This window comes from Methylobacterium fujisawaense, from assembly GCF_039619325.1.
Taxonomy (GTDB): Bacteria; Pseudomonadota; Alphaproteobacteria; order Rhizobiales; family Beijerinckiaceae; genus Methylobacterium; species Methylobacterium fujisawaense.
This window is the reverse complement of sequence record NZ_CP155000.1, coordinates 3,510,173-3,562,500: the sequence shown is the minus strand read 5'-3', so window position 1 is coordinate 3,562,500 and position 52,328 is coordinate 3,510,173. Positions and strand designations below refer to the sequence as shown.

The following is a 52,328-nucleotide window of genomic DNA, read 5'->3' as shown; positions in this document are numbered from 1 at the left end:
AGGTGATCGTGTTCCTCGCTCATCAGAAGCCTCCCCCGGCGACAGCCTCGTACTCGGCGAGCGGACGCAGCAGTTCCGGCGTCGCCACGAGAGGAGGCGGGTCGCGCCGATGAGCCGGTCGCTCACGGCTACCCACGAGCCCGGCCAGATGAGCGTCGTCGACCGCACGGCCGTGACGTCCCTTCAGTTCGGCATGCGCGGCGACCTCCCGTCCGCCGTGGTGGACGCGCACCACCGCTCCGCTCACGGTGACCCGCACCCGCTCACCGATCAGCCGCCAGGGTACCGAGTAAGCGTTGCCGTCGACCGCAACCGCGCAGTCCGCTCCGACCCGGCGCACGAGATCGCGCGCGGCGGAAAACGGCGGCACGCCCGCGAGCGGCCGTAGCGCCCGAGCCTCGTCGCGGGCGAACCGCTCGCCCGGCGCCTCGCCGGTCGTGCCGTGCACGCGCCGGTCGGCGACGTCCCGCGTCCAGGCATCGAGATGCGCCTCCAGGGCTGCGAAGCTCGCGAAGCGGCGGCCGGCCACGGCATTGTTCTTGACGTAGCCGACGCCGCGCTCGTCCTTGCCCTTCGTGCGCGCCCGGTACGGGGCGCAGGCCCGCACCCGGAAGCCCCAGTGGCGGGAGAAGGCGTGCAGGCGCGGGTGCAGGACGACCTCGCGGCTCACAGGGTCGTGGTGCAAGACCAGGGCGCGAGCGTTGTCGAGCAACACCTCGTGTGGCACGCCGCCGAAAGCCCGGAAAGCGCTCTCCAGCCCGGCGAACCAGTCCTCCTGCCGTTCGTGGCCGAAGGCACGCACGTGCAGGCGGCGCGAGTAGCCGAGCGTCGCTACGAACAGGGAGACCCGAGTCGGCACGCCGCCGATCTCGACGCGCCGTTCGCCAAAGTCGATTTGCATCTGCTCGCCCGGCCGCGTCTCGAACCGCACGCTCGCCCGCGCGGCGATCACCAGATCCCGCCGCAACGGCGCGACCGCCCGCTCCACCGTGCGCAGGCTGACGTGGATGCCCTTCTCGGTCGCCAGATCCTGGCGCACGACGTCGGCGTTGCCCGCATGCTGCCGGAAGCGTTCGACCAGCCAGTCCGCCAAGCCGTCGAGCTGCTTCGAGCGCGAGGGCGTCGCGCAGGGGCGCCAATCCCCCCGTCGCAGCCACTGCTTCACCGTGTTCTTCGAACAGCCAAGCTCGGCTGCGATCCGCTTCGCGCCCCAGCCGAGCGCCTGCAGCCGCATCATCGCCGACACGTCGTCCGGCGTCTTCATCTCGGCCCTCCACGGATCGTCCATCCGCGTCAGAGCCTGAGCCTCGTTCCTGATCATCTCGACCTCCTCGCTCATCGAGGGGGTCAGATCCTCATGGCGTCAGGGGGTCAGTTTGCCGTGTCGCCTGACAAATGCGAGCGCGACATAATCCTGTTCAGCGACAAGGCTGACTTGAGTGACCCCGCGCTCGCCGAGGCCATAAAACGTTACGTGTATAATAAATCGACCCGGTAACGACGCTTCAAATATTATAATATCACTATTTTTTTTGCTTCGCTTCGGATTTCTATATTTTGAACGGTGCCAAAGCGATCGCTGATTAGCTGGCTGATGCCGCCCGACAGGCGCTGGAGACGTGGCGCAAGAAGATTGGGAGCGCCTTCCGCTTCCATCCGCGGTGACCCGACCAGCGGCTGCGCAAGGCGATTGCGGACCTCACGCTCGACAAGCTGATCCAGAAGGAGGCATGCCGGGGAAACGTCTGAGCAACGCGCGCCGACATGTCTGTGTCGCACATCATCGATGTCTTGCACGTTTCTGAACGCCGCGCTCGTCGGGCTTGAAGTTTTGACCCTTGACCCTGACCCAGCCAACCGGTCCGCGTCGAGCGCAAGTTTTCGGGCATTTGAGGGTCCCCCGGATTTTGGTCCGGCCGGGATGTAAGCTTCCGGATCTCATTCGGCGGCCTGCAGGGCCGCCGCCAGGGCGAATTCCTGGGGCGTTCGCCACCCCAGGGTGGTGTGAGGAGGGCTCTCTTTGCAGTGCCGCCGCCACGTCTCGATCTTGCTCTTCGCGTCGGCCAACGACAAGAACCAGTTCGCGTTCAGGCACTCGTCGCGCAGCTGGCCGTTGAACGACTCGACCAGCGCGTTGTCGGTCGGCTTGCCGGGCCGTGCGAAGTCCAACGTGACACCGTTCTCGTAGGCCCGGCGGTCGAGGGCTTTCGAGACGAACTCAGGCCCGTTATCGACCAGAATCGCGCACGGTGCTCCGCGCAGCAGCGCCAAGCGGCCGACGACAGCCACGACCTGCTCGCCCTTGATGACTTGCCCAGCCTCGGTGAACCTGTGCCCGACAAGGTGCTCGCCCATTTCCCCCCGCTCGGCGGGCGGCACATCAGCCTAACCTGTGAGGACATCTGGCAGAACGCCGCTGCCGAGCTGCCCCGCGACGGATCCCGTCCGCTCAACCTCCGTGAAGAGCCCGGGGCCAGGGTGGTGTGGGCTGCGTTCGCACAATGTTCAGCTTGCCGCCGTCCATGCCGCAATCCTTTTGGTGCCCCTCAAAATGCTAGCGCTCGCACTGCACGGGCCGAGCCAGCCTATCGGCTAAGGTTGCACAGGTAATACCCTCACTTGGTGCGGTATGAGAGGCGGAACCTGACTGGTCGCGAGCATCCTGATACCACCAACGCTTGGTTGGACTGGAATTATCTTCAGTGCTTGCACCCTGCAAAGGTGAAGTTTCCGGTGTGCCTGAAGGCGGGATAGCCTTCGGCCGCCGGTGCGGGGCGAGCGACCGTGGAACGGCCGCAGCTTCCCGCTTCTCGCTCGGCTGTACGGGCGCTGTGCCAACATAGTCGGTGCCGGCAAAATAGGCGATACAGCCCTTGGCGAGATCGGTTCCGTTCAAAAGCTCAAAGCGTGCGGAAGTCATCGCAGCCGCTGCCGCTGCATCGAAATCGGGGTCACCGCTTGAATCGATCGCTGCGACACCACTTGCGACCCCCTTCGCCTCTACATCGTATCGGATGAAAGACCACGGCCGCTGTTCCTTCCGGCGGAACGCTTCGGCCACCGTCTCGGGAAGCGTAAGCCGCGGGCGCTCCATCATACGCATGGTCTTCGCTTCACAAGTCTCGGCAGCGGAGGGCCAATCCTCCTGCCGACCGAGTTCGCTCGTGAGCCGATGCGTGCCGAGCCACTGCACTTTGGCCTGCGTCTTGGCCTCGCGTTCCACCTCGGGCGAAGGTCCGGCCAGGAGCGTGAATGGCCAGATCTTCCGCAGGTCGAAGCTTGGCTGTTCCGGCCCTTCCTCAGCCGAAGCCGTGCCGATTCCGCTAAGCCCGGCGACGCACAGGCACAGCACGGCGAATGTCTGGGACTCTCGTCTCATCCCTTGAGTCTCTCGATACGCTTGAGCAATTCCGGCTCCCATTCGGCGAGGCCGATCTTCGCGATGGAGGCGAGGAGACGGTCCGCCTGCCGCGCCGCGTGGCTGCGCAAACCGAGGTTGCGCAAGTTCTCGAGGATGAAGAGGTCCCAGATCGTCTGATTGCGCAGGCCCCGCGTACCGACGCGCGTCTCATCGAGCAGGGCGAGGGCTTCGTCGATGTGACCGGCTTCGATACTGCTTTGCACTTGGCTCGCCGCCGCCTGGAATGCGCGATCGACGACGAGGAAGCCCTCGTTGCCCTCCTGCCGAGACATGGTCTCCCCGAGCGTCACGGAACGGCGGGTGGCTTCGAGCCATGCTTGGACGGCCTCCGGGATCATAGGCGTGCCATCTGAGAACTGGAGCGCCTCGACGCCCGAGACCGTGCGGAGGAAGCGCGACGCTTCCTCGCGGATCGCCTGAGCGACTTCCTCACGACCGAGATTCAGGGCAATTTGGTACTGGAGATACTGCCCCTCGAACCAGAACGGCTGCTGGCCGCAGGTACGCTCAAGCCGCATCACGAGGGCAGTGTCGGCGCCTCCGCGTTCGGTCGCCTGACGATAGTTGTCAGCAATATCCTCGCTTACAGGGTGCAGAACGCTGCGTTGCGCCGAGCGGCTCAAGGGCGGTGGGGAGGAAATTCCGTACCATGTGGAGAACCGCCTCAATCGGTAGGCAAGGGGATGGGCTGGATTAAGCTCGAGAAGAAACTCTGCCACCGTCGCCAGACTTTGCTTTAACGCCCGCTCATTCGAAGGGTCGAGGCGGAGCTGATCGGACCGTGGGGCGGCCGCATCCAGAACATCCGGCTTCGCCTTAGTTGCGGAAACGGCGGGCGCGAGGGCCGGGAGCGGATGCGCCTCCCCGTTGGCCCGGACCATCTCGGCGGCCCGGCTGCCGATAAGGCCAAGGTCAAGCCCGAGATCGGGCGAGATTTCGGCGAGCTTCGCCGCGAGCGCATCGCACGCCTTAACCACGACGATGGCGTCGACCGGATCGAGATGGCCTCGGCCCGGCGACGGCATCAGATCTGTAAGGCCCTTCACGAGGAGCTCTGCGAGTTTCTCGCGCGGCCGGTTGCGGGGATGGGGGGCGCCCCCATAGCTGATGTGGAATTGTGCGGCGGCGACCATACAAACGGGCAACGCCTCAGGGCCGAGGAGATGCGGCGCGGCATGGACCAGAACTTGGAGCAGCCGCAGATCCTTGGAGCTGGTGCGCAGCAAGGCCGCCGCGATCTCCGCGATTGCGGACCAGCGGATACTTGCCTGCACGAGGGTGCCGCGCTTCATCAGATCGGTTTCGATCTCGTCCCAGCTCTCATGCTCGTCCGCCGGCATGCCATAGGCGTCGGGGCCCGGAAGGGGAGCAAGGACGGCCTCCACCCAGCGGTGGCGATCGATCCGCTCCTCGCCCGAGACGAACCCCGACTCGGCGACCGCCTGACGCGTGCTCATAAGGTCTCCGGCACCCGCAGATGCATGAGCGGTTGCTCGCGGAAGGGGTTGACGGGAGCGAGCGCCCGGATCGCGTAGAGGGCGTTCACGCCGTTGACGCTGAACACCACCTCCACCGGGTCGGCCGGGCCACGAACGTCTGTAACGCGACCGGCATCGATCAGCCGGAAGCTTGACCAGACACCGCTATGGGAGATCGCACCATTCGATCGACCGGTGACCGTGAGTGACGAGGCGTTGTTGCGCGTCGTCGAGGCATTGGGCCACAGGATCGTGTAGGTTTGGGCTGGCCCGTGCCGGTAGGGCACAAGCTGTCCCTCGATATTCAGAATCGCCGCCCCGGCGGTGTTCGACAGGCTGAGCGGCTCGATCTGATAGCGCAGGGAAGGCGCCCCCTTCGCGTCGAAATAAATGGCGCGAATCTGGTGCAATTTGTCCAATTCCGATAGAAATTCTGGCCGGATTTCGATGGATTGACGGTCGATGATCTTGGATTTGTGTGTGCTCAAATCGACAAAAGTCGCGAGATAATTGGTAAAAAATCGATCAAAGGTGCCTTGCGGCCCAAAGAATGTCTGAAATTCGTCGAGCGTGACCTCCTCCTGAGTGTTCTTGCGGAAGGGATATTTGTTGGCCAGCGACACGCTGAAGCTGCGGTAGACCTCTCCCTGCCAGACCGCCTGAAGATCGAGCCGTGCCGCCTCCAACACGACCTTCCACGACTGAGCGGCGAGCTTCTCCATGATCCTGTTAAGCGGCGGCGGCTGGTTGACGCCCACCTTCTCGAGGTCGCTGATCGGATCAGTGGTTCCCTGGAGGGTGGCCCGCTCCCGCGCCCGCTCCAGAGCGAGCGGTTTGGAGGAAGCTTCGCCCGCGCGGATTTCTCGCAGGTAGGTCTCGACCGCGCCGACTTTGGCAACGATTTCCTCCATGTAAGGCCTGCCGGTGGCCGTGACGATCCGAGCAAGGGGATCGAACCGCCGGACGATACGTAGACCCTCCGCCTCATTCGGGTCGAACGGCGTGATCGTGTTATCGAGGGCCTTTATGGGCTGGTCCTTGCGCAGTTCCGTCGTCTTCGGCTCGTAGACGACGCTGTTGGCTTTGATCAGCATCAGCAGCCGGCCGATCCCGTTGGCCGGACCGGTGACGTTTTCGAGCACTGCGATGGCGTGGTCGAGGTTGCGCATCGCCGTGATGTCGAGGACGTTCACCGCTTGGTCCCAGACGCCGATATAGGTCGAGACGTACCGTTTCAGAACGCTATCCCGGAAGGCGGCGAGGTCTTCGGGCGAGTAGGCGATTGTGTCGCGCTCGCCGATGACCCAGGCATCTTCCACGACGATCGCCGAGATCTGCTCGTTTTGCGGCACGAAGAACTCGTGAAACCCTTTTTTGGTATAAAGAAATGGGATTTGTATATCCTTGCCCTGGAGCGGGGTGCTGGCTCCTTGATCGAAGATCAGGTCGAAGGCCGGTCCGATCTCCTTGCGAAAGGAGACCGGGACGGGGTGCTGCATCTCCGCGATGCGCTCCAGGCGGCGCAGGATGCGTTGGGTGCGATCGACCTTGGCAAAATCTGCGCGGGCGGCATCAATCACGGGTTGATGCAGGGCCACCGTGACGTCTGACACTTCGAGGGCGTGGGCGAGGTGCCCGTTCAAGGAATCCTGCACTTGTCGCTGCCCCTGATAGGCGCCCTGCCATCGCTCGGAAAACCAGGTTTCGATGGCTCGTGTTCCGAGTTTTGACGGCGCGCCCTTGGCATCCAGGCGCGCGTCGAGGGCATCGCGTTTGCCCTTGTCTCCCATCAGTAAGTAGACCCGAAGCAGGTTCAGGCGTTCGTCCTCGTCCCGGGTGACATCGTCTCGGCCGAGGGCGACAATTCGGTCCTTCACTTGCGCCGCAAGGGCCGGCAGGAACCGCTCCGCCAGCAGCGTCGCGTAGACTTTCTCGACCGCTGGTCCGATCCGGTGCCCTTGGTAGAGCGCGACGTAGTCCAGCAAATGATATTTGGTGCGCCAGTCGGGAAAGACCGTTGTGGCGTCGCGGATGGCATCCATCGCCGGCCGCAGCAGTGCCACCTCGCCAGAGGCATCGACGCCCTGCGGCAGGGTGACGAAGTCGCGTGTCCTGGCTACGACCGACGCCGCCCGGGCGGCGTTGTCGCGGTAGGCTTCGAACAGGTAGAAGCCGAACGTTATCAGCGCCACGGCGGCGGCCATGCCGGTCGAGTTGACGGCGATCATTTTGCGCCGCTCGACGATCTTGTTATCGCCGGCGAGCCCGGCCTCCGTGAAGATGGCATCGGCAAACAGCCGGGCAAGAAAATACGGCTGCGACAAGCCCGAATAGGCCGGCATGACCGGAGCCGGCAGGGCGTAGTCTTGCGAGATGCGGGCGAGCAGCGCGTTGAACGGCACGCCTTCCTGCTTTGTCGTGGTGAAGTAGAGACCCCGCACCAAAGGCGGAGTCGAAAAACGGTCGGATTGGAGACAATCGACCAGGAAGTGTTGCAGAACTACTCCTGCCGCCGATAATTGCCGGGTGAACATGTAAATGTTCTTACGCGCCGTGAGATCGCGTTGGGCGTAGAGCCGGTCGATCAGGTCGTCGTTCACCCGGTCCATGAAGGCTGCGAAATCCGTGGCGAAGGTGTCCCGCCAAGCGTCGGCGTGCAGTTCGTCATAGACGTCGAACGAAAAGCCGAACGGCGCGAGCCGCTCGAGCTTGCTGAACTGCTGGAAGTAATCGCGAAAGCCCAGCAGGTGATCGATCTTGTTGACCACCATGTGGATCGTGAAACGAGTCCCCAGCGCTTCCGACATCTCGACGAGACGGCCATGGATCGAGGCGGCAAGGTTACCCCGCTCCTCCTCCGTGGTCCGCATGAGCTCACAGATGTCGAGCACCAGGATGACGCCGTTGATGGGGCGGCGCGGCCGGTGCTCCGTCAACAAGGCCGAGAAGGCGTTCCAGAGGCGAGACTCGCGGGTCTCGCCCGTCTCGGCTCCCGCCTTCTGAGAGGCTGGCCGCAGCCATGCTCCAGGCAGGTCGAACAGGACGCTGTCGTTCGTGACCCAGTATTGCGGCTCTACCGTGAGTTTGATGCTCTTGAAGCTTTCGAGCCCGAGCAGATGGGCAAGCGGGAACTTCATGTCCGATGCGGCGAGTAGCGACGTCTTGCCGACCGCGGGGGGACCCATCACCACGTACCAGGGCAATGTATAAAGTGTTTGCCGGCCGCGTTCTTCGCCAGTCCACTTGGTGCGGATCGTCTTCACGGCGTTGCGGAAGCTCTGCCGCATCGCTTCGATTTCAAGCTCCACGGGATCTTGCACCACTGGCTTCTCAGGGCTCGGCGGCTTCAGTCCGCGGGTTCGCCAGCGCACGAACACGACGCCGATCAGCCAGCAGATGAAGACGATGAGCAACGCGATGACCCGGTGTGAGGTCGTCGCGAAGGGCTTGTAGCCGTTGATGTCGAGACTCTGGCCGCCGAACCAGATGGCGGCCATGACGGCGAGGGCCATCAGGGCAGAGGCGCCGATAGCCGACGCGACCCACTTCCACAGGAACGCGGCAGTGTTGGCCACGATCTGGGCAGATGAATATCCAGAAGACAGCATGGCGGGGCTCTGGTTGAAGTCGAGACTACCAGTGGCAGGCGCGGCGAAGTGGACGCAGCGCTTCGGTAAGCTGTCCCGCCTCGAATAGGTAGGTCTGCGGACCGTCGGGATAGTCGATCTGAATCGCGAGGCGTCGCGAATTGATCAAAGACTTGATGAGATCGATGCTCTCGAGGCCTCTGCCGGCGAGGATGACGTCGCCGTTCTCGTAATCCCGCCAGTGGAGATTGAGGGTTACACCCCGGTCGGTCGTAAGTGCGAACTTGGTGCGGGCGTGGCCGACCGGCTTGGGGAGAAGGATATAGAAGGCGGTGATGTCGTCCTCGCAGGCGAGCATGATCACCGAACGCTGGTCCAGCGTGCCCCGCCCGAGCGGAGACACCCCGTCTCCCTCACGGAGCGTCAGGAAGACATCCGCTGTGTCGGCCGTCCAGGCACGCTGGTCAGCGGGGAGGTCTGCCGCCTGGCCCGCCCTGCCGGTCAGGATGCCCTCGAAGGTCGTCGGCTCTACGAAGGCGGCGCTGCGCCAGGGCCGGATACGAACCAGGGCACCGGCCACGCCGTCGGGGCGGCCACGCTCCTGGTCGAGGCCGAGTTCTCGAAGCGGACTCGGCTTACGGATGACCTTGGCCGTCTCGGGCGGCGGCGTTTCCGCAGCGCTATCTTCGACGGGAGTCTTGAACAACGCATCGAAGCAGAGGAGACGTCCCACCCGGTCGCGGGTAGCCCGACAGGCGTCGATTTCCGGCAGCGCGGGCGTCCCGGCCCAAGCGGGCGCGATGGCGAAGACCACCAGGGCGATCATGCGTCCAGCGGTTTTCATGCGTTCTCTCCCGCTTCTGGCCCATCGAGGCCGAGCTTCCGCATCTTGTTGGATAGGGTGCGCAGCGGGATGCCGAGATCCTCGGCGGCGAGACGGCGCGATCCCCGGCGCTGTTCGAGCGCCCGCGTGATCAATGAGGCTTCGAATCGGTCGCACGCTTTCGGCAGCGCAAAGCCGGAAACCCCGAACTCCGGCGACTTCGCTGGGGCCACCAGAGCGAGATCCTCGGCTTCGATCATCGCGCGCTCGCCGGACAGGAGCACCGCGCGCTCCACGATGGCCTGAAGCTCCCGCACGTTGCCTGGATAAGCGTAGCCAGCGAGCAGGGCCTCGGCGGTCGGCGCGAAGACTTTCCCGCCCCCGAACTGGGCGCTGTTGGTTGCCAGGAAATGATGGGCGAGCAGCATGATGTCGCCGTTCCGCTCTCGCAGCGGCGGGCTGACGATGCGGATTTGCGCGATCCGAAAGAACAGATCACTGCGAAATCGCCCGTCGGCGGCCATGTGAGGCAGGTCTGCATGGGTCGCGGCCACGAGGCGGATGTCGGCGCTCTCCTCCCGGTCGGCCCCAACCGGCCGATACCGCCGCTCCTGAAGCACCCGCAGAAGCTTGGCCTGGAGTGCCGGCGCCATGTCGCCGATCTCGTCGAGGAACAGCGTGCCTCCCCGCGCAGCAGCGATCAGTCCAGTGCGGGCCGCCTGGGCTCCCGTGAAGGCGCCCTTGACGTGGCCGAACAACTCGTCCTCGACGAGATTCTCCGGCAGGGAGGCCATGTTCAGCGCGACGAAAGGATGGTCCTTACGGTTTGAGAGCTCGTGCAATTCCCGCGCGATGAGTTCCTTTCCGGTGCCGGTTTCACCGAGTATCAGCACAGAAATATCTCGACTCGCGACGCGGGCGATCTGCTCGCGCAATCGTTGCATCGAAGGAGAGACGCCGATCAGCCGCCTCTCCATATTGCCCCGCGCATGCCCTGCGGTGTCCCGGCCGGGCTCCGCCTCGAGGCGGCGCGACGCGGCATCCAGGCAGTCGACGCGGAGGGTGCGCTCCATCCCCGCTCCGGCAAAGGCCATGAAGCGGTCGAGCAGCACCAAGCTCGCCGGTGGCACGACCCGCTCCTCCTGCAGCAGAAGCAAGGCGATGACGGACCAGGCTCCGGTTCCCGTCCGCCCGGGGATGGCGAGCACCTGCCCCGCCGCGACGCCGAACAGCGTCTCCCGCAACGCGTCAGCGCCTTCCCCCGGACCCAGTATCGTCGCCTGAGTGACCCGCAGAAGCCCGGAGATCGCGCATGCCCCGCCAGGCAGCGGTCCGAGCGGAAACGCCTGTCCTTCGAGCAGGGCCGGTACGCTCGCCAGGCACACAAAGGCATTGCCGATCTGGTTCGGGCCGTAGAGGTACCCGCTCTCCACGTCGGCGAGGATAGCAAGGCCGCGCAGAACGGCTCTACGCATCGCATCGAGATTTTCCGCAGCGGCGACCTCGCGGCAGAGGTCGAGGAGGCGGCCGGTCAGTTCCATCGGCCGGTCCTCATGGCGCAACGACCGTCTCGAAGGCGAACCGGAATCCGTCGCCCTCACCGATGTCGACCGTGGTGGAGACGAGAACAACGTGATCCAGTCCGGCCTGGAGGATGGCTCGGGAGATTTCCGGCAGCAGCCGGCGTTGGATCACCTCATCGACGAGGCGGGCACCGCTCGTCGCCACCAGACATTGCCGACGCATGTGGGCCTCGGCTTCCGCACTGACATGCAGCACGACCCCCTGGCGCGCCCGCAGGATCTCGCCGAGCTCGGCAAGCTTGGCCGAAACGATCTCGCCCATCGCCTCGTCGGACAGCGGCAGGTAGACCAGGGGCTGCATGCGCGCGAGAAGCGCCGGCTTGAAATGCTCGGCCAATCGTGGGCGGATCCGTTCAAGGATTTCAGGGACGCGCACGCCCTGTCCCGTCTGCGCAGCGAGCTGGCTGATCTCATCCGCCGCGAGGTTCGATGTAAGGAAGAAGACGACGTTACGGCAATCGATCGCTCGACCTTCGCCGTCGTTCAGCTCCCCTTTATCAAAAGCTTGATAGAATAGATTGAGGACGTTGATATCTGCCTTTTCGACCTCATCGAGAAGCACGACGGAGTACGGCGTCTTGCGGATCGCCTCGGTCAGCACGCCGCCCTCACCGTACCCGACATAACCGGGCGGCGAGCCGATCAGGCGCGAGAGCGTGTGACGCTCCTGATACTCGGTCATGTTGATCGTGGTCAGGAATCGCTCGGAACCGAACAGCAGCCGGGCCACCTGCACAGCCGTCTCGGTCTTGCCCACGCCGGAGGGACCGACCAGCAGGAACACCCCAATCGGGCGCCCGGCCTTGTGGAGGTCGAGCCGTGCGGTCTGCAGCTGTTCCACGATCAGGTCGATCGCGTGATCCTGCCCGCGGATCGCGTCCTTGATGCGCCGTCCGAGCGTCGTCAGTCGGAAGGCCTCGTCCTGGGTCATGGCCGCGACGGGGATGCCGGTCCAATCGGAGACGACCGAAGCGACTTCATCGACTCCCACTTCCAGCGCAACCAGGGGCTCGGTCTCGCGCACGCGCCCGAATTCTGCCCGCAGCCGCTCCATCGCGGTTCGTGTCTCCGCCGTCGCCCGCGCGGAACGAAGCGCGACGAGTTCTCCGGCCAGCCGCCTCTGGATGTCATGTTCCCCGGAGAGGCGGTCGATCTGTGCCGCGATCGCGATGCGGCGCTCCCCGATCTGGCTCAGCCGCTCACCGAACATGCCGGATGGATGGCCGGCATTGATGTCACGGTTCAGCGCCTCAGCCTCGTGAGCGAGCATCAGCTCCTCGCGGCGCAGCACGTCGATGCGATGGGGAATGCCGGATGCACTCGCCTTGACTCGCGCGCAGGCGGTATCGAGCAGATCGATCGCTTTGTCCGGGAGCTGGCGCCCGCTGACATAGCGCGCTGAGAGCGCTGCCGCTGCGGCCACGCCGGCACTGGATATGAAGACGCCATGCGCCTTCTCGTAGGCGGGAACGAGGCCGCCGAGGATGATGCGCGCCTGCTCGATTCCGGGCTCGGCGAGCTGCACGAGCTGGAACCGGCGGACGAGGGCGGAATCCTTCTCGAAATATTTCTTGTATTCGGACCACGTGGTCGCCGCGATGGCGCGAATCTCACCCCGCGCCAAGGCGGGCTTCAGAAGGTTGGCTCCGTCCGAGCCGCCCTGCGGGCCACCCGCGCCGATGAGCGTGTGAGCCTCGTCGATGAACACGATCATCGGCCGGTCGGCGGCCTTCACTTCGTCGAGCACCGCCTTCAACCGTCGCTCGAACTCCCCCTTGACCGAGGCGCCTGCTTGAAGCGCACCGAGATCGAGGCCGTAGAGGGACGCTCCGACGAGGAAGTCAGGCACGTCGCCCTGAACGATCCGCAGAGCCAACCCCTCCACGACAGCCGTCTTACCGACACCGGCCTCTCCGACGCAGAGCGGATTGTTCTTGCGCCTCCGGGCCAGGATCTCGACGATCTGGCGGATCTCATCGTCTCGGCAGAAGACCGGGTCGATCCGCCCTTGGCGAGCCGCCTCGGTGAAGTCGTGGCCGTAGCGTCCGAGTGCGGTGCCAGCATCTTGCGCGTGCCCAAGTACTTGGGGCGCGGCGGCCGCCGTGGCGATCACCGGCGTTTCCACCGAACACTTCACGATCTCGTCGAACTGCCCGCGGATATGGGAGAGAGGTAATTGCTCCAGACGCAGGCCGTAATCGAAACGGGCGTAGCGCCCGAGATCGGACAGGATAGCCAGCAAGATTGCGCCGGAGCGGATCTGCCCTTCTCCGAGGAGCACGGAGGCCACCATCCACGCGTCCTGCAACAGCTCGCATACGAGCGTCGAGTAACGTGGGGATGCGCCGTCTCCCGTGCGAAACCGTGCGAACGCACCCTCGACCGCGTTCTTGATCCGGTCGGGATCGGCGTCGCAATGTTGGACGATCAGCCGGCAATCCGCTCCGGGCTGCGTCAGGAGCGGCACGAGGAGGTGTTCGACCGCGACTTCCCGGTGGCCGTGAGACACGCAGGCGACGGCTGCCCCCTGCAACGCCTCGTGGCAGACGGGGTTGAGGCGCTCGATGAGCCCTGGCATCAACTCGATGTCGCGCATGACGTCTCTCATCGGCCGATGATCTGGTTGAGCTGTTCGAGGGAGCGTGTGGCTTCAGAGCGCGTCAGCAGGAAGAACGTCAGGTACAAGAGCACTGCCGTCGCGAAGGCCGCGATCACCACCAGGCTGATGGGTGTCTGCCACGCGACTCGGTGTGCCTTCTGAACGATGCCTTCGGACCTGAAGAGCGACAGCGGCTCGGTGGGTCCGCGCTCCGTGCGGATGACGTCGTGCAGTTCCTTGATGACCGCCTCAAGCTGAACGCGGCCATTGTGCATGGCTCGGTAGCGGCCCTCGTAACCGAGATTGAGGCAGAGATAGAGGAACTCCAGGAGGTCGATGTACCGGTTCGGCTCGGTCATCAGCCGCGCGAGGATGACGAAGAACTTCTCGCCACCCCAAGTCTCATTGTGAAACGTCGCGAGCAGGCTGCGCTCCGACCAGTTGGTCTCGAGCCCCCAGGGACTGTTCATCACCGCCTCGTCGAAAGCCGAGCAGAGGCAGTAGCGGAGGGCGAGCACGCTCACGCGGTCGTAGCCGAGCCGGTGCAACTCAAGCTCGATCGACTCGATCTCGATGGTGGAGCGGCGATGCAGCGTGTCGATGTCGTCCAGATGGCCGAGCGTGGCAATGCGCAGCATCAGCGCGATCAGGCCGGCACTGGCGTCGGTCACGCGGTTGAGGCTGCTGCCGCGGATCTCGAACGAGAACGGCCGCTGCGGCTCAACCTGTGGCACCGCGGTGAGATCCTGAGACCGCACCGCGAGGGCATTCGGATCGGTATCGAAGAGCTCCCGCGCGTCGAATCCCGACGCGCGGGCGAGGGCGCGATCGGTCATGACAGCCTCCCGTCCGTTCGACCACGGATCGCCCAGAACTGCATCTCGAGGTCGGGGAAGTCGCCGGCGATATGAAACGCGAAGCCGCTGGATTTGAGCAGGTCTTTCCAGCCGACCGAATTATTATCAAGAATAAAATAAGTATATCCTGCGTGATAAGGAAGCTGTCTCGGCGCGGTCGGCATCGGTTGCAGGACGACACCTGGAAGATGTGACTGAACCAGTTCCCGGATCTTTTCGATCGACGAGACCTTGACCTGCGAGGGAAACGTCTTGGCGAGCCGGTCAAGGGGAATGGCGGCGCGCACAGCCAACACGAAAGCGCAGGTGCGGATCATGTCCGGATCCGTCAGAGGCGCAGTCAAGACCCCGAATTTGTGCCGGTGTAGGTCAAGGACGATCGCATTGGGCTCCAACATCGTGGTGAGCGAGCGCCGTAACGACCGGATCAAGGGGTCGAAGCAATGTTCCGGCATCTCGTGGTTGTACGGCGGCCAAGCCTCAGGCAGTCGCTGCTCATGGGTGAAGGTGGCCAACTCGCCGGCAGAAGAAGCGAAGATTTCGTACAGTCGTTCAGGATGAACGCGCTTGATGGTTGATAGATGCCTGAATACCGGCTGCCACCGGTTAATTGTCTGGAGAAGCAAGAACTCGGCGATCTCCGCAACGCCATTCTGGCTCAACGAGCCGAGTCGGCCCGCGATCTGCAAAGCGCGCTGGTGAAGCAGGCCGGTGAAATCGTCGAGGACCCGGGTCAGCTGCGGGATCGCCTCGAGGCCATAGCTCGTCGGCATGAAGGATGGGTCGAGGCGGATCGACCCGTCCGATTGCTTCTCCTGCACCCGGCAAACCGGGAGATAGGCGAAGGACGAGCGGTCTTCCCGCCCAAGCATCAGGCGCAAGTTGAGCTGCGTGACTTCGATCGAATAGGGCTCGGCGTCGTCGCTCGATACGTCGTTGGCATCCTGACCGGCGATCCGGTACCGGGCCCCCTTCGTGGTGGTCTCACCCGTCGGGATCTCGGGCAAACCGCTCACCACAAGGGGCGCGGCCAAGTAGACGATCTCGTTGACGACCGTCACCGCGGAAAGATCGAGGGCGCCAGGCGCCGGCGTCTCGCCCGGAATCTCGAACACCGTCCGATCCGGAAGAATTCCGCTCGCGCGCACGATGTCGATCTTGCCGTGAAGCAGAGTCTCCGTATTCAGTTCGATCTGCTCGAAGCCCACTTGGTAGGCGCTGAGTGCGTCGCCGCGCCGCCGGGCCACGTAATCGTGGTAGCGCTGCTGCTGCTGCAGATGCTGCGGCTTGATGAACAGGCCGTCCGACCACATCACGGCATTACGAAGAGACATCATTTCCTCGACAGAAGCTGGCGCATAGCCTGCCGCTCAGCGATGCGTTTGAATCGCGACGTTTCGGCCTCGAATCGCGACGACGATCTTGTAAGTCTCACCTTTGGGCTTGATCGCATCCAGATTACGCCAGTTGATGTGATCGATATCCTTGTAGCCGACAGCGACGCCGATACTCGACGTCTCTTCTTCGATTTTCCAATCATCTATCACTTTAGAGTTGCCCGGCTCGACTTGCTTTTCCCTATGGCTGACATAAGAAGTCCCGAGCGCATCCTTGGGTGATGCCGAAAGGGTGGCGAAATCCAGAGTCCTGAGGCGCGTGTCGTCGGAGAGCTGGAACAGCCAGACATCGACCGGCGCCGCCTGCCCGAACGCGTTCTTGTTGGCATCCTCCTCGACATAGATGGCGATCGTCGCCTTCGAGGGCTGATCTTTCGGCGGCCCGATGGGCATGTCGGGGTTCATCATGATCTGCCCCATTTTGGTCGCGCCCTGGATCGTCTGCAGCGGCGTGCAGGCGCCTAGGCAGCCGACGACGACGACGGAAAGCAGGAGGGCGCGAGGCGGCGTCACCCGTCTCATGGTTCATTCTCCTGCCGAGAGCGTGCGCATCTCGCGGTCGTGCACCTGCCGGAAGACTTCCCAGAACAAGCGTGCGAGGCCGCCCTGCCGGTCGGACGCGATTTCTCGATAGTAATGTTGGTACATCCCCCAATGCCACGCATCGAGATCGCCGGTTCGCGGAACGTGACCTTTGTATTTGAGAAAGCGTCGGGCCAGAGTGACCGGAGACAGCGCTGCAAAAATAGCTTTCAATGCAGCCTCGGTTGCGACCGCGGCAGCAGCTTGATGGTGTTCGATGCTGGCGATGCTCTCGCCGATCGCCGTCTTCGCTGAGAGGTGTACCGGGCTGTGAACCAGAAACAGGTCACGCACGGCCTCGTCCGCATCCCCGGCCAAGCGGAGCGGGTTGTCCTCGATGGCGTGGAGATGGGTGTCACTGGCCAGCACACCCGCCGCACTCCGATCCTGGCTCAACCTCCGCAGCCCGTCGATCGCCGCCCGTAAGGCCTCGCCTATATCGGCGGCCAAGCGGTCAGCTTCGGGACCTGTGAGAGATGTGACCGGAAGGCCGAGGGCCGCACAGAGGGGGCGCAGGACCACGTGATCGACCAGATCTTCCCGTGCGACCTCACGCTCCTCCGCGAGCGGGACTTCGCCGAGCCAAGCGTCGCGGGCAGCCACCTCGTCTGGACCGCGCGCAGCGTGGGCCTTGCGATCCCGCATGTTATTCTCGAGCTCGCCGAGATAGCTGTCTAATTCATCGCGGATCCCGGCCAGTGGGAAATCCGCCCGACCGTGCTCGGCAGCGTTCATGGAAGTCTCCTTCACCCGTTGCGGTGTGAAATAGGCCGAGGTCGGCAACAGATCGTCAGGGCTTTCCGGCCGTGGTCCCTCGATGGGGCGGCCGAGGACGTACATCTCGAGTCCGGCTGCGTCGGTGCCCACTTCCGGAGGACTTTCCCGGTTCAGAGCCGCAACTGGGTCGGAGGTCACAGGATCGCCCTGACGGACCGTTCTATCCGAGAGGAAAGAGAGAGGATCCTTGTCTTCCTCGTTCTGCTTCAATCGCGCGCTGAACGGATCGAGCCCATGCTGCGCCACGAGGGTCTCATCCAGAAGTTTGCGGTGCTCCTCTTCCTCCCGGCGAGGATCCACGATCGACTCGACGGAAATGAACTTCCGTGCCCAATCCTCGGACTTGGCAGACCTGCCCGCCTCGTCGACCCGCTGAATGAGGAATGCGGTCATGTCGAACCGGCCGATCGACAGCCTGTCCGCATCGGAGATCCGAAAGGGCTCGCCTGGGCCGAGCGCTCGGACCGAATGGTTCACCCGGACACCGCGCGTGCTCAGCGCCTCGACGCAGAATTGACCATCCGCCTGGAAGACCCGGGCGTGGTGTCCGTCGACGGTCTGCTGCCGGTCGATCAGCGTCCAGGTACAATCCGCCGCAGAGCCGATCAGCCCCCCTTCCGCCGGGAAGACCATCGATGACCGGGTGCCGCCTTCGAGCAGCGCCGTGTTGTCCACGACAAGAGTGAGGAAGGTCGTCATCCTCATGTCCTCGCCGTGATCACGACGACCCGTTCCTCGTCACGCCGCCCGTCGCCCAGAAAGCTGGACCAGCCGAGCCGGCCGGGATCGTCCCGCGTCAACGTGATGGGCTGGGTGGCACGGGGACGCAGGCACAGCTTGACATCGTAAGCGAACTGATCGCGGAGCATGAATTCCACGAGGTTACGGAGCCGCCGATGTTCCTGTCCGCGAGGCAGGAAATCCCGGAAGCGCCGGTCGTCGAGATCGTGAATGACCACCCGGATCTTGCCCTGATAGTCGGGGGCGCGATCGCCGGAGATGGTTCCCTCGCCCAGGCGGGAATTGGCGCCGCCGAGGCCCCATTTCTGGTGCTCTGGGATCGGCACCCGGCGTCGCACCCATTCCTCGATCGAGACTCTTTCGAGCCGGAACGTGTGCCGAATGATGGTGGAAAGCACGGCAGGCGAGCGGTTTCGACTCGCCAAGACCCCAGCAAAGCACAGCAGCCGCGGCCAATAAATTCCTGAGTCGGACCTCAATCGTGCATCGTAGAGGCCGAAAAGAGAGTAGATTCCCCGGGAAAAGTCATCCTCCCCGCCGGGGCGGTAGCGCATGTAATACCGATATTTCCGCCAGCCGCGATGGAGAAGGCCAATCAGACGATTGTGAAAGAAGTTGAAGAAATCTGTCAGCACCGATCCTTTCGGATCGTAACCGGCGATCTGCTCGACATAATAGGAAGGCAACGGCGATCCCGAACCGTGCAGCCCGAGGAAGGTGACAGTGATCACAAAGCACGGCGGTGAGTCCGCCAGCGCACCGTTGCAGGCCGGGTTGAGAAGCCGCATGCTGGCCACGTCCGAGAGTGGAAAACCCAGGCCATTATCGACTTCAAAGATGATCCTTTCCTCGGCTGGCAAGAGATGCGTGCCGACCTCGCGCCCGTCGTCGAGGGCGTCCTGGATCATCTGCACAAGGCGATAGAAGGCGTAGGTTGGAGCCTGCGCCTCGGCCTCCGCGCGGATCAGATCAACGGCTGACGGCCGATTGTCGCTGGCCATCTATAAATCTCGCCGTTGTTCTCGCCGCGCAATTCCAATTCGTGGAACGAATTGGTGGTCGTGCTGATGGCGATGAATTCCTTGAGGATGCTACCGAAGAGGTACATCTCGCCCTCTGACTGGAAGCATGTCTCGTCGAGGGTGAGGATTGAGCGTATTCCGCGAATCGGGCGCCCTTTGAACAACATGTCCACCGGCCGGGTGCTCAGGTTACGGATGCCGCCGAGACGGAGACGCGCCGCCCGCTCTGCCTGCCGATCGGTCAGCGATCGGTAGTCGTAGATCTGCAGGATCACACCGAGAGCGTCTTTATCCAGTAGCGACATATAATTGAGCGACAAATTCGAGATAAGGTTCCAATTCAGCGCACCATCGATCGGCGGATAAATTGGTGATGACGGTCGAGTAATATTTGAGAACTCAATGAAGGATGGACTCGAATCGGTCGCGAGGTCGATGTCGCCGATGGCCAGTTCGGCCGCCCTCGTTCGGTTGAAGCAGGTTAGCCGGATGCTCATCGCCTCTTCAGCAGGCACCGCCTGCTCGCCGTCATGCAGCACGAAGGTGATCGCGTGTTCGAACCCGGCCTCGGTTGCCGCCGCCGTTAGGCGTTGACGGTAGTAGACCTGCTCTCGCCGCGACGCCATTTCGACTTCGTGATGGAACGATTCGAAGGCAGGGTAGGCGCGCTCGATCTGGAAACGTCTATCCTTCTCCGAAGCACGAAAGCCGATGACATTGTCGATGGAAAATATTTCACAAGCCGCGCAGTCATTTCCGGACGGCTTGACCCGATATTGCACTTTGCGATGATCGACAGCGATTGGCTCAGCGTCGGTCTCGAACAGGTTGACGGCTGGCGAGCAGAACAACCTTACATTGTCGGCGCGTAATTTCACAGGTGCCGGCAGTGGTCGCTCGAACTCCAAGTCCAGCCCGAACTCCTTAGCCTCGCTGCCCGCCGCCGCTGCCGCGAGCCCGTCGAAATCGACACAGTGGAATTTGTCGGGGAAGACGAAGAACTCCTGGAGCAGCCGATAGGCATCGAATGCCGTCGATGCGCTAGGTAACAATGTCTCGTCGGAGGCAAAGCCACCGGCCCGTACGCTGGTATTCGGCAACCTCACCCGCCGCCCGTCCGGTGTAGTGAAGTGCAAGGCCAGGAGATAGCGTAGGCACCAGAGATACAGGGTCTGCGCGACGATCGCATCACCCGTGAACCAAAGGCGCAAATCTGAAAAATTGACGCTGCCGACCGTGCGTTCGCTTAGCATCGCAAAGCTCAAGGCAAGCTGAGATCGATCTTGCGTACGGGTATGCGCCACGTCGGTCAGTTCGACCGGGTAGACAAGGCAGTCCGCTGTCGTGCGAAAGTCGCACGATCCCCCCTCAATCGGCCGGGCGCGCATCGCCATCCCCCGTGGAATTACATAGGCTTCGGTGATCGTGCCGCGGACCGGCCGGAATTGCATGAGGCAGGTCGGAGGGAAGGGCCGGAGGAAATTGGGCCACAGCAACTGCACGAGCGAATGGGTGAGTTCGGGCAGATCGTCTTCGATCTTTTCCCTCACGCGCGAGGTCAGGAACGCAAAACCCTCCAGCAGCCGCTCGACGTCCGGATCTGTGCTGCTCTCAGAAAGATACTTCGAAAGCTTCGGGTTCAGACGCGAAAATTCCTTGCCGGACTCTCGCAAGTAATTGAGGTCGTCATGAAATAGACTTGCCATTGACCTGACACTCAGCTCAAGATAAAGCGGCGATCTTTGTTCAAGCACAGATCGAATTCAGCGGAGGATCCAGCTTCAGCTTTGCCGATGCGCGCCGTGATGCGGAAGCGCAGGCTTAAGGGCTCATCGGTTGCAGCGATGTAGCCGACCCGTACATCGGTGATCCGCGGCTCGCCCATCACGATGCAACGGCGGATCGACTCGGCGATCTGCCGGATCATGTCGTTGGAGCGCACCGCCCCGTCGTTCATATCGATGATGCCCAACTCGGGGTTGGCGGCCGCGCCGCCCGCACGAAGGTTGAGCACGCGGCCGAGATTGCCTTTGATCGAAGCGATCTGCGCCCCATCGACGTCCATCCCTGAGAGGTGCCCGATATCCTCTTCGTCCGCCACGAGGCGATCGAAGAGGCTTCCGTTCAAGATACGCAGACGCGATACCGATGGCGTCACAGGTTTGCGCAAGATCATAGTCAATCGGTGGCCCAAGGCACGAGGGAAGACGGGCTTAAACCAGGATACGCCGCGGCTGCTTATCAAGCACTCGTCGCAGCATCAGACTTGTCGAGCTTGCCAACCAGCGACAATTCAAAATTTGCGCCCATGTATTTGAAATGTGGCCGAACCTTCAGCGTCACCTGATACCAACCCGGATCACCTTCAACATCGCTGACTTGGACGGTCGCATCCCTTAGCGGGCGGAGCGACCGAACCTCGGAAGGTGGGTTTTCTTGATCGGCAATATACTGGCGCAACCAGATATTGAGCTCGCGCTCAAGATCCGCCCGCTCTTTCCACGAGCCAATCTGCTCGCGCTGCAAAACCTTGATGTAATGAGCGAGCCGGTTGACGATGAAGAGATAAGGAAGCTGTGTGCCGAGCTTATAATTGGTCTCAGCTGCTTTACCGTCCTTCGTCCCGGGAAACCGCTTCGGCTTCTGGATCGTGTTAGCCGAGAAGAAGGCCGCGTTGTCCGAGCCTTTGCGCATGGTCAGCGCAATGAAGCCGAGTTCGGCCAACTCGTATTCTCGACGGTCGGTAATCAAAACCTCAGTCGGAATCTTGGCCTCGATCTGCCCCAGTGACTCGTAGGCGTGAATAGGTAGATCGTGGACTGCGCCACCGGACCTCGGACCAATAATATTGGGGCACCAGCGATATTTTGCAAAACTGTCCGTTATGCGTGACGCCAAAAGGAAAGCGGTATTCCCCCATAAATAATTTTCATGATGTAAAGTTACGTTTTCATTGTATACGAAGCTATGTACGGGGTTGTCGATCGGATGGTAAGGCTGGCGCAGAAGAAATCTCGGCCCAGTAAGGGCGATATAGCGGCTGTCTTCACTTTCTCGCAAGGCGTTCCATTTGCGATAGCGGGGCCCTTCGAAAACTGAGGCCAGATCGCGGACATTGGGGAGTTCGAGATAGCTATCAATCGCGAACATCTGCGGAGCCGCTGCCGCAATGAACGGAGCATGCGCCATGGCCCCTACGGATGCCGCGTACTGAAGGAGCTTAAGGTCGGGAACGGACGGCCCAAAATCGAAGTCCGCAATCATCGCGCCAACCGGCTCGCCACCGAATTGACCGTATTCTGAGGAATAAATTTGTTTGTATAGGCCGGATTGGACTACTTCTGGCGCATTTTCAAAGTCTTCGAGTAATTCTTGCTTCGAGACTGACAATAATTCAATTTTTATATTTTCTCGAAAATCCGTGCGATCGACGAGAATCTTAAGGCTACGCCAAGCCGCCTCTAATTCCCGGAATTCCGGGTGGTGCAGGATTTCGTCGACTTGCGCGCTGACTTTTTTATCAATTTCAACGATCATTCGATCAACAAGAAATTTGTTGATCTTATGATTATGCTCATCCGATTTCAAAAGGTCTCCGATAAATGCCCGCACGCCCATGCGCGCAGCATCGTACCCCTCTTCTCCTGGATTGAGCCGAGTTTCCTCCATAATCTGCTCAAGTAGGGATCCAGACTCACTCGGAATTCTCTGGGGCGACGGTGTTGAAACCAGAGTATCCATGATGGCCTCTTGAGATCGTATGGGTAAAATGAACATCAAGTCACGATTTTGCAAATCGTGCTCGATGACCGTCAGTCAGATTTAGCTCACTCGTATCTATATCGAGACGTTGCTGCGCTGTACTGATCTCGATGAGAGATGGTCTTCCGCGCGGACGGCATCTCAGGATGCGTTCGAATCACCATGATGAAGCGCTTCCAACTCCGCAATCAGCCGGTTGCGGCTCTCCTCATTTTCAAGGATTTGCTGCATTCGCTTGCGGAATGCCGGCATATTTCCCAGCGGTCCCTTCAGCGCAACCAGAGCCTCGCGCAACTGCATCATCTTCATAAGCTCTGGCACCTGTTGAACCAGAGAATCCGGCTCGAAATCCTTAAACGAATCAAATTTTAAATTGACGACTAGGTCTATGCTGCCATTTTGCTCATCGAGCACGTTACGAACAGTAATCTTCTTTTCGATTCCAGATTCACTCATAACCGTCGATAGGGTGTTTTTGTCGACGTTAATCATCTTTCGCTCTTCGACAGGCGTCGTATCCGCTTTCCCGGAGAAGTTTCCGAGCACGACGAGTTTGAGCGGCAATTCCGCTTCAGATATTTGTCCCATTGTCGCCGGAACGTATCGAATATTGATCCGCTCTTTCGGGGCAATAGACCCTTCTGTTTCATTCATCGTCTCGTTCCTCCGGTAGTAGAGAAATGAAAATAGTTCCTCATAAAAAGTCAGCCCATCTACGGCTGTCGTTGTGCTTCTTGCGGCCTTCAGGGGTGTTTTATGAATGATCTATAATCTGCCTAAATATTTTCCAGTTCGGATTGTGGCGATATAGAATTTTATTCGTGTATACAAAACAGACTTTTCGTACTGCTATCTTAGTAAGAAATTCCAGATGTGCTGTATGATTATTCACTATGAAGCTGGCGTTGGCTTTTCGATGGTAAATCATATGTTAGGTTGAGTCGCAATAAGGCAGACGCAGAAAAAAACGGTCATTGATCTTTTTTGCAATTGTTGTCAAAGCCCAGCCAAAACTGTAAAGTCGATTTATATTCTCAGCATCGCAGTTCTTTATTATTAGTCATTCGTACCAGGTATGTTATTTCGACACAGTTTATTGCAAAAAATATCTTAAATTGGAGATTATTTCAGATATTATACGTCAATGGTCTCTAAAAGCGTTTAGCTAGCGTATTCTGCGCTCTACGTTTGCGCTTGGTCCAAACTATTCAAGCTGGTACTATCGCGCCCAGATACGCTCGGCGTCTCTCGGCTCACACCGCTTCCACAGCCCCCTGAACCGCACCGGGTTTGTCGGAGTCCTTCTCGGTTAGGCAACGTCGTCCCGGCGGTCGAACTCCGCCAAGGCAAAATAGCCCGATGCCTTCCTCAGGATCTCATTGGCTTGTCGGAGTTCACGGTTCTCCCGCTCCAGCGCGTTGATCCGATCGCAGTTGTCCGTTGTCTGTCCGGCTCGCTGGCCCTACCGTCCGGACTCATAGTCGGCAGCAGACGGTCACCGCGAGGCAGACGGCAGCGGAGTCATTGCGAGCGATCCGATCGTAGAGGGCGGCGATGCGACGGAAGTCCTTGATCCGCCCGAACATCCGCTCGATGCCGTTACGGTCGCGACCGAGCATGGGCGAGAAGCGCGGCTTCCAGCGGCGGTCGACCTTTGGCGGGATGTTGGGCGCGGCTTCCGTCGCCTCGATCTGCTGGCGAATGGCGTCGCTGTCGTAGCCCTTGTCAGCCAGAACGATGCGGAGGCTAGGCAGGCGCTCCAAGAGCAGCGTCGCAGCCTTGCAGTCGGCGACCTGCCCGCCCGTCAGCAGGAAAGCGAGTGGGCGGCAGGCATTGTCGGTGAGCGCGTGGATCCTGGTCGTGCGTCCGCCTCGCGAGCGACCAATAGCCTGAGTTTGCTCTCCCCTGCGCCTCCGGCGGCACAGCGATGGGCCTGCACCACGAATGAGTCGATCAAAACCTGAGCGGGCGGTCCACCAGCCTGGGCGAGCACCTCGAACAGCCCGACCTAAACACCGTTCGCCGCCCGACGCACGAAGCGATTGTAGAGGATCGTCTTCGGTCCGTAGATCTTGCGCGGTGCGTCTCTCCAACCGCCACCGGATTCAGCATGGGGATGATGCCGCTGATGACGAGCCGGTCGTCCACCTGCGCCTTGCCCCGTGTATCGGTGGGCAGGTTCGGTGCAATCTTCGCAAACTGCTAGTCCGTCAGCCAGAACCGATCCATCGGCCACTCCAGCGCGAGCCGTGAATCACGTTTCGCTGTGCAACGACAATTTCGATGTCCTGAGAGCGTCGATTACGATGGCCGCTCGGGACGTATCGGTTTGGGCTGGTGCAGGCGTCGGCGGACATTGGGTTTGAGGGCGCTCTTCAGGTCCTTGTCGACGACGGCGCGATCGAACCAGTCGGGATCGAAGTGGCCACCGCACCAGCGCCGGATCTCGGCATGCTCGGGGGCGTCGGGATCGGCCATGATGGCCAGGAAGTTCTCGTAGCCACCGAGCCCACCGACGTCCTCCGGCGGCCGGGCGCGCGCTCCGTCGAGGCAGGTGGCATGGCGCGGCCGGGCTTCGAGGATGAGGGGCCGTTCTAGCGTGACGGTGTGGTACCAGTCGTCGCCGAAATCGTAGAGGTAGGTGAAGGCCAGCCCGGGCTCGCGATCGAAGTCGAGCAGGCGCACCTCGCGCTCGTCGAACACGCGCGGATCGTCGAGGCTGCCCCAGCCATCCGCATCCGGATCGCCGTAGCGCAGGCCTCCGATCCGGAACTCGTGCAGGTGGTAGTTCCACCAGTTGAAGGCGGCCTGGATGGCCAGGTGCAGCTCGCCCAGATGCCACGTGTAGGGAACGACGAGGCGACGCCAGACGACGGGCTCGATCCCGTCGATCGCGACGTGGATCTGTAAGGCGTTGGGGGGCTCGAACATCATGGCCCAGAGCAGACCGGCTCGGAGGCGGCGTCAACTATCCCGGGCCCCGGCGACGATTAGGCTACCGTCGAGGCCTCTGCCCCGGCTCTGGCCGCCGCGCGACGACGGTAGCTCTCGGTGTTGAGTTCCAGGATGGTGGCATGGTGGACGAGCCGATCGATGGCCGCCACGGTCATGGCTGGGTCGGGGAAGATCTGATCCCATGCGCTGAAGGGCTGATTGCAGGTGGCGATCAGCGAGCGCCGCTCGTAGCGCTCGGCGATGAGTTCGAACAGCACGCTGGTCTCCGCCTGATCCTTCCGCACGTAGCCGAGATCGTCGAGGATCAGGCAGTCGTAGCGGTCGAGCTTGGCCAGAAGGCCGGGCAGGGCGAGGTCACGCCGGGCCGCCTGCAGCCTCTGGACGAGGTCGGTGGTGCGGGTGAACAGGACGCGGTGGCCGTTCTCGACGAGCGCCGTTCCGATGGCGGCGGCCAGATGAGACTTGCCGGTGCCGGAGGGGCCAAACAGCAGGATGTTGGCCCCCTGATCGAGCCAGGCATCGCCGCCGGCGAGCGCGAGCACATGGGCCTTGCGCAGGCTCGGCACGGAGGCGAACTCGAAGCTCTGCAGCGTCTTGCCGGTGGGCAGGTCCGCCTCGGCGAGATGGCGAGCGATGCGGCGGGTGTGACGCTCCTGGACTTCGTGCTCGCACAGGGTGGCGAGGTAGCGGGCCGCGCCCCAGCCCTCGCGGTCGGCGCGGGCCCCGAGGTCCTGCCAGAGGCGGGCGATGGTCGGCAGGCGCAGGCTGGTGAGCATCACCGGCAGCTTGGCGGCGTCGGTCTTGGTCATGGCGTGGGATCCGGGGTGACGCTGAGGGAGGGCAGCAGGCGGTCGTAGGCGGTCGGATCCGGCGCGCTGACGTGCACGAGCGGCGTGCTCGACGCGCGCGGTGCGACGGCGGCGCGCGCCGTATCGAGATCGGGCAGGCGACCGGCATCGATGACGGCATCGAGGTGGTCGGCGAGCTGGCCCTCGCAGGCGTGGGTAGCAGCCAGGTGCAGGAGCCCGACGTAGACGCGGCAGGCCTGACGCAGGTCGAGGCCGGCGTCGAGGACGTCCCAGGCCCGTCGGAAGGCCGTGCGGGGGAACAGGTCCTCGCGGAACACCGAGTGCCGGAAGGCCTGCGGCTTCCTCACGAGGGCGTGGACGAGGTGACGATAGTCGACGACGCGCAGGAGCGGGCCGCCGCGCTTGAAGTGCCGGCGCGCCAGCGTCAGCACGGGGGTGAGCCCCAGGTGGCAGACGAGGCGGTCGTCGTAGACGTGCACCGTGAGGCGGCAGCCCACGAGGCGCGAGGGGACGGTGTAGAGGACGTTGCGCACCGAGATGGTGCCGAAGCGCGTCACGCCCGCGCTGGCGACGCTGTAGTCGCTGGTGCGGTAGGTGGGCAGCGGCGCGAGGGCGGTGCGCTCCACCGCCAGGGCGTCGCGCACGGCGGCGTTCCTGCGCAAAGCGTAGTCCTGCAGGAACGCCTGATAGGCGGCCAGATCGGCGAAGTCCTTCGAGCCGCGCAACTCCAGCGCCTCGCTCAGGCCGAGCTTGAGATGACCGTGAGCCGCCTCCACCGATCCGTTCTCGTGGGCGAGACCGGCATTGTTGCGGGTCGGCTCCAGGCCGTAGTGCCGGCAGAAGGCGGCGTAGGCCTCGGCTTCGTCGTCGCGGGTGGCGAGGTTGCGGTAGGCGGCCGAGAGCCGATCGGTGCGGTGCTCGCGGGGCACGCCGCCGAGCTGCCAGAGGGCATCCTGCAGACCTTCGGTGAGCGCGGTGAAGCTCTCCCCGCCGCAGATCGCCTTGAGCGAACGCCAGCCCGAGTAGGCGAGCCAGAAGTGGTAGAGCAGATGCGGGAAGGGACGGCCCGCCAAGGTGACGCCGAGCTTGGATCCGTCGGTGAAGTCTGAGAGCGCCTGTCGCCCGGGCGGATGTTCCTGGCGGAAGATCAGCTCGCGCTCGGGCCCCTCGGTGGCGCGCCAGTGGGCGACACGCCGCTGCAGGGAGCGCAGCACGCCCTCGCCGAAGCGCCCGGGATGGCGGCGGTCGAGTTCTTCGAGCAGGCTGGTGGCCCGGATGTGGGGCACGGCTTCCAGAAGAGGCACGAGTTCCTCCCGCCAGACATCGGCGAAGGGATCGGCGCGGGTGCGATAGGTGCGTGGGGGCTTCTGGCTCGGCAGGGTCGGACCGGCCTCGATGCGCCGCCCGGTGCGCTCGCTGAAGCCGGCCTGGGCTGCCGCGACAGCCTGCGTGTGGCCTTCCCGTCGTGAGGTCATGAAGCGCCGGACCTGTCGGTCGGTGACGTGCAAGCCCGGCATCAGCCTTCCCCCGTGATCGCGGGGGAAGGCTGCGCGCCCTCACGTCGAACCGGCCATCCCAATCGTCGTCAGGCGGCAATCGTAGTTGGCGTCACACATTTCGCCGAGCCGCGCCACCGTTCTGGGTCCGGACGCAACCTTTAAACTCGGACCACCGCGTGGAGCGGGTCAGCCTGAGCGTCGAGATCGTCGATGCCGTGAGAGCAGCCGCTCCAGCAGATCCTCCGGTCGATCAATGGGCCAATCGCCAAGACCATCGCGTTCATTGTCAACATCTCGACCGGCCTCGCGCTGGCCTTCGGCTACACGTTCGGCGATTTCGCCGACTGATCCAGTCGTGTTCGGCCTGCCGATCGCCTTCGCCGCCGGCACGTTCGTCCTGTGTTTCTTCAGCTTCGGTGGCGGGGTGCTGGTCTGATGGCCGGCGTGTCCGACACTGCGTCCGAGGTGCCGGGCCGGAAGGGAGTCGAGCCCGGTCTTGACCTGACCGGGATTTTGGATCGGGCCAGTTGCGAGGCTACTGCATGGTCGCGCCCATGGGTATCCGGAAGGCCAGATCCGGGACGCTGACAGGCGCGGGCGGTCGGTAGCCCAGCGACGAATGCGGCCGGACGCGGTTGTGCGTGTTCTGCCAGAGACCTATCACGATCTGTGCCTCCTTGGGTGAGTAGAAGATCTCCTGCCTCCGGCACTCGTCGCGCAGCCTGCCGTTGAAGCTCTCACAGTACCCGTTCTCCCAAGGCGAGCCGGGTTCGATGTACCGGATCTGAGAGCCGGCCTTGGTGACCCACCTGCGCAGCGCCTTCGAGATCATTTCGGGACCGTTGTCGCGCGGATGTTCTCCGGGATGCCGTGCAGGCACATCGCCTCTGCCAGGGCCTCGATCACACCCAGGCTGTTGATGCGCCGCGCCACCTTCGAGGCGAGGCACGCCCGGCTGTGCTCATCGATCAGCGTCAGGATGCGCAGGCTCCGGCCGTCGTGGGTCTGGGCCTGCACGAAGTCGAAGCTCCAGACGTGGTTGCGGTGGAGGGGCCGCAGCCGCACGCACGAGCCGTCGTTCAGCCAGAGGCGGCTGCGGGGTTTATGTCGGCTGGGGACCTTCAGCCCCTCGCGACGCCAGATGCGCTGAACTCGGTCCTTGCCCACCTGCCAGCCGTCTGTCTTCAGCAGCGCGGTGACACGACGGTAGCCATAGCGCCCATACTCGCAGGCCAGGGCAACGATGGCTCGGGTCAGCCCATCCTCGTCGGCCAACACGGTGGGCATGTAGCGTTGCGTGCCGCGGTGCTGGCCGACGATCCGGCAGGCGTGACGTTCCGAGAGACTGTACTTCTCCCGAATGCCATCGACCGCCTGCCGGCGTCGCTCGGGGGCTACAAGTTTTGCTGTCGCTGCCCTTCGGATCCCGAGGCGACGTCCGCCAGGATCTGCTTCTCTAAAGATAGATCAGCCACGAGCCGACGAAGACGAGCGTTCTCGCGCTCCAGATCTTTCGTCTTCCTGGCCTGATCAACCTTCAGACCGCCGTACTCCTTACGCCGGCGGTAGTAGCTCTGCTCGGAGACGTCCGCTTCTTAGCAGGCGACTGCGATGCTTTTGCCTTGTGCCGTCTGCACCTCGATCTGGCGCAGCATCAGCACGACCTGCTCCGCGCTCGGCCTCTGTCCTCGCTTCATCCCCAACTCCTCTGGTCCAGGCTGAACCTCTCAATCAGCCCGGTCCGAAGCCAGCCGGTCAGGTCAGGCGATCCCGGCCGGCATCCAGAGGGCCCGCTGCGGTGGGAGCAGCCAGAGGCCGTCCGCCGTCGTGACCTCCATGACGCCGGAGGTCGCGTAGATCAGCTGCGCGCGTCCATGGACATGCGAAGGAATGCGGGAACCGGCAGGAAACTCCTTCGGCATCGCCGCGATACCGTGCGGCGATGCTTCATAGTCCCGCGGGTCGGTGCTCTTGAGGTCCATGGTTGGGTTCTCTCCGCGCCGGGAGCCGCCGGACGAGGGCCCTCCCGTCCGAAGATCCCCGCGCGTCGACCTTGCACAGACGCAGACTCGCGCGGGCCTCGGCCGGGATCGCAATGTCGCGCCCGACGATCCTGGCGATGTTTACGACACGCGCGACAAGTTGCTCGTTGCTCGCCGCCAGTTCCCCGATGGCGGGCTCATGCGTGGCGGTGAGAGACCCAACGATGAACCGCGATCATAGGATCGCACCAGGATAACGGTCCCGCCTCTGTCCGACGTCACGGTGTCGGACATCTTCGGCGTCAGACCGGACAATCCGGGGCGAAAGCTTTGCTGCGGCACAGCGGTCTTGCGCATTTGCCGTCGGCATCGGGATTCTCAGGTCGCTGATCGTTGAGCCCGCTTCTCCGACACGTCCGTCGTGGCCCGGGACGTACGATGCGGCGGACATTCAGCTGCGTGAACGTACGGAACTTCGAGCCGCGCGCATCCGTCCGACCGGATACCGTGGCTGAAGCCGGTCCGACCCATGTGAACCGGGCTGTTCGGGTGCGACGGCCGGAATTCCGGCCTCACCGCGCTCCGCTGCTCCGCCGGCTCCGGCGCTCGGCCTTGCGGGTCGCGGTCTCGCGCAGGTGCTGCTCGATGGCGTCGTTGGCGCGGCCGCGCATGTGCCGGATCGCCTCACCGTCGTCGAACGTCTCCGGGAAGCGTCGGGACAGCCACAGATAGGCGCTCGCGAGCTTCACGGTCCGCTCCTGATAGTCGAGCGCCCCCGCGAGGTTGCCCCGGAGGGCGGGGACCGTGAGGCCGGCGGCCCGGGCCTGGCACCAGCGCTCCAGGAGGCCCATGGCGATCTCGTCGCGCCGATTGATCGGGCAGACCGAGAAGGCGAACTTCTCCTCGATCGGCAGCCGGGCCCGGTCGACGATCCGGGCCACCTCCAGCACCTCCTCCAGGGCCGAGGGCTGGAACGGCGAGCCGGCGTAGAAGGTCGCCCGGGCGAAGTGGGTCAGCACCTCGGTGAGGCTGTGCGTGCGCATCTCCTCGGCCACCGAGCGGATCGCCCCGAGATCGGGGCGGACGAAGAAGCGCGTGTCGGCCGCGGGCGCCGTCGGGGCGCCCGACAGCGCGATCCGGATCGGCTCGATGGCGACCGCGTCCGTCGCCGCCACGTAGCCGACATCCTGGTGGCCGTAGCGGCCGGCCCGGCCGGCGATCTGCCGGATCTCGGAATGGGTGAGCGCCCGCTCGGCACTGCCGTCCCATTTGCGCACCGCCGAGAACACGATCCGCTTGAGCGGCCCGAGATTGAGCCCCATGCCGATCGCGTCGGTGGTCACCAGCACGTTGGCCTCCCCCGAGCGGAAGCGCGCGGCCTCGGCCCGCCGGACCTCGGGCGACAGGGCGCCGTAGATGGTCGCCACCCGGTGGCCCCGGGCGACGAGGATCTCGCGGTTCTCGTGCACGGCCCGGCGGGAGAAGGCCACGACCGCGTCGCCGGCCTCGACCTTCTCCAGGGGGACCGGCTCCTCCACGAGCAGGAGCGGCGACTTCCGGGTGAAGGGGATCACCTCCAGGGACTCGTTGGCGGCCTCGGCGGCGCGGCGGACATACGACAGGGCGTCGTCGGAGCCGCAGACGATCACGGTCTTGGCGGCGACGCCGAACAGCGCGTTGGTCCAGGCCCAGCCGCGGTCGGGATCCGACAGCATCTGGATCTCGTCGATCACCGCCACGTCGATGGGCCGCGTCAGGTCGGCGGTCTCGATGGTGCGGGCGGTGTGGGTGGGGTTGGCCGCGCCCAGCACCTCCTCGCCGGTGATCATGCCGGCGCGCAAGCCCCGCTCGCGCAGGGTCTCGTAATTCTCCAGGGCCAGGAGCCGGAGCGGCGCGAGGTAGGCGCCGGTCTCCGCCGCGGTCAGGTGCTGGAGCGCCGCGTAGGTCTTGCCGGAATTCGTCGGCCCCATGTGGAACAGGATTGTCCGGTTGAGGCGCCGGGCGGCGGTGAAGCGCTCGATATAGGCGCCGAAGCCGACCTGATCGCGCAGGCGGCGCAGGCGCGAGCCCTCGCGGGCCACCGCCTTGGCGTGCCGGCGCACGGGGGTGAGCGTGTCGTTGAGGCCCCGGGCGAGCTTCGGGCCGTAGGTGAACACCCGGGACCGCAGCGACCGGTCCATGTGGGCGATGTAGGCGGCGGCGTCCGCCCCGACCTCGCGCAGGTCGACGAGGAGCTGCGCCCGCAACCGGTCGACCGGCTTGTGCAGGGCGCGGGTGGCCTGGAGCGCCGTGCGCGTCACGGCCTCGCGCAGGGCGTCCAGGCGGTGGGCCGGGTCGTTCCGGGCGGCCATGCGGGCCAGGATCTCGGCCGCCTCCGGCTCCGGCGCGATGTCGAGCCGCAGGTCCAGGCGGCCGTTGTCGAGGAGGGGGATCTCGGTGCGGATCAGCCACGTGATCCGGTGGTCCTTCGTCACCACGGCCCGGAGGTTCGGCACGGCCTTCCGGACCGCCGGGATGCCGGTCTCCGCGAAGGCCCGGGCGGCCTGCATCGCGCGCACGGCGCGGGCGACGCGGTCGTCCTCCACCTCGGCGCCGTATTCGGGCAGTTCGAGATCGGCGAGCAGCCGGTCGAGGTCGACGGCCTCCGGGGACAGGCCGAGCCGCCCGAGGGATTCGATCAGGCTCTCGATGGTCGGGCGGAGACGCTTGCGCGCCATGCGGTCACCTTCGGCAGAAGCGTCTCACGCAAACCCTGACGCGGTCGGGGGCGTTCCGGATCCGATCCATGCGCGGAACCGCGCCCGGACGCCACTCCGAAACCGTCCTTGCGAGCGCAGCGAAGCAATCCAGCGGCGCCACGAGCCCCAACGTTGCGCGACACTGGGTTGCTTCGCTGCGCTCGCAAAGACGGGATCTCACGGTTGCCGGGCCGCCTCGGCGAGCCAGCCGCAGAAGGCCCGCACCGCCGGATCCTCCGCCCGGGGCTCCGGGACGTAGGTGTAGTAGCTCCGTGCCGGCAGAGACGGGCCCGCGAAGGGCAGGGTCAGGCGGCCGGCCGCGACGTCGTCGGCGATCAGCCGCTCGGGCCCCATGGCGATCCCGAGCCCGTCGAGGGCGGCCTGGAGGGTCAGGTAGAAATGCTCCAGCGTCACCGAGGCCTGCGGCTCCAGATCGGGCACACCGGCCGCCCGCAGCCAGTCTGGCCAGACCCGCGGGAGCGTCGCCGCGTGCAGCAGGGTGTGCTGCCGGAGCTGCTCGGGCTCTGCGAGGGGGAGGCGCTGCAGCAGGGCCGGGCTGCAGACGGGGATGCGGCGTTCGGACAGGAACGGCTCCGCGCGATGGCCCGGGCGCGTCTCCGGACCGCCGCGGATCGCGACATCGAACGGCTCCGCGAGCTGCGCCAGGGGCACGTTGGAGGTCGTCAGCCGGGCCTCGATCGCCGGGTTGGCCACCTGGAAGCCGGACAGGCGCGGGATCAGCCAGCGCAGGGTGAAGGTGGCGAGCGCATTCACGTGCAGCAGGCGCGGCCGCCCGCGCTCCACCTGGCGGGCCGTGGCCAGGGCGATCCGGTCGAGGGCGGCGCCGATCTCGGTGGCGTAGGCGACCCCCGCCTCGGTGAGGACCACGCGCCGGTTGTGGCGCGTGAACAGCGGCAGGCCGAGCCAGCCCTCCAGCATCTGCACGTGCCGGCTCACCGCGCCGTGGGTGACCCGCAGCTCGTCCGCGGCCCGGGTGAAGCTCCCGTGCCGCGCGGCCGCCTCGAAGGCCTTCAGGGCGTTCAGGGGCGGCAGGCGACGATGCACGGGTCAGGTTTCCTCACGCGAGCGTCAGCATAAGGCGTTTGTCAGCTCCCCGCCAGGCCGCCATCCTGGTTCGGAACCACGAAGGATGGCTGGATGTCCGTCGCGTCCGTTCCGACCGCGTCTTCCGAAACCGCGTCCCCGCCGGAGGCCCGGCGCACCCTCCTGGCGACCGGGGTCAACCACGCCCTGCACGACGGCTACACGGACCTGATCTACGTGCTGCTGCCGGTCTGGCAGGCGGAGTTCGGCCTCGATTACGTCGCCCTGGCCTTCCTGCGGTCGCTCTACAACGGCGCGCTGGCGGCGCTGCAGATGCCGGCGAGCCGCCTTGCCCAGGCCTGGGGCGCCCGGATCGTGCTGGTGCTCGGCACCGGGCTCAGCGCGGCGGGCTACGCGATCGCCGGCGCCTCGGGCGGCCTCGTCGGGCTCGGGGTCGGCCTCCTGCTCGGCGGCGCCGGCAGCAGCACCCAGCATCCCCTGGCCTCGGCGGTGATCGCCCGGGCCTACGGCGCGGCGGCGCGGGGGCCCCTCGGCACCTACAATTTCACCGGCGACCTCGGGAAGGCGGCGGTCCCGCCCCTGGTCGGGCTGCTGCTGACCCTGTCGGGCTGGCGCCACGCCCTCTGGGTGATCGCCGGCGGAGGCGTCCTCGTGGCGGTGCTGGTCGGGCGCCTGCTTCCGCGTGAGCCGCAGTCACGCAGCGCCCAGGCGGCCGCCAAGCGGGCGACCCGCCGGGTCGCGGGCGCATCGCCGCCCGGCGCGGGGTTCGGGCTCCTCGTCGCCATCGGCATGCTCGACAACGCCGCGCGGCCGGCCTTCCTGCTCTACCTGCCGTTCCTGCTGCAGGAGAAGGGTGCGGCGCTGACCACGGTGGGCCTCGCGCTCTCGCTGGTCTTCATCGGCGGCGCCCTCGGCAAGGCGGTGTGCGGGCGCCTCGGGGAACGCCTCGGCGTGACCCGGACCGTGATCCTCACCGAGACCGGGACGGCGCTCGCGATCCTGGCGGTGATCGTCCTACCCCTGGCCCCCGGGCTGATCCTGCTGCCGCTCCTCGGCGTGATGCTGAACGGCACCTCGTCGGTCCTCTACGGGACGGTGCCGGAACTGGCCCCGGGCGGCCGGGTCGAGCGGGCCTTCGCGGTGTTCTACACCTGGACGCTCGGCGGCAGCGCGCTGGCGGCGCCGCTGCTCTACGGACGGCTCGGCGACGCGGCCGGCCCGCACTGGGCGGCGGTGGCGGCGGCCGGGACGGCGCTCGCCGTGGTGCCGCTGATGCTGGCCCTGGCGCCGCGCCTCGGGGCGGCGGACCGGCAACGGGCCTGAGGCGCGGCGTCCGCTTGGATCACCCGTCATCGCGAGCGCAGCGAAGCGACCCAGGGCAGCGGGACTTCTCGCCAGCGCGACGCCACCCTGGGTTGCTTCGCTCCGCTCGCAAAGACGTTTGCGTCAGGCGTTTCCGAGGGTGCTGACCCGGACGGCCTCCGAGCGGCCCTCCACCGCGATGTCGCGGATCGCCTCCGGCGCCACGCGGGCCGCCCGGTAGACCGCCTCCGACACCACGGCCACGCAGCCGAGGGTCTTGGTCAGGCCCTGGAGGCGGGCGGCGACGTTGACGGTGTCGCCCAGCGCCGTGAAGCGGGCATCGGTGGCGTCGCCCATCTCGCCGACGATGGCGAGGCCCGCATGCACGCCGATCCCGTACCGGAGCGTGTGCTCCAGATCGGCCGCCAGCAGCCGGTTCAGGGTGTCGACGGCGTCGGCGATGAGGTCGATCGCCCGCAGGGCGTCCTGGGCGGCCTGCCCGGGCTCCGTCTCCAGGCCGAACAGGGCGAGCAGACCGTCGCCGAGGAACTGGTTGGTCGAGCCGCCGGCCTCCCGCACGGCGTCGCCGACCGCGCCGAGGAAGCGGTTGATGATGAAGACCGTGTCGTAGGGCAGGCGCTCCTCGGCGAGCCGGGTCGAGCCGCGCAGGTCGACGAACATCGCCACGATGAAGCGCTCCTCGCCGGATTGCGCCCGGTCGAGCAGGTCGGCTTGGCGCATCCGCGGCTGCGGCGGCAGCAGCGGCACCACGGCCATGTCGGTCTCGGGCCGGAACTGGCAGGCGAGGCGCACCCCCGGACCGGCGGCGATGCGCTCCAGGACCGACCGCTCGGTGCGGCCGGGACTGGGCGCGCCGTCGCTGCCGTCCGTCACCCGGATGCGGCAGGTGGAGCATCGGCCGCGGCCGCCGCAGACGCTGGCATGGGGGATCCGGTTGCGCCGGCTCGCCTCCAGCACGCTGGTGCCCCGGGGGACCCGCACCACCCGCCCGTCCGGATAGCTGAGCCGGATCGTGCCCCGCTTGACCTCGGCGAGGGTCCGCACGCCGCGCGCTGCGACCACCGCCGCCACCAGGCCCGCATAGGTCCCGAGCAGCCCGTCCCGGATGGCCGCGAGCCGCGCGACCTGATCGGGCAGCCCGACATGGACCGGCTGGAGGGCCACCGCCCGCCACGCCGGATCCTGCGCCAGGGTGAGGATCATGCGGCCGCCCTGCGCGAAGCCCAGCAGCGACAGGACCGGGACCAGGACCGCGAGCGCGAGCAGCCAGGGCGCCATGCGCCCGAAGGCGGGCTTCAGCCGCAGCCAGAAATACAGGCCCATGCAGCCGTGGATCCAGGCCAGGACCAGGACCGTGACCTGCAGCAGGCCCTGCGTCGGCGAGGCGATCCAGAAGGCGTAGAGTTCCTGCGCGTAGCCCTTGTCGAGCCCCTCGGTGACGAAGGAGATCCGGGTCGCCGTGATGTGGCTGATGAGGAGCGTCGGGATCAGCAGGCCCGAGACCAGCTGCAGGGCCTCGGAGGGCCGCCAATGGAAGAAGCGGGCCGCGTAGAGCGCCTGGAGCCCGAGCAGCAGATGGAGCACCAGGGCGCCGTAGAGCAGCGTCAGGCCGACGGGATTGAGCCAGACGGCCGTGACGAGGTCGAGGCCGTCCTCCATGGCGTCGAGGGAGATGTTGCCCAGGGCGTGGTTGAGCAGGTGGGTCAGCACGTAGCCGAACAAGACCAGGCCGCTGGCCAGCCGGAGGCGCCGCAGGTTCAGGCGGATCCACGCGGCTTGCGTGGCGGATCGGGGTTGCGCGCCCGCATCGGCGGATCGAAGCGTCGCGATCGAGGCTGTGCGCACCATGCTGGGAGGTCCGAGGAGATCGGTTCTGGGCCCGCCATTCACGGTCCCTCGTACCAGCAAGACTTCCGCCGCGTCCGATTTATTTCATTTCGCCGGCGATCCGTGGAGTCCCGGACGTGAGGATCGCGCGTATCGACCGCGCCGGAGACCCGATGCTGGACACCTTCTTCGCCCGCAGCGCCGCCGCGGTGGCCTTCGACCTGATCGGCGCCCGCCTGTTCGTCGGCGCGGCCGGCGGGATCATCGTCGAGACCGAGGCCTACGACAGCACCGATCCGGCCTCCCACAGCTTCCGCGGCCCCACCCGGCGCAACGCCAGCATGTTCGGGCCGCCGGCCCATGCCTACGTGTATCGCTCCTACGGGATGCACTGGTGCCTGAACCTCGTCTGCGAGCCCGGCAGCGCCGTGCTGCTCCGGGCCCTCGCGCCCACCGAGGGGCTTCCCGCCATGCGGGCGCGCCGCGGCGTGGAGGAGCCGCGCCTGCTCTGCGCCGGGCCGGGCCGCCTCTGCCAGGCCCTCGGCGTCACCGACGCGCTGGACGGCGCGCCCCTCGCGGGGGCGCCGTTCCGGTTCGAGCCCCGCGCCGCGGGCGATCCCGGGGCCGTCGACGTGGTCAGCGACCGGCGCATCGGGATCACCCGCGGCGCCGAGACGCCCTGGCGGTTCCTGCTCGCCGGCTCCCGCTTCGTCAGCCGGCCGGTGCGGCGGGCCGAACCGGGGGCCGGGACCGCCTGAGGATCGCAGCGGCCGGAGCGGGATGTCCGGTCGCGGATCCGGGACGAGCCCGCGCGACCGGGCCGACGCTTCCGCAGGGGGGCGTCCGTCGGGTAGGACGGGGCCGAGGCGCGGGCGATCCGCCGGGCCTGGGCGCGCGCGGGGAGGGGCCATGGCGGCCAAGGATGAAGCGACGTGGCGGGTCGGCGTCCTGTTCTCCCGCAGCGGGGTGAGCGGCATCACCGAGACCGAGCACTTCCTCGGCACCGCGCTCGCGATCGAGGAGATCAACCAGGCCGGCGGCGTGCTGGGCCGCCCGATCGAGCCGGTCTGCTACGACCCCGCCGGCGAGACCGACGCCTACCGCACCCTGGCCCGGCGAATGCTTGCCGAGGACGGGGTCGAGGTGGTGTTCGGCTGCTCGCTCTCGGCGAGCCGGAAGTCGGTGCTGTCCACCATGGAGCGGCACAACGGCCTGCTCTGGTACCCGTCGATCTACGAGGGCTTCGAGTACTCGGAGAACATCATCTACACCGGTGCGACCCTCAACCAGAACGTCTTCGCCCTGGCCGACTACCTCCTGCAGGAGCAGGGGCGGCGGATCTTCCTGATCGGCTCCGACTACATCTACCCGCGGGAATCGAACCGGGTCATGCGCGACCTGATCGAGGCGAAGGGCGGGACCATCGTGGGCGAGCTGTACGCGGCCCTCGACGCGGACGACGCGGCCCATGCCGCCATGATCGCGGCGATCCGCGACGCCGCGCCGGACGCGGTCTTCTCCACCGTGGTGGGGCGCGGGGCCGAGCGGCTCTACCGCGCCTACGCGGAATCCGGCATCGACCGCGCCCGCTGCCCGATCGCCAGCCTGACCCTGGCGGAGGGCCAGATCCACGCGATCGGTCCCGAGCACTGCACCGGCCACGTCCTGGCGGCCCCGTATTTCGGGTCCCTTGCGAGCGAGGAGAACCGGCGCTTCGTCGCCGCCTTCCAGGCCCGGTTCGGGCCCGAGCGCCCCACCAGCATGTGGTCGGAGACCGCCTACGCGCAGGTCCATCTCTTCGCCCGGGCGCTCACGGAGGCCGGCACCCTCGACGCCGAGCGCCTCGGCGCGGCGGCCCTGCGCCAGCGCCTCGCGGCGCCGGAGGGCGACCTCGCCTTCGACGGCGAGACGCGGCACATCTGGCTCACGCCGGGCATCGGCGTCGCCCGGGCCGACGGGCAGTTCGACGTGGTCTGGCGGGCGCGCCGGCCCGTGCGGCCCGATCCCTACCTCGCGTGGTCCCGGTTCGAGACGAACTGGCTGGAGGAGGGTCTCGCCGCGTGACCGCCCCCGCCCGCAAGATCCTGGACGACCTGCGGCGCGCCCGCGCCCTCGTCATCCACCCCAAGGACGAGGAGGGCGCCGCGCTGCTGGAGCAGCTCCGTCGCCTCGGCTGCGCGGTCTCCCTGGCGTGGCCGCCGCCCGCCGCCCTGCCCGCCGACATCGACACGCTGTTCATCCAGCTCGACGACGCCCAGGTGATGCACCTGCTGCCGTCGATCGAGGCGCTGGAGCCGGCGGTCATCGCCATCGTGGCCTACGAGAGCCCAACCTCCCTGAAGGCGATCGCCGACGTCAACGCCCACGGCGTGCTCAACAAGCCGCTCCACCCGCGGGGCGTGCTCACCCAGTTCGCCCTGGCCCGCTACCGGCGCGGCTACGAGGGCCGGCTCACCAGCAAGATCAACCGGCTGGAGGAGACCATGAAGGGCCGCCGCACCGTCGAGAAGGCGGTCCGGCTGCTCGTGGACCTGAACCGGATCGACGAGGACGCCGCCTACAAGATGCTCCGGGACCGGGCCACCGCCGCCCGCGTGCCGATGGCCAGCGTGGCCGAGAGCGTGGTCTCGGCCCACGAGGCGATGAGCGGTCTCGGCCTGCGCATCGCGTTGGCGGAAAAGACCTGATCGCAGCAGCCTGCCGCATTTATGGTCTTGCGGTCCGGTTCGGGGCGCGTATCGTAGTCTAACCGGGCAAGGTTGCCCCGCAGCAAGATTGCTGCATGACATCTCGGCTTTGAAGCCTCTGGTTCGCGGATGATCTTGTCCGCGCCCAGGGGCTTTTTGCGTTTTGGAGCTTTCATGATCCAAGCGAACGGTCCTGCACGCCCGCCGATACGGGTGTCGTGCATCCAGTTCGCGCCGGACTTCGGCGCGGTCGACGCGAATCTGGCGCGGGCCTCCGATCTCGTCCGCGCGGCCGCCGCCGCGGGCAGCCGGCTGATCGTGCTGCCGGAACTCGCCAGCACCGGCTACGTGTTCGAATCCGCCGCGGAGGCCGCCGCCCTGGCCGAGCCGGTGCCGGAGGGCCCGACCACCCGGGCCTGGGCGGCGCTGGCCGCGGAACTCGGCGTGCACATCGTGGCGGGGATCGCCGAATCCGCCGGCGACGTCCTCTACAACGCCGCCGTGATCGTCGGGCCGGAGGGCTATATCGGCACCTACCGCAAGGCGCATCTCTGGGACCAGGAGAACGTGTTCTTCGCCAGGGGCGACCTCGGCTTCCCGGTCTTCGACACGGCGCTGGGCAAGGTCGGCGTCGCCATCTGCTACGACGGCTGGTTCCCCGAGACCTTCCGGCAACTGGCGCTCGGCGGCGCCGAGATCGTCTGCATCCCGACCAACTGGGTGCCGATGCCCGACCAGCCCGCGGGCGAGGCCGCCATGGCCAACACCCTGCACCGGGCCGCCGCCCATGTGAACGGCCTCTTCATCGCCTGCGCCGACCGGGTCGGCACCGAGCGCGGCCAGCCCTTCGAGGGGCAGAGCCTGATCGTCGGCCCCAAGGGCTGGCCACTCGCCGGCCCGGCGAGCCGCGACCGGACCGAGACCCTCTCGGCGCTGGTCGATCTCGACGCGGCCGGCCGCAAGGACCTGAACCGGTTCAATTCGCTCCTGCGCGACCGCCGCACCGACATCTACGGCTGAGCCGAGATCCGTAACCCTTCCCGTCCGTCCCAAGGAGTTCGTTCATGGTGAAATGGTCCCTCGCCGGCGCCGCGGCGCTCGCCCTCGCCGCCACGGCCGCGCAGGCCGCCGACGGCAAGCCGATCGTCATCGGCATCCCGATCGGCCTGTCGGGCGCCAACAGCGTCGTCGCCCCCTCGGTGGTGCAGTCGGCCGAACTCGCCGTGGAGGAGATCAACGCCAAGGGCGGCGTGCTCGGCCGCAAGCTCGTCCTCGAGGTCGCCGACGACGCCTCCGGGGCGGCGGGCGCCCAGAAGGCCTTCGACAGCCTGATCTACCAGAAGAAGGTCGACGTCCTGATCTCCATGGAGACGAGCGCGGCGCGCAATGCCGGCCTGCCCGCCGTCACCAAGGGGAAGGTGCCGTACATCTACACCTCGTTCTACGAGGGCCATTCCTGCAACAAGAACATGTTCGTGGACGCCTGGGTGCCGGAGCAGCAGGTTCCGCCGGTGGTGGACGCCTTCAAGGCGCAGGGTGCCAAGACCTACTTCCTGATCGGCAGCGACTACGCCTTCGGCCGCGGCATGCTGGGCTTCGCCAAGAGCTACGTCGAGAAGACCGGCGGCAAGGTTCTCGGCGAGGAATACCTGCCGATGGACGGCAGCGACTGGACCGCGATCATCTCCAAGCTGAAGGAGGCCAAGCCCGACGCGCTGATCACCTCGACGGCGGGCGGCGCGCCGAACGTGACGCTGACGAAGCAGCTGCGCGGCGCCGGCGTGACGCTGCCCTTCGCCAACCTCGCGCTGGACGAGGGCACCGCCAAGAGCATGGGCGCGGACGCCGAGGGCGTCTACCTCTCGGCCTCCTACGTCACCGGGATCGACAGCGCGGAGAACAAGGCGTTCCTGGCGGCGATGCAGAAGAAGTTCGGCGCCGAGCTGCGCACCCCGAACGACCTCTCGGTGCCGGAATACGAGGCGATCTACCTCTACAAGGCCGCGGTCGAGAAGGCGGGCGGGACCGAGACCGCCAAGGTGCTGGAGGCGCTGCCGACGGTAAGCTTCACCGGGCCGCGGGGCACGATCACCATGAGCAAGCAGCACCACGCGCCGCTGACCATGTATCTCGGCCAGATCCAGAAGGACGGCACCGTGAAGGTCGCCGGCACCTTCAAGGACGTCGATCCCGGCGAGCAGTGCCCGAAGCTGCAATGAGGGGCGGGGCGCGACGCCTCCCTCTCCCCGCCCGGCGACGATGGCCGCCCGTCTGAGGCGGACACCGACGCCGCTGAACGAGCGCGACGCGCCCCCTCTCCCGTGCGGGAGAGGGGTGGGGTGAGGGATCGGAGGTTTCGGGATCGCGCGCCCCATCGCCGCGCGGTCAAGGTCGAGACTCTCTTGGAGAGGCCGCATCCCTCACCCTGTCCCTCTCCCGCACGGGAGAGGGGACCCGCGCCCGATCCTGAATCCGCGTTGCCAAAGCAGATGCGTGGATCGGCAGGCCCGCACAGGGGCGCTCATTGCGCCGGGCCTCTGCCGCTTTCGCCTCGTGATGACGGTCCTTCAACCGGAACTCCCCGATGCTGCTCACCCTCGACATCCTGACCACCGCGGCGATCCTGTTCATCGTCTCGATCGGCCTCCTGGCGATCTTCGGCGTGCTCAAGATCATCAACTTCGCCCACGGGGCGTGGCTGACGGTCGGCGCCTATTGCGCGGTGGTGACCGCCAAGCTCGGGCTCAATCCCTGGCTGGCGCTGCCGCTGGCCTTCGCGGTCGGCGCGGCGCTCGGCGGTCTCGCCGAGCACTTCATCATCCGCCCGCTCTACCGGCGGCCGCTCGACGCGATCCTGGCCACCTGGGGGCTCGGTATCGTGGTCGGGCAGCTCATCACCCTGGCCTTCGGCCGGGACGTCCAGCTCACCCCGAACCTGCTGGCGGGCACCGTCGAGATCCTCGGCGTCGACTATTCCGCCTACCGCTTCGTGGCTCTGGGCATCGCGCTGGCGATCGGCACCCTGTTCGCGCTGACGATCGAGCGGACCCGGCTCGGGCTCTCGGCCCGGGCGGTGATCATGAATGAGACCCTGGCGCGCAGCCTCGGCATCGACACGGGGCGCGTGCGCCTCGTCGTGTTTATGATCGGCGCGGGGTTCGCGGCGCTCGCCGGCGTCCTGCTGACGCCGCTCACCAGCGTCGACCCGAACATGGGCGTCGCCTGGCTGATCGGCGCCTTCATGCTGGTGATGGTCGCCGACGCCTCGTACCTGGCGCTCGCGGCGGCCTGCCTCGTCTTCGGGGCCGCGCAGGTCCTGATCAGCACCTTCGTGAGCCCGATCCTCGGCAGCATCGCCATCGCGGTGCTCGCCGCCCTCGTGCTGCGGATCAGCCCGAAAGGTTTCTCCCGTGCTTGAGACCCTGCCCGTCACCGAGCGCGCCGCCGCGGCCCCCCGCCGGCGGCGCCTGTCCCGCGCGGCGCCCGTCGTGGTCGCAATCCTGGCGGCGCTCGCCCTCTGGATCGCGCCGCTCGTCCTCGACACCTTCGCGGTCAACGTCCTGACCCGGTCGATGATCTACGCGGTGCTGGCCGTCACGGTGGACCTGCTCTGGGGCTTCGCGGGGATCCTGACCTTCGGGCAGGCGGCCTTCTTCGGCGTCGGCGCCTACGCCACCGCAATGATTCTCACCGCCTACGGGGCGACGCCGCTGGGGATCGCCGCGGCGGTCGCGGCGGCGCTGGTCGCCCCGGCCCTGCTCGGCCTCGCGGTGGGCTGGCTGTCCTTCTACCACCGCTCGACCCCGCTCTACGCCTCGGTGATCTCGCTGGTCGTCCCGATCGTCGTGGTGCAGCTGATCTACGCGGGCGGCGAATGGACCGGCTCCAGCAGCGGCCTCGTCGGATTCGACGTGCTGCCCTTCGAGAGCGAGGGCTATTTCCGCCTCGCGGCCCTGTTCCTGATCGTCGTCACCCTGGCGGCCTGGATCCTGGTCCGGGCCGATGCGGGCCGCGCCCTCGTGGCGCTGCGGGACAACGAGGCGCGCTGCGCCTATCTCGGCCTCAACCCGCGGCGCCTGCAGATCCGGCTCACCGCGGCTCTGGCCGCCGTCGCGGGGATCGCGGGCTTCCTGTTCGCCAACGCGTCGGGCGTGGTCGCGCCCGAGAATGCCGGCTTCCTGTTCGGCACCGAGCTGGTGATCTGGGTGGCGCTCGGCGGCCGCGGCACGCTGCTCGGCCCGGTGCTCGGCACCATCGCCATCGACTACCTCGCGGCGAACCTGTCCGGCGACCTGCCGTTCCTCTGGCAGCTCCTCCTGGGCACGGCCTTCGTGGCCATCATCATCCTGCTGCCGGGCGGCCTCGCCGACCTCGTCGGCCGCCTCTGGCGGGCGCTGCCGGCGGGCCGGCGGGAACCCGCGCCGCCGCGCCTCGTCGCGCGGGCGGCCGGGACGGACGCGGCCGCCTCCGCGACCCCCATCCTCACGGTCGAGAACCTCGCCAAGGCCTACGGCGCCCTGACGGTGCTGGAGGGCATCGACCTGGAGATCCGGGCGGGCGAACTCGTCAGCCTCGTCGGGCCCAACGGCGCCGGCAAGACCACGCTGATGCGCTGCCTCAGCGACGGCACCGAGCCCTTCACGGGGGCGATCGCCATCGGCGGCACCCCGATCACCGGGCTGACGCCGAACCGCATCGTCGGCCTCGGGGTCGGGCGCAAGTTCCAGGTGGCGAGCGTGTTCGAGAGCCTGTCGGTGGCCGATTGCCTCCGGCTCGCCCGGGCATCCCATGACGGCCTGAGCCCGGTCGGGCAGGCGGAGACGCTGGGCCTGCCGCAGGCGGCCCTCGACGTCCTGCGCATGACCGGCCTCGACCGCCTGCTGACCCGGCCGACCCGCCTCCTGTCCCACGGCCAGAAGCAGGCGCTCGAACTCGCCATGGTGGTGGCGCTGGAGCCGCGGCTGATCCTGCTGGACGAGCCCACCGCCGGCCTGACCAAGGCCGAGCGCACCACCATCGGGACCGTGCTCAAGGCGCTCACCGCCGGGGGAAGGATCGCCGCCGTGCTGGTCGAGCACGACCTCGACTTCGTGCGCGAGATCTCCTCGCGGATCGTGGTGCTGCACCAGGGCCGCCTCGTTCTCGACGGCACGGTGGAGGACGTCGTCGGCTCCGAGCTGGTCCGGACCATCTATTCGGGAGGTGCCCATGGCTGAGGCAGCGGGTGAGGCAGCGGCTGAGGCAGTGCGGCGGAGCGAGCCGGCGGGCGCCGCCCTCGCCCTGGAGGGGGTGTCGAGCGGCTACGGGGCGGTCTCGATCGTGAAGGGCGTGTCCCTGTCGGTGGCGCCGGGGGAGATCGTGGCGCTGCTGGGCAAGAACGGCATGGGCAAGACCACGCTGCTCAAGACCATCCTGGGCATGGTCGCCCTGCGGGGCGGCGCGATCACCGTCGGGGGACAGGCGCTCGCCGGTCTGTCGCCCGCCCGGCTCGTGGCGCTCGGCGTCGGCTACGCGCCGCAGGAGCAGCCCCTGTTCCAGGACCTGTCGATCCGCGACAACCTGCGCCTCGCGGTCCCCTCCGACCGGATGCTGCCGGAGGCGCTGGAGCGGCTGTTCGGCCATTTCCCGTTCCTGAAGGACCGGCTGGCCCAGCGGGCCGGCACCCTCTCGGGGGGCGAGCAGAAGATGCTGATCCTCGGGCGCGCCCTGATGCTGCGCCCGCGCCTGCTCCTCATCGACGAGATCTCCGAGGGCGTGCAGCCCTCCATGGTCGAGCGCCTGCGCGGCGTGCTCGACGCCGAGCGGGCGGCGGGCGTGTCCATGCTGGTGGTGGAGCAGCACGTCGCCTTCGCGCTGGCGCTGGCCGACCGCTACGCCGTCCTCAAGCTCGGCGAGATCGTCGACAGCGGCCCCGCCAAGGCGCCGGACGCGCAGGCGCGCGTCATCGGCCATCTGGCGGTGTGAGGCCGTTCCGGATCCACCACCGTCATCGCGAGCGCAGCGAAGCGACCCAGGGTCGCGCCACGCCCCCGGACGGGGCACTGCTGGATTGCTTCGCTGCGCTCGCAAAGACGGTGGTGGATCGGGAGCAGGGAGGAGGAAGCCGTAAGCGCATGAGCGAACTCAACACCTTCTCGATCGCCGCCCGCTGCCCGCGGACCGGGCAGCTCGGCGTCGCGGTGGCGAGCGCCGTCCCGGCGGTGGGCGGGCTCTGCCCCTACATCCGCGCCGGGATCGGGGCCGTCACCACCCAGTCCTGGGTGAACCCCTACCTCGCCGCCCGCATCCTCGACGGGCTGGCCGGCGGGCAGGGCCCCGACGCCGCCCTGGCGGCGGCGCTCGCCACCGACGACCGGCCGGACCTGCGCCAGCTCGGCCTCGTCGATGCGCGCGGGACCGGCGCGGCCTGGACCGGCGCCGGCTGCACGGACGCCGCCGGACACCGCACCGGGGCCGGCTACGCCGTGCAGGGCAACATGCTCGCCGGGACCGGCGTGATCGACGCCATGGCGGAGGCCTTCGCGGGGAGCGCCGCCTGCGACCTCGACGAGCGGCTCATGCGGGCGCTGGAGGCCGGCGATGCGGCCGGCGGCGACAAGCGCGGCAAGCAATCGGCGGCCCTCAGGATCGTCGCCGGCGAGGATTACCCGCTCCTCGACCTGCGGGTCGACGAGCACGCCGAGCCCGTCGCCGAGCTGCGCCGCGTCCTCGCGATCGCCCGGCGGCAGCTCGTGCCGTTCGTGGCCGGCATGCCCCGGAAGGACGGCCCAGCCGGCGCCCTGCCGGACGACGTCGTGGCGATGCTCCTGAAAGCGCCCGCCGAGCGGCCGGGCGCTGCGGCCGATGGCGGGGCCGCCGATGCGCCCGACCTCCTGCGCGACGTCATCGGACTGCGCCAGGAGCCCGGGCGGGTCGCGCACCTGCTGAGGCAGTTCGCGCCGGTGCTCGCCGAGATCGCCCGGCTCCGCGACCTCGACCTCGCGGACATCCATCCGCCGGTCGTCTTCGATCCGACCTTGCCGTACCGCCGGGGGCCCCATGACGACCGCCGTGACTGACGCCCTCTGGCCGTTGCCGATCACCGAGCTCGCGCGGCGGATCGCGGCGCGGGAGCTGTCGAGCGCCGACCTCGTCGGCGCCAGCCTCGACCGGATCGCGCGCCTCGACGGCGCCCTGAACAGCTTCGTCCACCTCTCGTCCGCGGCCCTCGACGCCGCGCGCGCGGCCGATGCCGAGATCGCCAGGTCCGGCCCGCGTGGCCCGCTGCACGGCATCCCGATCGCCATCAAGGACAACTACACCACGGCCGACATGCCGACCCGGGCGGGTACCGCCGTGGAGGCCCTGACCTTCCCGGCGGCCGACAGCCACGCGGTGGCGCGGCTGCGGGCGGCCGGCGCGGTGATCCTCGGCAAGCTGCGCATGCACGAATTCGCCTGGGGCATGGTCACGCCGCCGACCCGCAATCCCTGGGACCTCGACCGGGTGCCCGGCGGCTCCAGCGGCGGCTCCGGCGCCGCGGTCGCGGCCCGCCTCTGCCCGGCCGCCCTCGGCTCGGACACGGGCGGCTCGATCCGGATCCCGGCCGCCCTGTGCGGGGTCGTCGGCCTCAAGCCGACCTACGGCCGGGTCGGCCGGTCGGGGATCGTCCCGCATTCCTGGTCCCTCGACCATGCCGGGCCGCTGACCCTGACGGTGGCCGATTCCGCCCTGATGCTGCAGGCGCTCGCCGGCCCGGATGCCGGCGATCCCGCCGCCAGCGCGGCGCCGGTCCCCGACTACACGGCCGGGCTGGACCGGCCGATCCGGGGCCTGCGCGTCGCGGTGATCCGCAACCACTTCTTCGACGCGGTCGACGAGGACGTCGCTGTCGCAATCGAGGGGGCGCTCCGCTTCCTCGCCGGCCAGGGCTGCACGGTCCGCGACGTCGCGGTGCCGTCCCTGCGCCACGGCCTCGGGGCCATCTACGCCATCGAGCTCGCCTCCTCGACCGCCTATCACGACCGCAGCCTCGCCCAGGGCCACGTGGCGGGCTTCGCCGCCGACGTCCGCGACCTCGTGGAGATGGGCCGGCTCGTGACCGGGCCGGACTACCTGCGCGCCGAGCAGGTGCGGGCCCTGATCATGGACGAGATGGCCGCCGTCCTGGCGGAGGCCGACGTGATCGTCGGCCCGGCCTCGCCCTTGACCGCGTGGCGGACGGACGAGTCCGCGGTGTCGCTCGGCGGGCGCGCGGAGAGCGTGCTGGCGGCCTCCTGGCGGCTGACCTACCCGTTCAACCTCACGGGCCTGCCCGCGATCGCGCTGCCCTGCGGCTTCGACCGGCGCGGCCTGCCGATCAGCCTCCAGATCGCCGGCCGGCCCTTCGCCGAAGCCGAGATCCTGCGCGTGGCGCACCAGTACGAGCGGGCGCACGATTGGTGGCGCCGGGTGCCGCCCCTGGCCGGCTGACGCGGCGCGCCGGTCCTGCGCAGCTGAACCGGCCCGTTGCGATCGATTGCACGCAACCAATACCGCGTCTCATCGCAAATATCCGCGCGCTGTACAGAGCGATGCGTGTGGAACCCTTTTTCCGCGGTTGCCGTTGCTGGGTTCGATTGAAACCAGGAGGCTACCAATGCGCAACATCATTCTCTCGGGTGCCCTGTTCGCGGCCCTGTGCGGCGCGGCGAGCGCCGAGGAGACCACGGTCATCCGCCGCGACGGGCCCGCCGTCGTCGACCACCGCGACACCGTCGTCGAGAAGCGCGAGGTCACCACCGGCACCGTCGATTGCGGTTCCAAGACCGTCCACAAGGAGGACGGCATGGGCAACTCCAAGACCGTCCACAAGGAAGGCTGCAACTGAGCCTCCGCGGCCCGTAACGCCCTGACGAGCCTGGAGATCTCAGCATGACCAACAAGCTTCTTCTGTCGCTGGCGACGGCCGGCCTCCTCGCCCTCCCGGTGGCCGCCCAGGCGCAGGGCACCCTGCGGGGCGCGGCCGAGGGTGCGGCGGTCGGCGCCGATGCGGCCGGCCCGGTCGGCGGCATCGGCGGCGGCGCCGTGGGCGCGGCCACCGGCACGGTGGGCGGCATCCTCGGTGTCGACGACCGTCCCCGGTTCCGCAGCTACGTCCGCGACCGCGGCGTGCGCTCGTACAGCTGGGGCGGCCCGGTCCGGGTCGGCACCGTGCTGCCGGAGGACAGCGTGACCTACTACGACGTACCCGACGAGTACCGGGTGCGTCCGGGCTACCGCTACACCATCGTGAACGACCAGCCCGTCCTGGTCGATCGCGGCCACCGCATCGTCGAGGTCATCGACTGATCGGAGGGGCGCCGGGATCCCGGCGCTCCATGAGGCAGGACGGCCCGTCCGGCATCGCCGCGGCGGGCCGTTTCGCGTCTGCAGGGCGCGGCCCGAGACGAGAGGACGAGAGATCGCGCGGGCATGGGCACGGGCGCTGGAGACGAGGCGCGACGGACCCCCTCTCCCGAGCGGGAGAGGGCTGGGGTGAGGGACGAGAAGGATCAGGATCGAGCGCCCCGTCGCCGGTCAGCCGAGGTCGAGACTTTCTCGGTAAGGCCGCACCCCTCACCCTGTCCCTCTCCCGCACGGGCGAGGGGACCCGCGCCCGGTCCTGAAGCCGCGTTGCCGACACGGATGGATGGATCCGACGGGCCACCGCGAGCGTGCGGCCGGTCGCGGAGGGATCGGCTCGCGCCTCACTCCCGCGTCAGCGCCAGTTCCGGCAGGTGCAGGGTGATCCGGTAGGCGGACGCGTCGTGGCTGCGCGTCACGGTCGCTTCGAGCTGGCGCAGGGACATCTCCACCAGCAGGGTCCCGAAGCCCCGGCCCGGCCGCGGTTCGGCCACGCGGGCCATGCGCTCGCACCATTCGAGGACGAGCCCCTCTTCCTGGCGGTCCCAGGTGACGGACAGCGCGCCGTCGTCGGACCCGAGCGCGCCGTATTTCACCGAGTTCGTCGCCCATTCGTGCAGGATCATCGCCAGCGACGAGACGTGCCGCCAGTTGATCGCCACGAGGGGCCCCTCGATCACCGTGGGGACGTGGTCGCGGTACGGGCGCAGGGTCGCGCCGATCAGGCCCGCGAGGTCGCTCATGCCCTGGCCGTCGGAGGGATCGGCCAGGGAATGTGCCCGCCCGAGGGCCGAGATGCGGTCGCGCATGTCGGTGGCGAAGACGCCGATCTCCCGGTGCGTGCGGGCCCCCGCCGAGATCATGCCGCCGATGATCGCGAACAGGTTCTTCACCCGGTGGTTCATCTCCCGCAGCATCAGGTCGCGGGTCTCGGCGAGCGCGTATTCGGGCGAGACGTCGATGCAGACGCCGACGATCCGCTTCCGGTCGCCGCTCCGGGTCAGGCGCCCGTAGCTGCGGATGTGCCGCAGCGCGTGATCGGCGGCGCGCACGCGGATGCGCGCCTCGAACTCGTCCAGGCCGTGCGCCGCCTCGGCGAGAGCCGCCTCGAAGCCGGGACGGTCCTCGGGCAGCACGCTGGCCGCCAGGGCGGCGGTGGGGTGCGGCGTGTCGGGAATCAGGCCGAAGATCGTGCCGGCGGTGCTGTCGACCACGACGGTCCCGGCATCGGGGCTGTACTCCCAGACGCCGATGCCTCCGGCCTTCACGGCCAGTTCCAGCCGCTCCCGCTCCGCGGCGAGCTGGCGCTCCAGGGACAAGGCCTCGGTGATGTCGGTGAGCACCAGGGTGGCGCCGTCGACGCTGCCGTTCTGCAGGCGGTAGGGCAGCACCCGCAGGGAGAGCGTCCGGTCCCCATCCCGGGTGGCGACGCGCCGCTGGATCACCGAGCCGCCGGCGCAGACCTCCTGGGCGTCATGCAGGTATTCTAGGCCGGCGAGCCGGCTCGACACGTCGGCGAGGGGACGTCCCCGGTCGGCCGGCTGCAGCGGGAAGATCGCCGTGGCGGCCGTGGTGAAGCTGCGCACCTTCAGGGCGCGGTCCAGCACGACCACGGCGAGATCGGTGGATTCGAAGAAGTTGCGCAGGTCGGCATTGGCGATGGTGAGCTGCTCGACCTTGGTCTTCAGCTCGTCGTTGACCGTGGACAGCTCCTCGTTCGTCGACTGGAGCTCCTCGTTCATCGACATCATTTCTTCGTTGGAGCTCTTCAGCTCCTCGTTCGTCGTCTCCAGCTCCTCGACGGTGGAGCGGAGCTTGTAGCGCGTGCGCAGCAGCTCCTCTTCCAGCGCCTCGACGTGGTCGCCGCCGGCATCCATCTCGATCAGGTCGAGATCGTCCGCAGCCTGGAAGGCGCCGGTGTCGCGCAGGACGAGCAGCATCGAGCCGTCGGGCAGGGGATCGCAGATCAGCTCCACCGGCTGCACGCCGTATTCCGAGCGGATCTCCACGTCGCGGACGACCACGCGCTTGCGCGCGTCCCGGGTCTGGCGGAGCAGCGGCCCGATCACGTCGCGCAGGCCCGGACGGGCCAGGGTGATCGCGCTGCTGCCGCCGGTCCGCGTGACCGGGAAGTCGAAGTAGCGGCTCAGGCGCCCGTAGGCGGCGATGATGCCGCCATCCTCGTTGAGCACCATGCTGGGCGGGGCGTAGCGCTCCATGACGCGGCGCACCGCGACGGTCTCGTCGGCGATCGAGGGCTCGCCGCGGCGCTCCTCGCGCGCTCCGCGTCGGGTCTCGCCGCGCCGGGCGCTCCCGGGCAGGTCGATCGGGTATTGCGGCGCGCCCGGCGGCCGCTCGAACAGGCGGGCGTGCTGGTCGATGACCGGGAAGAGGTGCTCGAACCGGCTGACGCTCTCCGAGGGCCCGAGGAACAGGTAGCCCCCGGGCCGGACCGCGTAGTGGAACAGCGGCACCACCGATTGCTGGAGGCGCTCGTCGAAATAGATCAGCAGGTTGCGGCAGGACAGGAGGTCGACCCGCGAGAAGGGCGGGTCCTTGACCAGGCTGTGGCTGGAGAAGCGGATCAGGTCGCGGATCTCGGCCGCGATGGTGAAGCGCTCGGCATGGGGGACGACGTAGCGCTCCCGCAGATGCGCCGGGATGTCGGCGAGCGCGGCGGCCGGGTAGGTCGCCTCCCGGGCGATCTGGAGCATGCGCTCGTCGATGTCGGTGGCGAAGATCTGGACCGCCGGCGGCAGGCCGAGGCGGCGGGCGGCGTCGGCGAACAGCATGGCGATGCTGTAGGCCTCCTCGCCGCTGGAGCAGCCCGGGATCCAGACCCGGATGTCCTCCTCGGGGTCGCGGGTGCGCAGCAGGGGCTCCACCGCGCGCTCCCGGAGGAGCTCGAACAGCTCGGCGTCGCGGAAGAAGCGGGTGACGTTGATGAGGAGGTCGCGGAACAGCGCCTCGCACTCGGTCTTGTCCGCCCGGACGCGGCCGAGATAGGCCCGGCCGGACTCGAGCCCGAGGACGTGCATGCGCCGCTCGACCCGCCGGACCAGGGTGGTCCGCTTGTAGCCGGAGAAGTCGTGGCCCACCGTCGCGCGGATGACCCGGCAGAGGTCGTCGATGTGGTCGGCGACGAGGCGGGCCTCGTCGTCGACGGCGTCGGTGCCCCGGCGCCGGAAGAAGCTCGTGAGGCAGTCCACGATCTCCCCCGGCGGCCGCACGAAGTCGACGAGGCTGGTGCCGACCGCCGAGAGCGGCATGCCGTCGTAGCGGGCGGTGTCGGGCTGCTGCACCACGCAGACGCCGCCATGCTCCTTGATGGCCCGCAGGCCGGTCGTGCCGTCGGCCCCCGTGCCCGACAGGATCACGCAGGCGGCGTTGGCCTGCTGGTCGACCGCGAGCGACAGGAAGAAGTCGTCGATCGGCCGGCGCAGGCCCCGCG

39 protein-coding genes and 6 pseudogenes (2 of these 45 running past the window's edge) are annotated in these 52,328 nt (G+C 66.9%); 15 read left to right on the top strand and 30 right to left on the bottom strand.

Annotated elements, in window-relative coordinates; translation table 11 throughout:
- On the bottom strand, window positions 1-23 hold the beginning of the coding sequence (istB, locus tag ABC766_RS16920; RefSeq protein ID WP_127991182.1) for an IS21-like element helper ATPase IstB. The gene continues 766 nt to the left of window position 1, outside the view; 23 of the gene's 789 nt are visible here — the first part of the coding sequence; its start codon is at window positions 21-23; its stop codon lies off the left edge, out of view.
- The gene (gene istA, locus ABC766_RS16915; RefSeq protein ID WP_427902312.1) at window positions 23-1,321 is read right to left on the bottom strand and encodes an IS21 family transposase; all 1,299 of its coding nucleotides are present in this window, start codon (window positions 1,319-1,321) and stop codon (window positions 23-25) included. The genes istB (ABC766_RS16920) and istA (ABC766_RS16915) overlap by 1 nt, the downstream gene beginning before the upstream one ends.
- Before the next feature lie 347 nt (window positions 1,322-1,668).
- On the opposite strand from istA (ABC766_RS16915), the pseudogene ABC766_RS16910 reads away from it, so the two are divergent.
- A pseudogene (locus ABC766_RS16910) lies at window positions 1,669-1,821 on the top strand (IS3 family transposase); the annotation flags it as partial.
- Between the two features lie 117 nt (window positions 1,822-1,938).
- On the opposite strand, the pseudogene ABC766_RS16905 reads toward ABC766_RS16910, so the two are convergent.
- The 21 genes and pseudogenes from ABC766_RS16905 to istA (ABC766_RS16805) form a co-directional block, all read right to left on the bottom strand.
- Window positions 1,939-2,322 (bottom strand): annotated as a pseudogene (locus ABC766_RS16905) (integrase core domain-containing protein); the annotation flags it as partial.
- A gap of 232 nt (window positions 2,323-2,554) precedes the next feature.
- A complete protein-coding gene (locus ABC766_RS16900; protein WP_342143627.1) occupies window positions 2,555-3,379 on the bottom strand; it encodes a hypothetical protein in 825 nt (274 codons plus the stop codon).
- Window positions 3,376-4,878 carry a type VI secretion system protein TssA gene (gene tssA, locus ABC766_RS16895; protein WP_342143628.1) on the bottom strand — a complete coding sequence of 501 codons (1,503 nt, stop codon included), beginning with the start codon at window positions 4,876-4,878 and terminating at the stop codon, window positions 3,376-3,378. The genes ABC766_RS16900 and tssA overlap by 4 nt, the downstream gene beginning before the upstream one ends.
- Window positions 4,875-8,507 carry a type VI secretion system membrane subunit TssM gene (gene tssM / locus ABC766_RS16890; RefSeq protein ID WP_345819101.1) on the bottom strand — a complete coding sequence of 1,211 codons (3,633 nt, stop codon included), beginning with the start codon at window positions 8,505-8,507 and terminating at the stop codon, window positions 4,875-4,877. The genes tssA and tssM overlap by 4 nt, the downstream gene beginning before the upstream one ends.
- 25 nt (window positions 8,508-8,532) lie before the next feature.
- Window positions 8,533-9,330 (bottom strand): type VI secretion system-associated protein TagO, encoded by a 798-nt coding sequence (locus ABC766_RS16885; RefSeq protein ID WP_345819100.1) that lies wholly within the window; start codon window positions 9,328-9,330, stop codon window positions 8,533-8,535.
- A complete protein-coding gene (locus ABC766_RS16880; RefSeq protein WP_345819099.1) occupies window positions 9,327-10,850 on the bottom strand; it encodes a sigma-54 dependent transcriptional regulator in 1,524 nt (507 codons plus the stop codon). Before ABC766_RS16880 ends, ABC766_RS16885 begins: the two co-directional genes overlap by 4 nt.
- Before the next feature lie 10 nt (window positions 10,851-10,860).
- Window positions 10,861-13,488: a type VI secretion system ATPase TssH gene (gene tssH, locus ABC766_RS16875; RefSeq protein ID WP_345819098.1), complete on the bottom strand. Its 2,628-nt coding sequence runs from the start codon at window positions 13,486-13,488 to the stop codon at window positions 10,861-10,863.
- 8 nt (window positions 13,489-13,496) lie between these two features.
- The gene (icmH, locus tag ABC766_RS16870) at window positions 13,497-14,327 is read right to left on the bottom strand and encodes a type IVB secretion system protein IcmH/DotU (protein WP_345819097.1); all 831 of its coding nucleotides are present in this window, start codon (window positions 14,325-14,327) and stop codon (window positions 13,497-13,499) included.
- Window positions 14,324-15,685 (bottom strand): type VI secretion system baseplate subunit TssK, encoded by a 1,362-nt coding sequence (gene tssK, locus ABC766_RS16865; RefSeq protein ID WP_279900732.1) that lies wholly within the window; start codon window positions 15,683-15,685, stop codon window positions 14,324-14,326. Before tssK ends, icmH begins: the two co-directional genes overlap by 4 nt.
- A 33-nt stretch (window positions 15,686-15,718) precedes the next feature.
- Entirely contained in the window at window positions 15,719-16,267 is a 549-nt protein-coding gene (gene tssJ, locus ABC766_RS16860) for a type VI secretion system lipoprotein TssJ (RefSeq protein ID WP_345819096.1), read from the bottom strand.
- A gap of 3 nt (window positions 16,268-16,270) precedes the next feature.
- Window positions 16,271-17,803 carry a type VI secretion system-associated FHA domain protein TagH gene (gene tagH / locus ABC766_RS16855; RefSeq protein ID WP_345819095.1) on the bottom strand — a complete coding sequence of 511 codons (1,533 nt, stop codon included), beginning with the start codon at window positions 17,801-17,803 and terminating at the stop codon, window positions 16,271-16,273.
- Between the two features lie 2 nt (window positions 17,804-17,805).
- Complete coding sequence (gene tssG / locus ABC766_RS16850) at window positions 17,806-18,846, bottom strand: type VI secretion system baseplate subunit TssG (RefSeq protein ID WP_345819094.1); 1,041 nt, start codon at window positions 18,844-18,846, stop codon at window positions 17,806-17,808.
- The gene (gene tssF / locus ABC766_RS16845) at window positions 18,810-20,573 is read right to left on the bottom strand and encodes a type VI secretion system baseplate subunit TssF (RefSeq protein WP_345819093.1); all 1,764 of its coding nucleotides are present in this window, start codon (window positions 20,571-20,573) and stop codon (window positions 18,810-18,812) included. The genes tssG and tssF overlap by 37 nt, the downstream gene beginning before the upstream one ends.
- 11 nt (window positions 20,574-20,584) lie before the next feature.
- Window positions 20,585-21,043: a type VI secretion system baseplate subunit TssE gene (gene tssE / locus ABC766_RS16840; protein ID WP_345819092.1), complete on the bottom strand. Its 459-nt coding sequence runs from the start codon at window positions 21,041-21,043 to the stop codon at window positions 20,585-20,587.
- A gap of 65 nt (window positions 21,044-21,108) precedes the next feature.
- Complete coding sequence (gene tssC / locus ABC766_RS16835) at window positions 21,109-22,608, bottom strand: type VI secretion system contractile sheath large subunit (protein WP_342143645.1); 1,500 nt, start codon at window positions 22,606-22,608, stop codon at window positions 21,109-21,111.
- A 162-nt stretch (window positions 22,609-22,770) separates the two neighbouring features.
- Complete coding sequence (tssB, locus tag ABC766_RS16830; RefSeq protein ID WP_342143647.1) at window positions 22,771-23,283, bottom strand: type VI secretion system contractile sheath small subunit; 513 nt, start codon at window positions 23,281-23,283, stop codon at window positions 22,771-22,773.
- A gap of 671 nt (window positions 23,284-23,954) precedes the next feature.
- A pseudogene (locus ABC766_RS16825) lies at window positions 23,955-24,091 on the bottom strand (IS3 family transposase); the annotation flags it as partial.
- 13 nt (window positions 24,092-24,104) lie between these two features.
- Window positions 24,105-24,819: pseudogene (locus ABC766_RS16820) on the bottom strand (IS5 family transposase).
- 111 nt (window positions 24,820-24,930) lie between these two features.
- A complete protein-coding gene (locus ABC766_RS16815; protein ID WP_122163178.1) occupies window positions 24,931-25,560 on the bottom strand; it encodes a plasmid pRiA4b ORF-3 family protein in 630 nt (209 codons plus the stop codon).
- A gap of 59 nt (window positions 25,561-25,619) precedes the next feature.
- Window positions 25,620-26,393 (bottom strand): IS21-like element helper ATPase IstB, encoded by a 774-nt coding sequence (istB, locus tag ABC766_RS16810; RefSeq protein ID WP_122163120.1) that lies wholly within the window; start codon window positions 26,391-26,393, stop codon window positions 25,620-25,622.
- On the bottom strand, window positions 26,390-27,910 hold the full coding sequence (gene istA / locus ABC766_RS16805) for an IS21 family transposase (protein WP_122163118.1): 1,521 nt from the start codon (window positions 27,908-27,910) through the stop codon (window positions 26,390-26,392). The genes istB (ABC766_RS16810) and istA (ABC766_RS16805) overlap by 4 nt, the downstream gene beginning before the upstream one ends.
- Window positions 27,911-28,129: 219 nt before the next feature.
- On the opposite strand from istA (ABC766_RS16805), the pseudogene ABC766_RS16800 reads away from it, so the two are divergent.
- Window positions 28,130-28,328 (top strand): annotated as a pseudogene (locus ABC766_RS16800) (TrbC/VirB2 family protein).
- Window positions 28,329-28,427: 99 nt separating this feature from the next.
- Here the strand turns inward: ABC766_RS16800 and ABC766_RS16795 are convergent.
- The 5 genes and pseudogenes from ABC766_RS16795 to gcvA all read right to left on the bottom strand — a co-directional run bounded on the left by ABC766_RS16795 (window position 28,428) and on the right by gcvA (window position 33,677).
- A pseudogene (locus ABC766_RS16795) lies at window positions 28,428-29,589 on the bottom strand (IS3 family transposase).
- Between the two features lie 63 nt (window positions 29,590-29,652).
- Window positions 29,653-29,874, bottom strand: a complete 222-nt coding sequence (locus ABC766_RS16790; protein ID WP_342143649.1) for an AraC family ligand binding domain-containing protein — start codon at window positions 29,872-29,874, stop codon at window positions 29,653-29,655.
- Complete coding sequence (locus ABC766_RS16785; RefSeq protein WP_345822782.1) at window positions 29,840-30,055, bottom strand: 3-keto-5-aminohexanoate cleavage protein; 216 nt, start codon at window positions 30,053-30,055, stop codon at window positions 29,840-29,842. Before ABC766_RS16785 ends, ABC766_RS16790 begins: the two co-directional genes overlap by 35 nt.
- A gap of 391 nt (window positions 30,056-30,446) precedes the next feature.
- Window positions 30,447-32,591: a helicase-related protein gene (locus ABC766_RS16780; protein ID WP_043357983.1), complete on the bottom strand. Its 2,145-nt coding sequence runs from the start codon at window positions 32,589-32,591 to the stop codon at window positions 30,447-30,449.
- Between the two features lie 198 nt (window positions 32,592-32,789).
- Window positions 32,790-33,677, bottom strand: a complete 888-nt coding sequence (gene gcvA / locus ABC766_RS16775; protein ID WP_345819091.1) for a transcriptional regulator GcvA — start codon at window positions 33,675-33,677, stop codon at window positions 32,790-32,792.
- Between the two features lie 93 nt (window positions 33,678-33,770).
- On the opposite strand from gcvA, the gene ABC766_RS16770 reads away from it, so the two are divergent.
- Window positions 33,771-35,000, top strand: coding sequence for an MFS transporter (locus ABC766_RS16770; protein WP_075381059.1), 1,230 nt, complete (start codon window positions 33,771-33,773; stop codon window positions 34,998-35,000).
- Window positions 35,001-35,123: 123 nt separating this feature from the next.
- Here the strand turns inward: ABC766_RS16770 and ABC766_RS16765 are convergent, their stop codons facing one another.
- Window positions 35,124-36,848, bottom strand: a complete 1,725-nt coding sequence (locus ABC766_RS16765; RefSeq protein WP_345819090.1) for an adenylate/guanylate cyclase domain-containing protein — start codon at window positions 36,846-36,848, stop codon at window positions 35,124-35,126.
- A 152-nt stretch (window positions 36,849-37,000) separates the two neighbouring features.
- Here ABC766_RS16765 and ABC766_RS16760 point away from each other — a divergent pair, with 152 nt between their 5' ends.
- From ABC766_RS16760 to ABC766_RS16705, 12 genes are all read left to right on the top strand, one after another.
- Window positions 37,001-37,585, top strand: a complete 585-nt coding sequence (locus ABC766_RS16760) for a DNA-3-methyladenine glycosylase (RefSeq protein ID WP_345819089.1) — start codon at window positions 37,001-37,003, stop codon at window positions 37,583-37,585.
- A gap of 151 nt (window positions 37,586-37,736) precedes the next feature.
- Complete coding sequence (locus ABC766_RS16755; RefSeq protein ID WP_043387289.1) at window positions 37,737-38,891, top strand: transporter substrate-binding domain-containing protein; 1,155 nt, start codon at window positions 37,737-37,739, stop codon at window positions 38,889-38,891.
- Window positions 38,888-39,514, top strand: coding sequence for an ANTAR domain-containing response regulator (locus ABC766_RS16750; protein ID WP_043357993.1), 627 nt, complete (start codon window positions 38,888-38,890; stop codon window positions 39,512-39,514). Before ABC766_RS16755 ends, ABC766_RS16750 begins: the two co-directional genes overlap by 4 nt.
- Before the next feature lie 174 nt (window positions 39,515-39,688).
- On the top strand, window positions 39,689-40,534 hold the full coding sequence (locus ABC766_RS16745) for a nitrilase family protein (RefSeq protein ID WP_043357995.1): 846 nt from the start codon (window positions 39,689-39,691) through the stop codon (window positions 40,532-40,534).
- Between the two features lie 44 nt (window positions 40,535-40,578).
- Entirely contained in the window at window positions 40,579-41,733 is a 1,155-nt protein-coding gene (locus ABC766_RS16740; protein ID WP_043387287.1) for a substrate-binding protein, read from the top strand.
- Window positions 41,734-42,098: 365 nt separating this feature from the next.
- Window positions 42,099-42,932, top strand: coding sequence for a branched-chain amino acid ABC transporter permease (locus tag ABC766_RS16735; RefSeq protein ID WP_345819088.1), 834 nt, complete (start codon window positions 42,099-42,101; stop codon window positions 42,930-42,932).
- Window positions 42,925-44,730 (top strand): ABC transporter permease subunit, encoded by a 1,806-nt coding sequence (locus ABC766_RS16730; protein ID WP_075381065.1) that lies wholly within the window; start codon window positions 42,925-42,927, stop codon window positions 44,728-44,730. Before ABC766_RS16735 ends, ABC766_RS16730 begins: the two co-directional genes overlap by 8 nt.
- Window positions 44,723-45,478 carry an ABC transporter ATP-binding protein gene (locus tag ABC766_RS16725; RefSeq protein ID WP_051045128.1) on the top strand — a complete coding sequence of 252 codons (756 nt, stop codon included), beginning with the start codon at window positions 44,723-44,725 and terminating at the stop codon, window positions 45,476-45,478. The genes ABC766_RS16730 and ABC766_RS16725 overlap by 8 nt, the downstream gene beginning before the upstream one ends.
- A gap of 149 nt (window positions 45,479-45,627) precedes the next feature.
- Window positions 45,628-46,572: a DUF1028 domain-containing protein gene (locus tag ABC766_RS16720; RefSeq protein WP_279901384.1), complete on the top strand. Its 945-nt coding sequence runs from the start codon at window positions 45,628-45,630 to the stop codon at window positions 46,570-46,572.
- A complete protein-coding gene (locus ABC766_RS16715) occupies window positions 46,565-47,965 on the top strand; it encodes an amidase (protein WP_345819087.1) in 1,401 nt (466 codons plus the stop codon). Before ABC766_RS16720 ends, ABC766_RS16715 begins: the two co-directional genes overlap by 8 nt.
- A 166-nt stretch (window positions 47,966-48,131) precedes the next feature.
- A complete protein-coding gene (locus tag ABC766_RS16710; protein WP_043358016.1) occupies window positions 48,132-48,362 on the top strand; it encodes a hypothetical protein in 231 nt (76 codons plus the stop codon).
- A 44-nt stretch (window positions 48,363-48,406) separates the two neighbouring features.
- Complete coding sequence (locus tag ABC766_RS16705; protein WP_345819086.1) at window positions 48,407-48,823, top strand: DUF1236 domain-containing protein; 417 nt, start codon at window positions 48,407-48,409, stop codon at window positions 48,821-48,823.
- Window positions 48,824-49,221: 398 nt separating this feature from the next.
- Here the strand turns inward: ABC766_RS16705 and ABC766_RS16700 are convergent, their stop codons facing one another.
- Window positions 49,222-52,328, bottom strand: partial view of a CheR family methyltransferase gene (locus tag ABC766_RS16700; protein ID WP_345819085.1) — the 3' portion only. The gene runs 370 nt beyond the window's last position; 3,107 of the gene's 3,477 nt are visible here — the last part of the coding sequence; its start codon lies off the right edge, out of view; the stop codon is at window positions 49,222-49,224.

Excerpts from the sequence above, each read along its gene's own strand:
- istA (WP_427902312.1), bottom strand. The coding sequence starts at position 1,321 with ATGATCAGGAACGAGGCTCAGGCTCTGACGCGGATGGACGATCCGTGG.
- ABC766_RS16900 (WP_342143627.1), bottom strand. The coding sequence starts at position 3,379 with ATGAGACGAGAGTCCCAGACATTCGCCGTGCTGTGCCTGTGCGTCGCC.
- tssA (WP_342143628.1), bottom strand. The coding sequence starts at position 4,878 with ATGAGCACGCGTCAGGCGGTCGCCGAGTCGGGGTTCGTCTCGGGCGAG.
- tssM (WP_345819101.1), bottom strand. The coding sequence starts at position 8,507 with ATGCTGTCTTCTGGATATTCATCTGCCCAGATCGTGGCCAACACTGCC.
- ABC766_RS16885 (WP_345819100.1), bottom strand. The coding sequence starts at position 9,330 with ATGAAAACCGCTGGACGCATGATCGCCCTGGTGGTCTTCGCCATCGCG.
- ABC766_RS16880 (WP_345819099.1), bottom strand. The coding sequence starts at position 10,850 with ATGGAACTGACCGGCCGCCTCCTCGACCTCTGCCGCGAGGTCGCCGCT.
- tssH (WP_345819098.1), bottom strand. The coding sequence starts at position 13,488 with ATGCGCGACATCGAGTTGATGCCAGGGCTCATCGAGCGCCTCAACCCC.
- icmH (WP_345819097.1), bottom strand. The coding sequence starts at position 14,327 with ATGACCGATCGCGCCCTCGCCCGCGCGTCGGGATTCGACGCGCGGGAG.
- tssK (WP_279900732.1), bottom strand. The coding sequence starts at position 15,685 with ATGATGTCTCTTCGTAATGCCGTGATGTGGTCGGACGGCCTGTTCATC.
- tssJ (WP_345819096.1), bottom strand. The coding sequence starts at position 16,267 with ATGAGACGGGTGACGCCGCCTCGCGCCCTCCTGCTTTCCGTCGTCGTC.
- tagH (WP_345819095.1), bottom strand. The coding sequence starts at position 17,803 with ATGACGACCTTCCTCACTCTTGTCGTGGACAACACGGCGCTGCTCGAA.
- tssG (WP_345819094.1), bottom strand. The coding sequence starts at position 18,846 with ATGGCCAGCGACAATCGGCCGTCAGCCGTTGATCTGATCCGCGCGGAG.
- tssF (WP_345819093.1), bottom strand. The coding sequence starts at position 20,573 with ATGGCAAGTCTATTTCATGACGACCTCAATTACTTGCGAGAGTCCGGC.
- tssE (WP_345819092.1), bottom strand. The coding sequence starts at position 21,043 with ATGATCTTGCGCAAACCTGTGACGCCATCGGTATCGCGTCTGCGTATC.
- tssC (WP_342143645.1), bottom strand. The coding sequence starts at position 22,608 with ATGGATACTCTGGTTTCAACACCGTCGCCCCAGAGAATTCCGAGTGAG.
- tssB (WP_342143647.1), bottom strand. The coding sequence starts at position 23,283 with ATGAATGAAACAGAAGGGTCTATTGCCCCGAAAGAGCGGATCAATATT.
- ABC766_RS16815 (WP_122163178.1), bottom strand. The coding sequence starts at position 25,560 with ATGTTCGAGCCCCCCAACGCCTTACAGATCCACGTCGCGATCGACGGG.
- istB (WP_122163120.1), bottom strand. The coding sequence starts at position 26,393 with ATGACCAAGACCGACGCCGCCAAGCTGCCGGTGATGCTCACCAGCCTG.
- istA (WP_122163118.1), bottom strand. The coding sequence starts at position 27,910 with ATGCCGGGCTTGCACGTCACCGACCGACAGGTCCGGCGCTTCATGACC.
- ABC766_RS16790 (WP_342143649.1), bottom strand. The coding sequence starts at position 29,874 with ATGGACCTCAAGAGCACCGACCCGCGGGACTATGAAGCATCGCCGCAC.
- ABC766_RS16780 (WP_043357983.1), bottom strand. The coding sequence starts at position 32,591 with ATGGCGCGCAAGCGTCTCCGCCCGACCATCGAGAGCCTGATCGAATCC.
- ABC766_RS16770 (WP_075381059.1), top strand. The coding sequence starts at position 33,771 with ATGTCCGTCGCGTCCGTTCCGACCGCGTCTTCCGAAACCGCGTCCCCG.
- ABC766_RS16765 (WP_345819090.1), bottom strand. The coding sequence starts at position 36,848 with ATGGTGCGCACAGCCTCGATCGCGACGCTTCGATCCGCCGATGCGGGC.
- ABC766_RS16760 (WP_345819089.1), top strand. The coding sequence starts at position 37,001 with ATGCTGGACACCTTCTTCGCCCGCAGCGCCGCCGCGGTGGCCTTCGAC.
- ABC766_RS16755 (WP_043387289.1), top strand. The coding sequence starts at position 37,737 with ATGGCGGCCAAGGATGAAGCGACGTGGCGGGTCGGCGTCCTGTTCTCC.
- ABC766_RS16745 (WP_043357995.1), top strand. The coding sequence starts at position 39,689 with ATGATCCAAGCGAACGGTCCTGCACGCCCGCCGATACGGGTGTCGTGC.
- ABC766_RS16740 (WP_043387287.1), top strand. The coding sequence starts at position 40,579 with ATGGTGAAATGGTCCCTCGCCGGCGCCGCGGCGCTCGCCCTCGCCGCC.
- ABC766_RS16735 (WP_345819088.1), top strand. The coding sequence starts at position 42,099 with ATGCTGCTCACCCTCGACATCCTGACCACCGCGGCGATCCTGTTCATC.
- ABC766_RS16725 (WP_051045128.1), top strand. The coding sequence starts at position 44,723 with ATGGCTGAGGCAGCGGGTGAGGCAGCGGCTGAGGCAGTGCGGCGGAGC.
- ABC766_RS16720 (WP_279901384.1), top strand. The coding sequence starts at position 45,628 with ATGAGCGAACTCAACACCTTCTCGATCGCCGCCCGCTGCCCGCGGACC.
- ABC766_RS16710 (WP_043358016.1), top strand. The coding sequence starts at position 48,132 with ATGCGCAACATCATTCTCTCGGGTGCCCTGTTCGCGGCCCTGTGCGGC.
- ABC766_RS16705 (WP_345819086.1), top strand. The coding sequence starts at position 48,407 with ATGACCAACAAGCTTCTTCTGTCGCTGGCGACGGCCGGCCTCCTCGCC.